General features: G+C 74.4%; 47 protein-coding genes, 1 tRNA gene and 2 pseudogenes (1 of these 50 only partly in view). 29 read left to right on the top strand and 21 right to left on the bottom strand.

Annotated elements, in window-relative coordinates; genetic code table 11:
* The 5 genes from ACYQBY_RS11575 to ACYQBY_RS11555 all read left to right on the top strand — a co-directional run.
* Window positions 1-2,117, top strand: the 3' portion of a protein-coding gene (locus ACYQBY_RS11575; protein ID WP_459644006.1) for a sodium-translocating pyrophosphatase. The gene continues 340 nt to the left of window position 1, outside the view; only the last 2,117 of its 2,457 coding nucleotides appear in the window; the start codon falls outside the window, past its left edge; the stop codon is at window positions 2,115-2,117.
* A 22-nt stretch (window positions 2,118-2,139) separates the two neighbouring features.
* The gene (locus ACYQBY_RS11570; RefSeq protein ID WP_459644005.1) at window positions 2,140-3,648 is read left to right on the top strand and encodes a DUF7059 domain-containing protein; all 1,509 of its coding nucleotides are present in this window, start codon (window positions 2,140-2,142) and stop codon (window positions 3,646-3,648) included.
* Window positions 3,649-3,758: 110 nt separating this feature from the next.
* Window positions 3,759-7,640, top strand: a complete 3,882-nt coding sequence (locus ACYQBY_RS11565; RefSeq protein WP_459644004.1) for a PAS domain S-box protein — start codon at window positions 3,759-3,761, stop codon at window positions 7,638-7,640.
* Window positions 7,641-7,839: 199 nt separating this feature from the next.
* Window positions 7,840-10,665 (top strand): type I DNA topoisomerase, encoded by a 2,826-nt coding sequence (topA, locus tag ACYQBY_RS11560; protein WP_459644003.1) that lies wholly within the window; start codon window positions 7,840-7,842, stop codon window positions 10,663-10,665.
* 118 nt (window positions 10,666-10,783) lie between these two features.
* Window positions 10,784-12,997, top strand: a complete 2,214-nt coding sequence (locus ACYQBY_RS11555) for an alpha-galactosidase (RefSeq protein ID WP_459644002.1) — start codon at window positions 10,784-10,786, stop codon at window positions 12,995-12,997.
* 37 nt (window positions 12,998-13,034) lie between these two features.
* Here ACYQBY_RS11555 and ACYQBY_RS11550 read toward each other — a convergent pair whose 3' ends face one another.
* Window positions 13,035-15,026: a M48 family metalloprotease gene (locus tag ACYQBY_RS11550; RefSeq protein ID WP_459644001.1), complete on the bottom strand. Its 1,992-nt coding sequence runs from the start codon at window positions 15,024-15,026 to the stop codon at window positions 13,035-13,037.
* Between the two features lie 253 nt (window positions 15,027-15,279).
* Between ACYQBY_RS11550 and ACYQBY_RS11545 the strand changes: the two genes are divergently transcribed.
* Window positions 15,280-15,999 (top strand): M15 family metallopeptidase, encoded by a 720-nt coding sequence (locus ACYQBY_RS11545; RefSeq protein ID WP_459644000.1) that lies wholly within the window; start codon window positions 15,280-15,282, stop codon window positions 15,997-15,999.
* A 68-nt stretch (window positions 16,000-16,067) separates the two neighbouring features.
* Here ACYQBY_RS11545 and argG read toward each other — a convergent pair whose 3' ends face one another.
* Window positions 16,068-17,516 (bottom strand): argininosuccinate synthase, encoded by a 1,449-nt coding sequence (gene argG, locus ACYQBY_RS11540; RefSeq protein WP_459643999.1) that lies wholly within the window; start codon window positions 17,514-17,516, stop codon window positions 16,068-16,070.
* A 105-nt stretch (window positions 17,517-17,621) separates the two neighbouring features.
* Window positions 17,622-19,952 carry a beta-propeller domain-containing protein gene (locus ACYQBY_RS11535; protein ID WP_459643998.1) on the bottom strand — a complete coding sequence of 777 codons (2,331 nt, stop codon included), beginning with the start codon at window positions 19,950-19,952 and terminating at the stop codon, window positions 17,622-17,624.
* Window positions 19,953-20,072: 120 nt separating this feature from the next.
* Between ACYQBY_RS11535 and tmk the strand changes: the two genes are divergently transcribed.
* The 6 genes from tmk (at window position 20,073) to ACYQBY_RS11505 (ending at window position 27,736) form a co-directional block, all read left to right on the top strand.
* Window positions 20,073-22,208, top strand: a complete 2,136-nt coding sequence (tmk, locus tag ACYQBY_RS11530) for a dTMP kinase (protein ID WP_459643997.1) — start codon at window positions 20,073-20,075, stop codon at window positions 22,206-22,208.
* A complete protein-coding gene (locus ACYQBY_RS11525) occupies window positions 22,205-23,473 on the top strand; it encodes a DNA polymerase III subunit delta' (protein WP_459643996.1) in 1,269 nt (422 codons plus the stop codon). Before tmk ends, ACYQBY_RS11525 begins: the two co-directional genes overlap by 4 nt.
* Window positions 23,470-25,047, top strand: coding sequence for an alpha/beta hydrolase (locus tag ACYQBY_RS11520; RefSeq protein WP_459643995.1), 1,578 nt, complete (start codon window positions 23,470-23,472; stop codon window positions 25,045-25,047). Before ACYQBY_RS11525 ends, ACYQBY_RS11520 begins: the two co-directional genes overlap by 4 nt.
* 159 nt (window positions 25,048-25,206) lie before the next feature.
* On the top strand, window positions 25,207-26,400 hold the full coding sequence (locus ACYQBY_RS11515) for a type III PLP-dependent enzyme (protein ID WP_459643994.1): 1,194 nt from the start codon (window positions 25,207-25,209) through the stop codon (window positions 26,398-26,400).
* A gap of 20 nt (window positions 26,401-26,420) precedes the next feature.
* Complete coding sequence (speD, locus tag ACYQBY_RS11510; protein ID WP_459644387.1) at window positions 26,421-26,828, top strand: adenosylmethionine decarboxylase; 408 nt, start codon at window positions 26,421-26,423, stop codon at window positions 26,826-26,828.
* A complete protein-coding gene (locus tag ACYQBY_RS11505) occupies window positions 26,825-27,736 on the top strand; it encodes a spermidine synthase (RefSeq protein ID WP_459643993.1) in 912 nt (303 codons plus the stop codon). The genes speD and ACYQBY_RS11505 overlap by 4 nt, the downstream gene beginning before the upstream one ends.
* A 254-nt stretch (window positions 27,737-27,990) precedes the next feature.
* Here ACYQBY_RS11505 and ACYQBY_RS11500 read toward each other — a convergent pair whose 3' ends face one another.
* The 3 genes from ACYQBY_RS11500 to ACYQBY_RS11490 all read right to left on the bottom strand — a co-directional run bounded on the left by ACYQBY_RS11500 (window position 27,991) and on the right by ACYQBY_RS11490 (window position 29,872).
* Window positions 27,991-28,383 carry a tautomerase family protein gene (locus ACYQBY_RS11500; protein WP_459643992.1) on the bottom strand — a complete coding sequence of 131 codons (393 nt, stop codon included), beginning with the start codon at window positions 28,381-28,383 and terminating at the stop codon, window positions 27,991-27,993.
* 67 nt (window positions 28,384-28,450) lie between these two features.
* Window positions 28,451-28,867: a MarR family winged helix-turn-helix transcriptional regulator gene (locus tag ACYQBY_RS11495; protein ID WP_459643991.1), complete on the bottom strand. Its 417-nt coding sequence runs from the start codon at window positions 28,865-28,867 to the stop codon at window positions 28,451-28,453.
* A gap of 357 nt (window positions 28,868-29,224) precedes the next feature.
* A complete protein-coding gene (locus ACYQBY_RS11490; RefSeq protein WP_459643990.1) occupies window positions 29,225-29,872 on the bottom strand; it encodes a TetR/AcrR family transcriptional regulator in 648 nt (215 codons plus the stop codon).
* A 40-nt stretch (window positions 29,873-29,912) separates the two neighbouring features.
* On the opposite strand from ACYQBY_RS11490, the gene ACYQBY_RS11485 reads away from it, so the two are divergent.
* The gene (locus ACYQBY_RS11485) at window positions 29,913-30,254 is read left to right on the top strand and encodes a rhodanese-like domain-containing protein (protein ID WP_459643989.1); all 342 of its coding nucleotides are present in this window, start codon (window positions 29,913-29,915) and stop codon (window positions 30,252-30,254) included.
* Complete coding sequence (locus ACYQBY_RS11480) at window positions 30,251-30,895, top strand: flavodoxin family protein (RefSeq protein WP_459643988.1); 645 nt, start codon at window positions 30,251-30,253, stop codon at window positions 30,893-30,895. The genes ACYQBY_RS11485 and ACYQBY_RS11480 overlap by 4 nt, the downstream gene beginning before the upstream one ends.
* Window positions 30,896-30,914: 19 nt before the next feature.
* Here ACYQBY_RS11480 and ACYQBY_RS11475 read toward each other — a convergent pair whose 3' ends face one another.
* The gene (locus ACYQBY_RS11475; protein ID WP_459643987.1) at window positions 30,915-31,661 is read right to left on the bottom strand and encodes a hypothetical protein; all 747 of its coding nucleotides are present in this window, start codon (window positions 31,659-31,661) and stop codon (window positions 30,915-30,917) included.
* A 303-nt stretch (window positions 31,662-31,964) separates the two neighbouring features.
* Here ACYQBY_RS11475 and ACYQBY_RS11470 point away from each other — a divergent pair, with 303 nt between their 5' ends.
* Both ACYQBY_RS11470 and ACYQBY_RS11465 read left to right on the top strand, forming a co-directional pair.
* Window positions 31,965-32,366 (top strand): VOC family protein, encoded by a 402-nt coding sequence (locus ACYQBY_RS11470; RefSeq protein WP_459643986.1) that lies wholly within the window; start codon window positions 31,965-31,967, stop codon window positions 32,364-32,366.
* 310 nt (window positions 32,367-32,676) lie between these two features.
* Complete coding sequence (locus tag ACYQBY_RS11465; RefSeq protein ID WP_459643985.1) at window positions 32,677-33,240, top strand: gamma carbonic anhydrase family protein; 564 nt, start codon at window positions 32,677-32,679, stop codon at window positions 33,238-33,240.
* Between the two features lie 81 nt (window positions 33,241-33,321).
* On the opposite strand, the pseudogene ACYQBY_RS11460 reads toward ACYQBY_RS11465, so the two are convergent.
* The 3 genes and pseudogenes from ACYQBY_RS11460 to ACYQBY_RS11450 form a co-directional block, all read right to left on the bottom strand.
* Window positions 33,322-33,582: pseudogene (locus tag ACYQBY_RS11460) on the bottom strand (ISL3 family transposase); the annotation flags it as partial.
* Between the two features lie 56 nt (window positions 33,583-33,638).
* Entirely contained in the window at window positions 33,639-34,067 is a 429-nt protein-coding gene (locus ACYQBY_RS11455) for a hypothetical protein (protein WP_459643984.1), read from the bottom strand.
* A complete protein-coding gene (locus ACYQBY_RS11450; RefSeq protein WP_459644386.1) occupies window positions 33,977-34,915 on the bottom strand; it encodes an aminotransferase-like domain-containing protein in 939 nt (312 codons plus the stop codon). Before ACYQBY_RS11450 ends, ACYQBY_RS11455 begins: the two co-directional genes overlap by 91 nt.
* 222 nt (window positions 34,916-35,137) lie before the next feature.
* On the opposite strand from ACYQBY_RS11450, the gene ACYQBY_RS11445 reads away from it, so the two are divergent.
* Both ACYQBY_RS11445 and ACYQBY_RS11440 read left to right on the top strand, forming a co-directional pair.
* Window positions 35,138-36,001, top strand: coding sequence for an NAD-dependent epimerase/dehydratase family protein (locus ACYQBY_RS11445; protein ID WP_459643983.1), 864 nt, complete (start codon window positions 35,138-35,140; stop codon window positions 35,999-36,001).
* A 317-nt stretch (window positions 36,002-36,318) separates the two neighbouring features.
* A pseudogene (locus ACYQBY_RS11440) lies at window positions 36,319-37,699 on the top strand (IS1380 family transposase).
* A 177-nt stretch (window positions 37,700-37,876) separates the two neighbouring features.
* Here the strand turns inward: ACYQBY_RS11440 and nagB are convergent.
* Together nagB and ACYQBY_RS11430 are read right to left on the bottom strand one after the other, a co-directional pair.
* Window positions 37,877-38,659 carry a glucosamine-6-phosphate deaminase gene (gene nagB / locus ACYQBY_RS11435; RefSeq protein ID WP_459643982.1) on the bottom strand — a complete coding sequence of 261 codons (783 nt, stop codon included), beginning with the start codon at window positions 38,657-38,659 and terminating at the stop codon, window positions 37,877-37,879.
* A complete protein-coding gene (locus ACYQBY_RS11430; protein WP_459643981.1) occupies window positions 38,647-40,140 on the bottom strand; it encodes a family 20 glycosylhydrolase in 1,494 nt (497 codons plus the stop codon). The genes nagB and ACYQBY_RS11430 overlap by 13 nt, the downstream gene beginning before the upstream one ends.
* A gap of 78 nt (window positions 40,141-40,218) precedes the next feature.
* Between ACYQBY_RS11430 and ACYQBY_RS11425 the strand changes: the two genes are divergently transcribed.
* From ACYQBY_RS11425 to ACYQBY_RS11400, 6 genes are all read left to right on the top strand, one after another.
* Window positions 40,219-41,397: an ROK family protein gene (locus ACYQBY_RS11425; RefSeq protein ID WP_459643980.1), complete on the top strand. Its 1,179-nt coding sequence runs from the start codon at window positions 40,219-40,221 to the stop codon at window positions 41,395-41,397.
* A 101-nt stretch (window positions 41,398-41,498) separates the two neighbouring features.
* Entirely contained in the window at window positions 41,499-42,833 is a 1,335-nt protein-coding gene (locus tag ACYQBY_RS11420; protein ID WP_459643979.1) for an extracellular solute-binding protein, read from the top strand.
* A 75-nt stretch (window positions 42,834-42,908) separates the two neighbouring features.
* A complete protein-coding gene (locus tag ACYQBY_RS11415; RefSeq protein ID WP_459643978.1) occupies window positions 42,909-43,889 on the top strand; it encodes a carbohydrate ABC transporter permease in 981 nt (326 codons plus the stop codon).
* Complete coding sequence (locus ACYQBY_RS11410; protein WP_459643977.1) at window positions 43,886-44,713, top strand: carbohydrate ABC transporter permease; 828 nt, start codon at window positions 43,886-43,888, stop codon at window positions 44,711-44,713. The genes ACYQBY_RS11415 and ACYQBY_RS11410 overlap by 4 nt, the downstream gene beginning before the upstream one ends.
* A complete protein-coding gene (locus ACYQBY_RS11405; protein WP_459643976.1) occupies window positions 44,713-45,681 on the top strand; it encodes an ROK family protein in 969 nt (322 codons plus the stop codon). Before ACYQBY_RS11410 ends, ACYQBY_RS11405 begins: the two co-directional genes overlap by 1 nt.
* On the top strand, window positions 45,678-46,883 hold the full coding sequence (locus tag ACYQBY_RS11400) for an N-acetylglucosamine-6-phosphate deacetylase (protein ID WP_459643975.1): 1,206 nt from the start codon (window positions 45,678-45,680) through the stop codon (window positions 46,881-46,883). Before ACYQBY_RS11405 ends, ACYQBY_RS11400 begins: the two co-directional genes overlap by 4 nt.
* Here the strand turns inward: ACYQBY_RS11400 and ACYQBY_RS11395 are convergent.
* Window positions 46,868-47,515, bottom strand: a complete 648-nt coding sequence (locus tag ACYQBY_RS11395; protein ID WP_459643974.1) for a YitT family protein — start codon at window positions 47,513-47,515, stop codon at window positions 46,868-46,870. The genes ACYQBY_RS11400 and ACYQBY_RS11395 overlap by 16 nt on opposite strands.
* 138 nt (window positions 47,516-47,653) lie before the next feature.
* Window positions 47,654-48,106 (bottom strand): MarR family winged helix-turn-helix transcriptional regulator, encoded by a 453-nt coding sequence (locus ACYQBY_RS11390; protein WP_459643973.1) that lies wholly within the window; start codon window positions 48,104-48,106, stop codon window positions 47,654-47,656.
* Window positions 48,107-48,199: 93 nt separating this feature from the next.
* On the opposite strand from ACYQBY_RS11390, the gene ACYQBY_RS11385 reads away from it, so the two are divergent.
* Together ACYQBY_RS11385 and ACYQBY_RS11380 are read left to right on the top strand one after the other, a co-directional pair.
* Window positions 48,200-49,171 carry an SMP-30/gluconolactonase/LRE family protein gene (locus ACYQBY_RS11385; RefSeq protein ID WP_459643972.1) on the top strand — a complete coding sequence of 324 codons (972 nt, stop codon included), beginning with the start codon at window positions 48,200-48,202 and terminating at the stop codon, window positions 49,169-49,171.
* 74 nt (window positions 49,172-49,245) lie between these two features.
* A tRNA-Thr gene (locus ACYQBY_RS11380) sits at window positions 49,246-49,319 on the top strand.
* A gap of 17 nt (window positions 49,320-49,336) precedes the next feature.
* Here the strand turns inward: ACYQBY_RS11380 and ACYQBY_RS11375 are convergent.
* From ACYQBY_RS11375 to ACYQBY_RS11350, 6 genes are all read right to left on the bottom strand, one after another.
* Entirely contained in the window at window positions 49,337-50,518 is a 1,182-nt protein-coding gene (locus ACYQBY_RS11375; RefSeq protein ID WP_459643971.1) for a tyrosine-type recombinase/integrase, read from the bottom strand.
* Entirely contained in the window at window positions 50,515-50,703 is a 189-nt protein-coding gene (locus ACYQBY_RS11370) for a helix-turn-helix transcriptional regulator (protein WP_459643970.1), read from the bottom strand. The genes ACYQBY_RS11375 and ACYQBY_RS11370 overlap by 4 nt, the downstream gene beginning before the upstream one ends.
* On the bottom strand, window positions 50,700-52,394 hold the full coding sequence (locus ACYQBY_RS11365) for a replication initiator (RefSeq protein WP_459643969.1): 1,695 nt from the start codon (window positions 52,392-52,394) through the stop codon (window positions 50,700-50,702). The genes ACYQBY_RS11370 and ACYQBY_RS11365 overlap by 4 nt, the downstream gene beginning before the upstream one ends.
* Window positions 52,391-53,923 (bottom strand): FtsK/SpoIIIE domain-containing protein, encoded by a 1,533-nt coding sequence (locus tag ACYQBY_RS11360; protein WP_459643968.1) that lies wholly within the window; start codon window positions 53,921-53,923, stop codon window positions 52,391-52,393. The genes ACYQBY_RS11365 and ACYQBY_RS11360 overlap by 4 nt, the downstream gene beginning before the upstream one ends.
* Window positions 53,920-54,327 carry a plasmid replication, integration and excision activator gene (locus ACYQBY_RS11355; protein ID WP_459643967.1) on the bottom strand — a complete coding sequence of 136 codons (408 nt, stop codon included), beginning with the start codon at window positions 54,325-54,327 and terminating at the stop codon, window positions 53,920-53,922. Before ACYQBY_RS11355 ends, ACYQBY_RS11360 begins: the two co-directional genes overlap by 4 nt.
* Before the next feature lie 84 nt (window positions 54,328-54,411).
* Window positions 54,412-55,185 carry a GntR family transcriptional regulator gene (locus ACYQBY_RS11350; protein ID WP_459643966.1) on the bottom strand — a complete coding sequence of 258 codons (774 nt, stop codon included), beginning with the start codon at window positions 55,183-55,185 and terminating at the stop codon, window positions 54,412-54,414.
* A gap of 71 nt (window positions 55,186-55,256) precedes the next feature.
* Here ACYQBY_RS11350 and ACYQBY_RS11345 point away from each other — a divergent pair, with 71 nt between their 5' ends.
* The 3 genes from ACYQBY_RS11345 to ACYQBY_RS11335 all read left to right on the top strand — a co-directional run bounded on the left by ACYQBY_RS11345 (window position 55,257) and on the right by ACYQBY_RS11335 (window position 57,358).
* On the top strand, window positions 55,257-55,700 hold the full coding sequence (locus tag ACYQBY_RS11345) for an NUDIX hydrolase (protein WP_459643965.1): 444 nt from the start codon (window positions 55,257-55,259) through the stop codon (window positions 55,698-55,700).
* Window positions 55,701-55,801: 101 nt separating this feature from the next.
* Window positions 55,802-56,581: a hypothetical protein gene (locus ACYQBY_RS11340; protein ID WP_459643964.1), complete on the top strand. Its 780-nt coding sequence runs from the start codon at window positions 55,802-55,804 to the stop codon at window positions 56,579-56,581.
* Window positions 56,582-56,674: 93 nt separating this feature from the next.
* Complete coding sequence (locus tag ACYQBY_RS11335; RefSeq protein WP_459644385.1) at window positions 56,675-57,358, top strand: YdcF family protein; 684 nt, start codon at window positions 56,675-56,677, stop codon at window positions 57,356-57,358.
* Between the two features lie 10 nt (window positions 57,359-57,368).
* Here ACYQBY_RS11335 and ACYQBY_RS11330 read toward each other — a convergent pair whose 3' ends face one another.
* The gene (locus ACYQBY_RS11330) at window positions 57,369-57,551 is read right to left on the bottom strand and encodes a hypothetical protein (RefSeq protein ID WP_459643963.1); all 183 of its coding nucleotides are present in this window, start codon (window positions 57,549-57,551) and stop codon (window positions 57,369-57,371) included.
* Window positions 57,552-57,671: the final 120 nt, after the last annotated feature.

The raw sequence follows: 57,671 nt of genomic DNA, 5'->3' as shown, positions 1-57,671 counted from the left end.
CGGGTTTCTCCGCGGCGATCGGCTACCTCGGGATGTCGCTGGCGGTGCGGGCCAACGTCCGCGTGGCCGCGGCGGCCCGCAACGGCGCCGCCGGCCGCGAGGAGGGCATGCGCATCGCGTTCCGCACCGGCGGCGTGGTCGGCATGGTGACCGTCGGCCTGGGCCTGCTCGGCGCGGCGGTCGTCGTCCTGGTCTTCCACCAGCAGGCCCCCACGGTGCTGGAGGGGTTCGGTTTCGGCGCGGCCCTGCTGGCGATGTTCATGCGCGTCGGCGGCGGCATCTTCACCAAGGCCGCGGACGTCGGCGCCGACCTCGTCGGCAAGATCGAGCAGGGCATCCCGGAGGACGACCCGCGCAACCCCGCCACCATCGCGGACAACGTGGGCGACAACGTCGGCGACTGCGCCGGCATGGCGGCCGACCTGTTCGAGTCGTACGCGGTGACCCTCGTGGCGGCGCTCATCCTGGGCAAGGCGGCCTTCGGCGAGCAGGGCCTCATCCTGCCGCTGGTCATCCCGGCGATCGGCGCGCTGACCGCGATGCTCGGCGTCGTCCTGGTGCGGGCGCGGCCCGGTGTGAACGGCCTGACGTCCATCAACGTCGGTTTCTACCTGAGCGCGCTCATCGCCTTCGTCGGCGTGGCGGCGGCCTGCTTCCTGTACCTGCCCGGCTCGTTCGCGGACTTCGCCGGCGCCCCCGCCGACGTGACGCAGCTGCAGGGCAACCCCAAGTTCGTGGTCCTGGCGGCGGTGACGCTGGGCATCGTGCTGGCCGTCCTCATCCTGTGGCTGACGGGTTACTACACGGGTACCGACGCCCCGCCCACGAACGAGGTGGCGAAGACGTCGCTGACGGGCCCGGCGACGGTCGTGCTGTCGGGCATCGGCCTGGGCCTGGAGTCGGCGGTGTACACGACGGCGGTGATCGCCGGTGCCGTCTTCATGGCGTTCATGCTGGCGGGCGGCACCCTGACGCTGGGCATGTTCTTCATCGCCCTGGCGGGCTGCGGTCTGCTGACGACGGTCGGCGTCATCGTCGCCATGGACACCTTCGGCCCGGTGAGCGACAACGCCCAGGGCATCGCGGAGATGAGCGGTGACGTGACCGGCGAGGGCGCGCAGGTCCTCACGGAGCTGGACGCGGTCGGCAACACCACCAAGGCCGTCACCAAGGGCATCGCGATCGCCACGGCGGTGCTGGCGGCGACGGCGCTGTTCGGCTCCTACCGCAACGCGGTGCAGGACGCGCTGAACACGGCCGTCTCCACCGTGCAGGGCAGCCCGCGCGAGTACGTCATCCACACGATGGCCCGCTTCGAGATCATCACGCCGACCACGCTGGTGGGTCTGCTGCTCGGTGCGGCGGTGGTGTTCCTCTTCTCCGGCCTGGCCATCAACGCGGTGGGCCGCTCGGCGGGCGCGGTGGTCGTGGAGGTGCGCCGCCAGTTCCGCGAGCACCCCGGCATCATGACGGGCGAGGAGAAGCCCGACCACGGCCGCGTCGTGGACATGTGCACCCGGGACGCGCTGCGGGAGTTGGCGACCCCGGGTCTGCTGGCGGCGTTCGCGCCGATCGCGGTCGGGTTCGGGCTGGGCGTCGGCCCGCTGGCCGGGTTCCTGGCGGGTGCGATCGCGGCGGGCGTGCTGATGGCGGTGTTCCTCGCGAACGCCGGTGGCGCCTGGGACAACGCCAAGAAGATCGTCGAGGACGGCCACTTCGGCGGGAAGGGCTCGGAGGCCCACTCCGCGGTCGTCATCGGCGACACGGTGGGGGACCCGTTCAAGGACACCGCCGGCCCGGCGATCAACCCGCTGCTGAAGGTGATGAACCTCGTGGCGCTGCTCATCGCGCCCGCGGTGGTCAGCATCAGCATCGGGGAGAACGAGAACTCCTGGCTGCGGTACGGCATCGCGGCGGCCGCGACCGTGATCATCGTCGTGGCGGTCGCGCTGTCCAAGCGCCGCTCGGTGGACATCACCGGTCCCGGTGAGGGCCCCGGTGACGCCGTGGAGGACGCCCTCGACGGCGGCCCGGGTGTGCCGCTGAGCAAGGGCGCGGGCAGCGTGGCGTACCCGTCGGAGGGCCACACCTCCGCGAACGACCCCATGCGCCCGTGAGCGTCCCGCCGCGGAGCGGGGCGTGAGCGCAGCCCGGCTCGTCGGGCTGCTGCGGTCGGACCTCGAGGCCGCCGGGTACACGGTGGACGGCGTGCACGCCGTCCTCGGCCCGGCGGCCTCGGCCGCGCTCGGGCGCGGGCAGGTGGTGCCGGCGCTGCGGGTGACGGAGGGTTCGGGCGAACCCGCGGCGGTGCTGCTGCGCTGCCTGGTGCTGGGCCGGCCGGTGCCGCGGCAGGCGCTGGAGGCGGCGCTGCCGTCGCTGGGCGCGGACGGGGCGCGGCAGCTGGGGCTGGTGCGCGCCGCCGGGGCCGGCCCGCAGGACGAGGTGCTCGCGGAGGTGGAGCTGCGGCCCTACGCCGCGCAGGACGCCGCCGGGCACGCCGACTGGTGGGTCGTCTCGGACCTGGGGGAGCTCACCACCCGCGGGCCGCTGCGCACCGACCACGTCCTGGGGGTCGGCGGGGCCTCCACGATGCTGGCGCAGTGCACGCTCCGCTCCCCGGTGGGGCGGGTGCTGGACGTCGGGACGGGCTGCGGGGTGCAGGCCCTGCACGCGTCCCGGCACGCGCGGCACGTGACGGCCACGGACGTCTCGGAGCGGGCGCTGAACATGGCGGCGATCACCGCGGCGCTGAACTCGGTGGTGCTGGACCTGCGGGAGGGTTCGCTGTTGGAGCCGGTGGCGGGGGAGGAGTTCGACCTCGTCGTCTCCAACCCCCCGTTCGTCATCACGCCGCGCGGCGCGGGGGTGCCGCGCTACGAGTACCGCGACGGCGGGATGGCCGGTGACGCGGTGGTGGAGGAGCTGGTGCGCGGGGTCGCGGACGTCCTGGCCCCGGGCGGGGTGGCGCAGCTCCTCGGCAACTGGGAGCACCGCGCGGGGGTGGCGTGGCAGGAGCGGGTGGGTGCGTGGCTGGACGGCACGGGCCTGGACGCGTGGGTGGTGCAGCGCGAGGTGCAGGACCCGGCGGAGTACGCGGAGCTGTGGATCCGCGACGGCGGGCAGGGCCGCGGCCCGGACTTCGACGCCCAGTACTCCGCATGGCTCGACGACTTCGCCGCACGCGGGGTGGAGGCCGTGGGGTTCGGGCTGCTGACCCTGCGCCGGCCCGCCTCGGGTGAACCGATGCTGCGGCGGCTGGAGGAGGTGCACGGCCCGGTGCGCCAGCCCCTGGGGGAGCACCTGGCGGTGGCGCTGGCCGCGCACGACTGGCTGGCGGGGCGGGACGACGCGGCGCTGGCCGCGGCGAGGCTGCGGGTGGCGGGTGACGTGACGGACGAGCGGCACCACGTCCCCGGGCAGGTGGACCCCTCGGTGGTGCTGCTGCGGCAGGGCGGCGGGTTCGGCCGGGTGGTGCGGGCCTCTGCGGACCTGGCGGGCCTGGTGGGGGCCTGCGACGGGGAGCTGACCGTGGGGCAGGTCGCGGCGGGGCTGGCGGTGCTGACGGAGCGGGACCCCGGGCAGGTGCGGGCGGAGCTGCTGCCCGCGGTGCGGGAGCTGGTGGCGGACGGGATGCTGCTGCCGGTGTGAGGTGCGGCCACGCCGACCCTCACTACGGTTCGCACTCGAACGGTTACGCTCGAGCAGGTGGGCCGGGCGGGTGCGCATCCGGTGACGGGCCCCGACGAGCGGAGGTGGGTGTGGCGCCGGAGCAGGCGGCGGACACCTCCGGGGGGGCCCGCACGAGCGACTCGCGCTGGCGGGCCCTGCTCGCCCACGCGGCCGACGTCACGTGGACCGCCGAGGCAGACGCGACGATCACCTGGGCCACCTGGTCGCTGGAGGGTCAGCTCGGCTGGGGCCTGGACGAGGTCACCGGCCGCTGCGCGTTCGACTTCGTGCACCCCGAGGACCGCCCGGCCTTCCGGGAGGCCTGGCAGCGGCTCACGAGCGGTACGGGACAGCAGGTGGTCCTCGAGTGCCGGATCGCCCGCGCGGACGGGACGTGGCGCTGGGTGCGCGAGACGCTCACCGACCTGCGCCCGGACCCGTCCGTGGGTGCCGTCGTCGGCAACGTCGTCGACATCACCGACCGGCGGCTGGAGCAGCGGGCCCGCGAGCGGCAGGAGAGCCGCACGCGGGCGGTGTTCGAGCAGTCGCACGTGCCGCAGGCCACCGTGGACGCCGCCGGCCGGCTCTCCGCGGTCAACGCCGCCCTCTGCGACCTGCTGGGACGCCGGCGCGAGGAGCTCCTCGGCCGGGCGGTCACCGACCTGCACCACCCCGACAGCCCCGTGGTGCCGGGGCGCTCCGTCGCCGACGTCCTGACCGGGCGGCAGGCGGTGCAGGTGGAGCGTCTCCTCCTCCGTCCCGACGGGCCCCCCGTGCCGGTGCTCGTCGACGTGACGCCTCTCCACGACGCGGACGGCACCCCGGACGGCGCCGTCTCGATCTTCCACGACCTGACGGCCCTGCGGGACAGCGAGCGCCGCCGCGCGGAGCAGGAGCACCTCCACGGCGTCCTGAGCGCCCGCACCAGCGACCTGGCGCTCGTGGCCGACCCCGAGGGCCGGATCCGCTACGCCTCCTCCGCCGCGCAGCACCTCTTCGGCTACGCCGTCGAGGACCTCCTGGGGCGGGTCGGCTGGGAGCTGGTGCACCCCGACGACGTCGACGCCGCGAAGGAGACCTACGCGCAGGTCGTCGCGGGGGGTGGCACGCGCACGATGCAGCTGCGCGTGCGGGCCGCCGACGGTCGGTGGCGCTGGGTGGAGGACACCGTGAGCGATCTGCTCGGCACCTCCGTCGGCGGTCTCGTGTGCAACCTGCGCGACGTCACCGAGCGCGTCGAGGCCGAGCAGGCGCTGCGCGCCTCCGAGGCCCGCTACCGCACCCTCGTCGACACGGCGGAGGAGGGCATCTGGGCGGTCGGCACCACCGGGCGCACCCTCTACGCCAACGCGCGGCTGGCCGACCTGCTCGGGCTGCCGCTGGAGGAGGTGTACCGCCGGTCGGTGCGCGAGCTGCTCGAGCCGGCCGCCGACGCCGACGCCGCCGGGCTGCTGCACCGGGCTGCGCACGCCACCGAGCGCTACGAGGTGCGCTACCGGCCTCCCGGCGGTGGCGAGCGGTTCTTCCGGGTGGCGGCGGCGCCGCTGCCGGGTGCCGACGGGACCGTCGAGGGGTCGATGGCCCTCGTCTCCGACGTCACCGAGACCCGCCGCGTCGAGGAGGTGCTGCGCCACGCGGCCCTGCACGACGCCCTGACGGGCCTGCCGAACCGCACGCTGCTCACCGAGCGGCTCCGGCACGCGCTCGCCGGTCCCGGCCGCACGGGTGTCGTCTTCCTCGACCTCGACGACTTCAAGCAGGTCAACGACTCCCGCGGCCACGGGACCGGGGACCGGCTGCTGCTCGCCGTCGCCGAGCGCTTCGCGGCCGTCACCGGCCCGCGCGACACCGTCGGCCGCTTCGGCGGGGACGAGTTCCTCGTGGTGTGCGAGGACACCGACGAGGAGCGGGCCGCGGCCGCGGCCCGCTCGCTGCTCGACGCCCTGGCCGAGCCGTTCGAGGTGGCCGGCGAGCACCTGCACGTGGCGGCCTCGGTCGGGGTGGCCGTCTCCCCGCCGGCCTCGGCGGAGGACCTGCTGCGCTACGCCGACATCGCGATGTACGCGGCCAAGGACGAGGGGCGCGCGCGGGTGCGGCTGTTCGACGCCGCGCTCGGTGAGGACGTGGAGCAGCGCTACGCCCTCGCCGCCGACCTGCGCGCGGCACTGGCGGCCGACGAGCTGGCCGTGCACCTGCAGCCCGTCCTCGACCTGCGCAGCGGCCAGGTCGTCGGCGTCGAGGCGCTGGCCCGCTGGGAGCACCCCGTCCTCGGGTGGGTGCCTCCCTCGCGGTTCGTGGCCGTCGCCGAGGCGCACGGCCTCGCGTCCGAGCTCGACCGGTGGGCCCTGCGCCGGGCGCTGCGCGAGGTGGCGCGGCTGCTCGCGCAGGGCGCGCTGCCCGCAGGTGCCTACGTCGCGGTGAACCTCTCCGCCCGCAACCTGGCCGATCCGGCCCTGGAGCAGGCGGTCGTCGCCGAGGCCGCGGCCGCCGGGCTGCCGGCGGGGCAGGTCGTGCTGGAGATCACCGAGAGCTGCCTCATGGAGGACGCCGAGGAGGCCGCGGACCTGCTGCGCCGGCTGCGCGCGCGCGGCTTCGGCGTGGCGGTGGACGACTTCGGCACCGGCTACAGCTCGCTGGCGTACCTGCGCGACCTGCCCGTCACCGCCCTGAAGATCGATCGCAGCTTCGTCGCGGACATCGCCACCAGCCGCGACGCGCTGTCGATCGTGGCGTCCATCCTCGACCTGGCCCGCGCGGTGGACGCCGCGGTGATCGCCGAGGGTGTGGAGACGCGGCGCCAGGCAGACCTGCTGCAGGAGCTGGGCTGCCCGTACGGGCAGGGCTGGTTGTGGAGCCCCGCCCTGCCGCCCGCCCGGGTGGGAGGGGCCTGGTCGTGGACGCGCGCCGCCGAGCTGCCGCGCGGGCCCGGCGCGGGCGCAGCCGCCGGGCACCGGCCGGGCGCCGCCCTCACCGGGACCGCCTTCCCCGACTTCGTCACCGCCGCGCAGGAGGTCCTGCCGCTCCTGCGCAGCCGGACGGGCCTGCGGCTGTGGACGCTGATGCGCACCGCAGGCGACGAGCAGGTCGTGCTGGCGGCGGACGACACCCCGGACAGCGGGTACGACGTGCCGCCGGGGACGGTGCTGTCCTGGGCGGGGTCGCTGTGCACCCGGATGGTGGAGGGGCTGGGGCCCGCGATCGCCCCCCGCGTGGCCGACGCCGAGGCCTACGCGCTGGCCCCCAACCGGCGGGAGCTGCACGTCGAGGCGTACGTCGGGCTGCCGCTGCGGGAGCGCGACGGGACCCTGTTCGGCACGCTGTGCGGCTTCGACCCGGCGCCGCAGCCGGAAGCCCTGCGCGAGAGCGAGGAGTTCCTCGTGCTGCAGGCCCGGCTGCTGGCGACGGTCCTGGACCTGGAGCTGGACCGGGACCGGCAGCGCCGCCGGGCCCAGCGGGCCGAGGAGGACGCGGCACGCGACCCCCTGACCGGGCTGGCCAACCGGCGCGCGTGGGACGCGGCCTTCGAGGCGGAGGAGGCGCGCTGCCGCCGCTACGGGCACCCCGCGGCGGTCGTGGTCGTCGACGTCAACGGGCTCAAGGAGGCCAACGACACCCGCGGTCACGAGGCGGGTGACCTGCTGCTGCGGCGCTGCGCGGAGGTGCTGCTGGCCGGCTCGCGGGAGACCGACCTCGTCGCGCGCCTGGGCGGTGACGAGTTCGGCGTGCTCGTCGTGGAGACCGACCGCGCCGGCGCCCTGGCCCGGGTCTGCCGCACCCGCGAGGCGCTGGTCTCGGCGGGTGTCGGTGCCGCCGTGGGGCTGGGCGTCCGGGGCGGCGCCGGGTCGCTGCAGGCCGCGTGGCGGGAGGCCGACGAGGCGATGTACGCGGACAAGCGTGCCGCCGCCGGGCGCACCGGCCGGCCCGCCCGGGGCGCCGGTGCTGCTCCCGGCCCGGTCGACCCGGCCCGCTAGGCCCGGGCGCCGCGACGACCCGCGGTGGGAGCACCGCGCCGCGCCGTGCGACGCTGGGGAGGCGGGCGACGCCCCGGCCGGTGCCCCGGGGAGCATGATCGACCGCGGGTGGCCTCCGAGGCGGCTACCGTGCGTGAGGCAGGAGGGCGGCCGCGTCGCAGGCGTGGCCGGGAGCAGTGCGGAGAGGACGGCAGGACCAGTGGCTGGCAGGACGACGGCGAAGGCCGGGACGGGGGACGGGGTGCGCCGGCTCGTCATCGTGGAGTCGCCCTCGAAGATCGCGAAGATCGCGAGCTACCTCGGGGACGGCTACGACGTGGAGGCCAGCGTCGGGCACATCCGCGACCTCCCGCAGCCCTCCCAGCTGCCCGAGGACATGAAGAAGGGCCCGTTCGGCAAGTTCGCCGTGAACGTGGAGGACCGCTTCGAGCCGTACTACGTGGTCGACGCGGACAAGAAGAAGAAGGTCGCGGAGCTGCGCCGGCTGCTCAAGGACGCCGACGAGCTGCTCCTGGCCACGGACGGCGACCGCGAGGGCGAGGCCATCGCCTGGCACCTGGTGCAGGCGCTGGAGCCGAAGGTCCCCTACAAGCGCATGGTGTTCTACGAGATCACCCGCGAGGCCATCCAGCGCGCGCTGGGCGAGACCCGCCCGATCGACGACCGCCTCGTCGACGCGCAGGAGACCCGCCGCATCCTGGACCGCCTGTACGGCTACGAGCTGTCCCCGGTGCTGTGGCGCAAGGTGCGGGCGGGGCTGTCCGCCGGTCGCGTGCAGTCCGTGGCGACCCGCCTGGTGGTGGAGCGCGAGCGCGAGCGCATGGCGTTCCGCACCGCCTCCTACTGGGACCTCGTGGGCACCTTCGCCCCGGCCGAGGGGCCCGGCTCGGCGTTCTCCGCGCGGCTGGTGTCCGTGGACGGCGCCCGCGTGGCGACCGGCCGCGACTTCGCCGACACCGGTGAGCTGCGCACGAAGGGCGCCGTGCACCTCGACGAGGCCGCCGCCACGGGCCTGGCCGCCGCCCTCGACGGTGCCGGTTTCGCCGTGCGCTCGGTGGAGGACAAGCCGTACACCCGCCGTCCGGCGGCCCCGTTCATCACCTCCACCCTCCAGCAGGAGGCCTCCCGCAAGCTGCGGATGTCGGCGCGGCAGGCGATGCGCACCGCGCAGTCCCTCTACGAGGGCGGCTACATCACCTACATGCGCACCGACTCCACGCTGCTGTCGGACCAGGCGACGAGGGCGGCCCGCGCGCAGGCGGCGGAGCTGTACGGCGCCGACTACGTCCCCGAGCGCCCCCGCGTCTACACCAGCAAGGCGAAGAACGCGCAGGAGGCGCACGAGGCGATCCGCCCGGCGGGGGAGGTGTTCCGCACCCCCGCGCAGCTCGCGGGTGAGCTGTCGGGTGACGCGTTCCGCCTGTACGAGCTGATCTGGAAGCGCACCGTCGCCTCGCAGATGAACGACGCGCGCGGCACCACCGCGACGGTGCGCCTCGGTGCGAGGGCGGCCGACGGGCGCGAGGCGGAGTTCTCCGCCAGCGGCACCGTCATCACCTTCCGCGGGTTCCTCGCCGCCTACGAGGAGGGCCGCGACGAGGCCCGGCACGGCGAGGAGGCGGAGGAGGGCGCGGACCGCCGGCTGCCGCAGCTGGCGCGCGGGCAGGCGCTGGACGTGGAGGGCCTGCGCACCGACGGGCACGAGACGTCGCCCCCGCCGCGCTACACCGAGGCGAGCCTGGTGAAGGCGCTGGAGGAGCGCAGCATCGGCCGGCCCTCCACCTACGCGGCGACGATCGCGACGATCCAGGACCGCGGCTACGTCCGCACCAAGGGCAACGCGCTGGTCCCGACGTGGCTGGCGTTCGCGGTGATCCGGCTGCTGGAGGAGCACTTCCCGCGGCTGGTGGACTACGACTTCACCGCGGCGATGGAGGAGGACCTCGACGCCATCTCCCGCGGCGAGCAGGACCGGGTGCGGTGGCTGACGCGGTTCTACTTCGGCGACGACGGCCCCGTCGGTCCCGGCGGGGACCCTGCCGACGGCGGGGTCCCGGCGGACCCGGACGGCATGTCGATGGAGGGCGTCAAGGGCCTGGCCGACGACCTCGGCAAGATCGACGCGCGGGAGATCTCCACCGTGGAGATCGGTGAGGGCATCGTCCTGCGCGTGGGCAGGTACGGGCCGTACCTGGAGGCGAGCGGGGAGGACGGCACGCCGCTCAAGGCGAGCGTCCCGGAGGACATCGCCCCCGACGAGCTGACCCCCGCGAGGGCGTGGGAGCTGCTGACCACCCAGTCCGACGGGGACCGGGTCCTCGGGCAGGACCCGGCCGGCGGGCGCACCGTCGTGGCGCGCACCGGCCGCTACGGCCCGTACGTCACCGAGCTCGTCGAGGACGAGCCGGAGCCGGCGCCCGCGGAGGAGGGGGCCAAGCCGAAGCGGGCGGCGAAGAAGGCCGCGAAGGCGAAGCCGCGCACCGCGTCGCTGTTCAAGGACATGCAGGTGGAGACGGTGACGCTGGAGCAGGCGCTGCAGCTGCTGTCCCTGCCGCGCGTGGTGGGGGTGGACCCGGAGTCCGGGGACGAGATCACCGCGCAGAACGGCCGGTTCGGCCCGTACCTGAAGAAGGGCACCGACTCCCGCTCCCTCGCCTCCGAGGACCAGCTGTTCACGGTGACGCTGGAGGAGGCGCTGGCGATCTACGCCCAGCCCAAGACCCGGCGCGGGCAGACGGTGAAGCCGCCGCTGGCGGAGCTGGGCCCGGACCCGGTGTCGGGGCAGCCGATCGTGGTGAAGGAGGGCCGGTTCGGGCCGTACGCGACGGACGGCACGACCAACGCGACGCTGCGCAAGGACGACGACCCGGAGACCCTCACGCTGGAGCGGGCGGCGGAACTGCTGGCCGACAAGCGCGCGAAGGGCCCCGCGCCGAAGAAGACGGCCGCGAAGAAGGCCCCGGCGAAGAAGGCCCCGGCGGCCAAGAAGCCGGCGGCGAAGAAGGCCGCGGCCGCCAAACCCTGAGCACACCCGCACACCGCCCCCGCCACCGCTCCCCGGTGCGGGGGCGGTGCCCGTCCTCCCGCGCGCACCTGGCACCGTGGCCGTGCACGGCGGCCGCAGCACAGGACGGGGAGGAACGATGGGCAGCGTCGAGGACCGGGGCGTCGGGGACCGGGAACCCGGCAGCGGGCTGCTGCACTGGCGGGCGGCGGGGGTGAGCGTCGTGCTCGACCTGCGCGAGGGGTTCCTGCCCGCGGTGCTGCACTGGGGCGCGGACCTCGGGGACGTGGACGGCGCCGAGCTGGCGGACCTGGCCGTGGCCGCACGCCGGCCGGTGGCCCCGAACCAGCTCGACGTGCCCGTCCGGCTCGGCGTGCTGCCGGAGCACGCGCGCGGCTGGGGAGGCACCCCGGGCCTGGCCGGTCACCGGGCGGGCGGGGCGGACTGGTCGCCGGACTTCACGGTCGTCTCCGCCGAGGAGTCCACCGGGGAATCCACCGGAGGAACCACCGGGGGCTCCGCAGCGGGGGGTGGGTCGCGGCGCCTGGTGGTCGAGGCCGCGGACGCCACCGCGCGGCTGGGCCTGCGGCTGGAGCTGGAGCTCACCCCGCAGGGCGTCCTGCGGGCACGTGCCGCGGTCCGCAACACCGGCACCACCCCGTACGTCGTGGACGGCCTCACCCTCGCGCTGCCCGTGCCGGAGGTCGCCACCGAGGTGCTGGACCTGGCGGGCCGCTGGTCCAAGGAGCGCATCCCGCAGCGCACGGAGTTCCGCGTCGGCACCCGGCTGCGGGAGAACCGGCGCGGCAGGACCGGCGCCGACGCCAGCCTGCTGCTCGTCGCCGGGACGGCGGGTTTCGGGTTCCGCTCGGGGGAGGTGTGGGGCCTCCACGTCGCGTGGAGCGGCAACCACCGCGAGCTCGCCGAGCGCCTCGCCTCGGGGGAGAAGGTCCTCGCCGGCGGGGAGGTGCTGCTGCCCGGGGAGGTGGAGCTGGCCGCGGGGGAGGAGCACGAGGGCCCGTGGCTGTACGCGGCGTACGGCCGCGACGGCCTGGACGAGCTGTCGGCCCGCCTGCACGCCCACGTCCGCGCCCGCCCGAACCACCCCGCCAGGCCCCGCCCGGTGCTGCTGAACGTGTGGGAGGCCGTCTACTTCGACCACCGCCTGGACCGGCTCACCGCGCTCGCGGACGCCGCCGCGGAGGTGGGCGTGGAGCGCTACGTCCTGGACGACGGCTGGTTCCGGCACCGCCGCGACGACACCGCGGGCCTGGGCGACTGGTACGTCGACGAGGACGTGTGGCCGCAGGGGCTGCACCCGCTGGTGGAGCACGTGCGCGGCCTCGGCCTGGAGTTCGGGCTGTGGGTGGAGCCGGAGATGGTGAACCCCGACTCCGACCTGTACCGGGCCCACCCGGACTGGGTCCTGACCACGGGTGTGCAGCGGAACCTGACGTCCCGCAGGCAGCTCGTGCTGGACCTGGGCAACCCCGACGTGTTCGCCCACGTCCTCGGCCGCCTCGACGCGCTGGTCACCGAGTACTCCCTGACGTACCTGAAGTGGGACCACAACCGGGACCTCGTCGACGCCGGCACCGGCCCGCTGCGCGCCGCGGGGGTGCACGTGCAGACCCGCGCGGTGTACCGGCTCCTGGACGAGCTGCGGCGCCGGCACCCGGACCTGGAGATCGAGTCGTGCTCCTCCGGCGGCGCGCGCGTGGACCTGGGGATCCTGGAGCGCACGGACCGGGTGTGGGCCTCGGACTGCATCGACGCGCTGGAGCGGCAGGACATCGACCCGTGGACGCAGGCGCTGCTGCCCCCGGAGCTGGTCGGCTCCCACATCGGCAGCCCGCACTCCCACACCACGGGCCGCACCCACGAGCTGGCCTTCCGCGCCGGCACGGCCCTGTTCGGTCACCTGGGCATCGAGTGGGACCTGACCCGCGCCGAACCTCGGGAGCGCGCCGAGCTGGCGCGGTGGATCGCGCTGCACAAGGAACTGCGGCCCCTGCTGCACGGCGGGCTGGTGGTGCGCGAGGACGACCCCGACCCCTCGCTGCGGGTGCGCGGTGTCGTCGCGCACGACGGCTCGGAGGCGGTGTTCGCCGTGGCGCGGGTGGCGGCGGGGGTGACGGCACCGCCGCCGCGGCTGCGCCTGCCGGGGCTGGACCCGCAGCGCCGCTACCGGGTGGCGGCGGTGCCCCTGGCCGACGGTGGCCCGGACGCCCCGGCGTGGTCGGCCGGGGTGACCCTGGGCGGGCGGGCGCTGGGGCGCGCGGGGCTGGCCGTGCCGAACCTGCGCCCGGAGCGGCTGGTCCTGCTGCGGGCGCAGGCGGTGGACGGGGGCTGAGCGGGCCGGGGGAGGCACGGCGCCACCCCCGGCCGGTTCAGCGGGGCGCCGCCTCCCAGCGCTCGCGGTCCAGGCGCGAGCCGAGCAGCATCCCGAGCTCCTCGGCGGGGGAGCTGCCGTGCTCGGTGACGTCCAGGGTGGTGCGCACCTCCAGCTCCTCCCCGCCGGCCAGCCGCAGCCGGAGCTGCCAGCCGTGGACCCGCGGGCGCAGCCGGGCCGCCACCACCTCGTCGGTGTCGACGAACCGCGCCCCGGGCAGCTGCGCGCACGCCCGGACGCCCTGCCCGGCGAGGGAGGCGATCCGCCCGGCGTCGGCCTTCTCCTCGTCCCCCAGCACCCCGGAGGTGAGGTTCGACAGCCCGGCGCGCAGGCGGCCCGGCTTCGGGCAGGGCACCAGCAGCAGCCCGCTCGTGCAGACGAGCAGGTCGTGCCGGCGCCGGGCCGTGGTGACCTGGGCGAAGGCGGCGACGACGTCCGGCTCGGGTTCCGCCACGGCCGCCACCGCACCCTGCGCGGCGCCGGCCCCCGCCAGCAGCTCCCGCAGGACGGGCACCCCCGTGGCGGGCTCGGCCACCGCCCGCTCCACGAGGTCGCGCACGCCGGGCCCGGGCACGGGTTCCCCGGCCGGATCGACGACCTCCACCGCCGGCGGCCCCGTCCAGTCCAGCACCACGCGCACGCGGCCGCACTCGGCGAGGCGGACGACGACGAGGGCGCCCAGCAGCTCGGCCAGCACCTCCGCGCGGGCCTGCTCCACCTCCTCCGCGGGCAGGGCGGGGTTCGTCAGGGGAGCGGCGAGGCGCTGCCCCTCGCCCCGCTCCACGGCGTCGAGGACCGCCGCGGCGGTCACCGGCCCGGGCAGGCCCGCGGAGGTCGCGGCCCGCGCCAGGTGCCCGGCCATCTCCCGCAGCCGGTTGAGGGTGCCGAGGGTGACGAGCTCGGGCCAGTCGGCGGGCGGGTCGTCGTCCTGGAACAGCTCGACGGTCGCCGCGCGCAGCGCCGCCATCGCCGTGACCTCGTCGGGTGCGGTGCCCAGCAGCGTCCACGCCGGTGCCGCCCCGCCGGCCCGGTCGGGGGTCGCGGCGGCGGGACCCGCGAGCGCCTCGAAGCGGGCGATGCGCTGCGGGGTGGAGGGGTGGGAGTCGAGGAAGGAGCCGCGGCCCTGCTCGGCCAGGACCTCGTCCGCGACGGCGGAGAGGCGCTCGGCGTCAGCCTGGAGCAGGTGGTGGAAACCCCCCACCACGTCGGGGCGCCGCTGCGCCGGGACGGAGAGCTGCAGGTAGTTCTCGCAGTAGTGGTCCCACGCCACGTCGAGCTCGGCGGTGCGGCGCAGCGCCGAGGCGGCGGCCGCCGGGCCCGCCAGGCGCGCGGAGTGGGCGTCGGCGTCCAGCTCCTGCTGCCGGTTGGCCGCGGAGGCGAGCAGGCCGAAACCCCGCGCGTAGGCGGAGAAGACCAGGCGTACCGGGCCGCGCAGGTGGTCCAGCAGCCCGCCGAGGCCGTCGGTGAGGCGGCGGGTGCGGGCCAGGGCCCGGGTGTGCCCCTCCCCGAAGTGGCCGAGCTCGTGCGCCAGGACGCTGCGCAGCTCCGCGCGGGTCGTGCCGGTCAGCAGCGGCAGGCCGAGGACGAGCTCGCGGCGCCCGGTGGCCTCGGTGACGGCCGCGTTGACGTCGGGGGTCAGGACCGCGCGGACGGGGGCGGCGGTCACGACGGAGGCGGCCAGCTCGTCGATCTCGGCCCACAGCCGGGGGTGCGCAGAGCGGGTCAGCTCCACCCCCGGGGTCGGCTCCGAGCGGGCGCGCCGCGCGGAGGCCACGGCCCGCCAGGCGCCCACGACGAGCGGCACCAGCAGCAGCCCGGCGACCTTGACGGCGACGACGGCGTGCGCAGAACCCACGGCCACGACGAGGAGCGTGACGGCGAGGAGGAGGCCGAGCACCAGGACGGGCAGCAACCCCAGGTACAGGAGCGAGGCGGTGGCCAGCACGCGGGTGAGGGGGCGCGTGGTCGTGGTGGGTGGGGCGGCGGGCACGGGAGGCTCCTCGGGCGGTGGGCCCCGGCGGCGCCGGCGCCGGCACGTCGTCGTCGGCGTCCGGCGCCCGGGGGTGGGACGTCAGCACCGTCCCATCGCGGCGGCCGCGCGGAACGTTCCACGGCCCCCCCGTCCGGCGCAACCACCCGGACCGCGTGCCCGCGGACAGGGCACCCGGCCGGTTCCCGGCCTAGCCTGGGGGATGGCGAGAAACCGGGACACCCCTCCCGCGCCCCGGAGCCGGGCGCTCCCGGTGCGCGCGGGAGCGGCGGCGGTGGCGTTCCTCGCCGTCGCCGGCCAGGCCGCGGCGGCACCCGCGGAACCGCCCGCCGCCCCGGCCGGCGCGGCCACCACCGCCGACACCGGCGCACCCACCGTGTTCCGGGGTTCCCGCCGCGCGGCGCCGCCGGGCCGGTTCGTCGGGGTGGTCTCGCCCGTCACGGCGGCGGACCTGCCCGCGTCGTGGCGCCCCGGCTGCCCGGTCCCCCCGGAGCGGCTGCGGCTGCTGACCGTCTCCCACGTGGACCTCGCCGGGCGCACCCGCCTGGGGCGCCTCGTCGTGCACGAGACCGTCGCCGAGCCGCTGCTGCGGGTCTTCGCCCGCCTGTACGAGCTGCGGTTCCCCGTGGAGCGCGTCGAACCGGTGGACGCCTTCGGCGGGTCCGACGACGCGTCGATGGCCGCGAACAACACCTCCGCGTTCAACTGCCGCCGCACCACCGGTGGCACGCGGTGGTCCGAGCACGCGTACGGCACGGCGATCGACGTGAACCCCGTGCAGAACCCGTACGTGCGGGGCACGACGGTGCTGCCGTCGGCGGGGCGGGGGTTCCTGGACCGCTCCAGGCCGGGCCCCGGGGTGCTGCTCGCCGGTGACCCGGTCGTGGCCGCGTTCGGGGCGGCGGGGTTCCGCTGGGGCGGGTACTGGTCGAGCTCGAAGGACTACCAGCACTTCTCCACGACGGGCCGCTGAGCCCGGCGGCCGGAACGCCTGCGGGAGCAGGGTTCCGGCCGCGGGGTTCTCCCGCCGGGACCGCTGGTTCAGTCCGTGCCGGACTCCATCGCGGCGCGGTCGAGCAGCACCTCGTCCGGGGAGACCGTCCCGCGCGAGGCGATGGCCTCGGCCCCGCCCTCGTCCATGGCGCCGATCAGCCCGGTGGAGGCCGCCTGCGCCGCACCGATGAGCGTCGGGTGGGAGTTGCCCACCATGCCGAGGCGGGCGTACTGCTCCAGCTTGGCGCGGGAGTCGGCGATGTCGAGGTTGCGCATGGTCAGCTGCCCGATGCGGTCCACCGGCCCGAACGCGGAGTCCTCGGTGCGCTCCATGGACAGCTTGTCCGGGTGGTAGCTGAACGCCGGCCCGGAGGTGTCGAGGACCGAGTAGTCCTCGCCTCGCCGCAGCCGCAGGGTGACCTCGCCGGTGACGGCGGTGCCGACCCAGCGCTGCAGCGACTCGCGCAGCATGAGGGCCTGCGGGTCCAGCCAGCGGCCCTCGTACATCAGGCGGCCGAGGCGGCGTCCCTCGCTGTGGTACGTGGCGAGGGTGTCCTCGTTGTGGATGGCGTTGACCAGCCGCTCGTAGGCCGCGTGCAGCAGCGCCATGCCCGGCGCCTCGTAGATGCCGCGGCTCTTGGCCTCGATGATGCGGTTCTCGATCTGGTCGGACATGCCCAGCCCGTGCCGCCCGCCGATCGCGTTGGCCTCCAGGACCAGGTCGACGGGGGAGTCGAACTCCCGGCCGTCGATCGTCACCGGCCGCCCCTGGGCGAAACCGATCGTGACGTCCTCGGGGACGATCTCCACCTCGGGGTCCCAGAACCGCACGCCCATGATGGGCTCGACGATCTCGACGCTGGCGTCGAGGTGCTCCAGGGACTTCGCCTCGTGGGTGGCGCCCCAGATGTTGGCGTCGGTGGAGTACGCCTTCTCGGTGCTGTCCCGGTAGGGCAGGCCGTGGGCGAGCAGCCACTGCGACATCTCCGTGCGCCCGCCGAGCTCGCTGACGAAGTCGGCGTCCAGCCACGGCTTGTAGATCCGCAGGGAGGGGTTGGCCAGGAGGCCGTAGCGGTAGAACCGCTCGATGTCGTTGCCCTTGAACGTGGAGCCGTCGCCCCAGATCTGCACCTCGTCGTCGAGCATCGCCCGCACCAGGAGGGTGCCGGTGACGGCGCGCCCGAGGGGGGTGGTGTTGAAGTAGCTGCGCCCGCCGGAGCGGATGTGGAAGGCGCCGCAGGCCAGCGCGGCGAGCCCCTCCTCCACCAGGGCGGCGCGGCAGTCGACGAGGCGGGCGAGCTCGGCGCCGTACATCGAGGCGCGCTGGGGCACCGAGGCGATGTCGGGCTCGTCGTACTGGCCGATGTCGGCGGTGTACGTGCAGGGCACCGCGCCCTTGTCCCGCATCCAGGCGACGGCCACCGAGGTGTCCAGGCCACCGGAGAAGGCGACTCCGACGCGCTCGCCGACGGGCAGGGAGGTCAGTACCTTGGACACGCGGTGAAGTATGCACACTTATGGATGTTCATGCAACGCTGCCCGGACGGCGCCGCACCCGGGCCGCCGTCCCGCGGCGGCGCGGTCGCGGCGGCGCGGCCGGCCTCAGCGCAGGTCCACCGCGGCGCGGCGCTCCAAGCCCGGCAGGCCGAGCAGCGTCAGCGACGTCCCGCCCGGTCCCTCGGCCACGACGACGACCCCGTCGCCCACGGGCACGGCCCGCCGCACCCACCGCTCCGTCCCCGCCCGGAACTCCCCGGCGAGCCCGACCTGCCCGGACTCCTCGACCCGGACGGCGACGACCGTGCTGCCGGCCTCGCCCTGCACCGGCACCAGCGCGAGGCGGTGCCGCGGCAGGTAGGAGAAGGCCCGGGAGTCGCCCTCCACGTCCGACCCCCACCCGGGCAGGGCCACCGCGTCCAGCCGCCGCGGCGCCGAGGGGTCCCGCAGGTCGAACGCCGACACCTGCGGCGTCGTGAGCTCCCCCTCGTCGGTGCCGTCCATGCCGACGCCGAGGACGACATCGCCGCCGACGGGGTGCAGGTAGCCGGAGTAGCCGTTGACCTTCAGCTCCCCCGCCACCCGCGGGCGCTCCGGGTCGGACAGGTCCACCGCGTACAGCGGGTCGGTCTGCCGGAACGTCACCACGAGCGCGGTGTCGTCGAACCAGCGCACGGAGCGGATGCTCTCGCCCGGCCCGAGGCCGCCGACGGAGCCGCGGGCCACCAGCCGGTCACCCTCCTCGGCGAGGACGGTGACGAACGACTCCGAGCGCGGCGGTGCGGGCGGCCCGCCGATTCCTGGGTCGACGGGGACGGGGTCGCCGGGCACCGGGCCGCCGATGCCGGGGTCGACGGGCAGGGGCTCACCGGTCCCCTCGTCGCCGGCCCCCTGCTCGCCGGCGCCGGGCTCGGCGGGCCGTGGCTCCACCTCCTCGCGCAGCGGCGTCGCGGGGGAGATGCCGGGCGCCTCCGTCACGGTGGTCGCCACCCGCAGCCGCCCGTCCTGCTCGTCCAGGGCCCAGCGCCCCAGGACGGTGCCCTGCACGGCACCGGAGGCGACGTAGCGGGTGCGTGCGGGGTCGGTGGTGTCGAAGGAGTGCAGCTCCGTGCGCGCCGCGCCCTCCGCGCCGCCGCGGGACCAGTCCTGCGTCGCGACGTACAGCCGGTCCCCGGAGGCGTACACGGTGCCGGAGTCGCTGGTGACCGCGGTGGTGTCGCGGGTGGGCAGCTCCGGTGCCCGCGCGTCGAGGGTGAGCACGGTGGTGGTGCCGAGCCCGGCGGGCGCGCCGGGGTGGGCGACGTCCGCGCACGCCACGGCCGGGGTGCGCCGCACGACCTTCCCGTCCGCGCCGCGCTCGATGCGGTGCGGCAGCCAGTCGGCGCCGTCCAGCTCCTCCACGACGGCCCGGTTGGCGGCCCGCGCGCGCTCCTCCTGCTGCCGCGTCGGCGGCGTCCACACCGGCTCCGGCGCCGGTCCGGGAGCGGGTGCGGCGGTGGGTTCGGCGGCGGGCTCGTCGGCTCGGGCGGCGGGCGTGGCGGGGTCCGGTCCCGGCTCAGGGCTCCAGGTGCCCTGGGGCTGCTGGAAGCGCAGCAGCGGCGTGGAGGTCAGGACCAGGCGCACCGCGCCGCCTGACAGCCGCGCCGAGACGTAGCCGCCCTCCAGCTCCTCGGTGCGCCGGACGCGGGGGGCGGCGGGGTCGGACAGGTCGACCACGGTGACGTGCGTGGTGCCGGGCCCGCCCCACGGCAGGGAGCTGAGCGCGGCCGCGCCCTCGCCCGCGCCGTCCTCGGCGGTCCCGGCGCTCCAGGCGCTGCTGACCACGACGGCGCGCCCGTCCACGAGGAGCAGCTCGGTGGCGACCTCGCCGGGCAGCCCGACCGAGCCCAGGGCGGTCAGCTCCCCGTCCCGGGCGCGCGCGACGTGGAGGCGGGTGCCGCTGACGGTGACCACCAGGTCCCCGGCGACCTTGACCAGGTCGGGCTCGTCGACGCCCTGCTCCTGCACGTTGGTGCCGGTGCCGCCGGGCCCGACCGCCCCGCCGAGGGCGGAACCCGCCTGGTCGGCCGTCGAGCCCGAGTACGCCGGGGCGGCGACCGCCGTGCCCGGGCCCGCCGCCCCGGCCGCGGACTCCGCCACGGCGGTTCGCAGCATCGCGCCGCCGGCGAAGAAGGCGTCGTGGCCGCCGCCGTCGAGCCCGTACGGGCCCACCCGCGGCAGTGCCGCGCGGGTGAACCACCCGTCGAGCGCGGCGCAGTCGGTGAACGGGGTGAGGCCCGTCGCCCGCGCCTCCTGCCCGTCGAGGGTCACGGGGAGGGCGACCGCCCCCACTGCCAGCGCCGTCAGCGCCGCCGCCCGGCCCACCCGGCGGCGGGAGCGCACGCGCCCCGCGTCCCGTCCCGGGTCCTGTCCCGGCGTCCCGCCCGTGCCGTCCATGTCCGCTCCCCGTGCCGCCCCGCCGCTGGTGCCTGCCGGAGCTGGGATGCGGGCCGGGGCCGTTCGGTTCCGCGCCGCGCGCGGGTCGGGCCCGTCCGGGCCGGCATCTACCCTGGCGGGGTGAGCGACGCCCCCGCCGGAGAGCCCCCCAGCACCCCCGGTGACGTCGTTCCGGACCACGACCTGCGCGCCGTGATGGCCAACACCGCCTTCCGCCGGCTCTGGTTCGCGATGGCCCTGTCCAGCTTCGGCGACTGGCTCGGCACCTTCGCCAAGATCGGCATGGCGGCGGCGCTGGCGGGTGGGGACTACACCACCACCAACCTCGCGGTCTCCGCCGTGATCATCCTGCAGATCGCCCCGGCGGCGTTCCTCGGGCCGCTCGCGGGGGCGCTGGCCGACCGGCTGGACCGGCGGACGGTCATGGTCGTCGGCGACGTGCTGCGGTTCGCCCTGTTCGCCTCCATCCCCTTCGTCGGCACGCTGACGTGGCTCTTCGTCGCCACCCTGCTGCTGGAGCTGGTCGCGCTGTTCTGGGGCCCGGCGAAGGACGCCACGGTGCCCAACCTCGTGCCGCGCACCCAGCTGGAGTCCGCCAACCAGCTCAACCTCGTCGCCACCTACGCCGCCGCGCCGGTGGCGGGCCTGGTGTTCATCGCCCTGACGACGCTGTCGCGCTTCGTGGGCTCCTCCGTGCCCGCCCTGGCCGGCAGCCAGGTGGACCTCGCCCTCTACGCCAACGCCCTGACCTTCCTCGTGGCGGCGGTCGTCGTGGCGCGCCTGGACATCCCGCCGCGCGCCACCCGCACCTCCGGCGGGCGGACGTCGGTGTGGCGGGACGTCGTCGACGGCTGGCGCTTCGTCGCGGGCAGCCCGGTGCTGCGGGGGCTGGTCGGCGGGATGCTCGGCGCCTTCGCCGCGGGCGGTGTCGTCATCGGGCTGGGCCGCACGCTGGCCCGCGACCTCGGGGCGGGCGACCCCGGCTTCGGGGTGCTGGCCGTGGCGGTCTTCACGGGCCTGGCGCTGGGGATGTGGACCGGGCCCCGGCTTCTGGCGGGGCTGTCGCGGCGGCGGCTGTTCGGGCTGTCGCTGACGGGGGCGGGGATCTTCCTGCTGCTCATCGCGGCGGTCCCGGAGATCGCGGTCGTCTCGGCGTTCGCGCTCGGCATGGGCGCCTGCGCGGGGGTGGCGTGGGTGACGGGTTTCACGATGCTGGGCCTCGAGGCCGACGACGAGGTGCGCGGGCGCACGTTCGCGTTCGTGGGCTCCGTGACCCGCATCGTGCTGGTGCTGGTCATGGCCGCCGCGCCCGCGGTGGCGGCGGTGCTGGCGCGGCCCGGCCCGGCCGGGGCGGTCACCTACAACGGGGCGGCGCTGACGTTCGGGCTGGCGGGGCTGCTGCTGACGGGGGCGGGGCTGCTCGCCCTGCGGATGATGGACGACCGGCGCGGCACCCCGCTGCACCGGGACCTGGCCCGCGCGTGGCGCGAGCGCGGCCGCACCGCCGGGGAGCGCAGCGCCCCGCACCCGCCGTGGCCGGGGGTGTTCGTGGCGCTGGAGGGCGGCGACGGCTCGGGCAAGTCCACCCAGGCGCGCCTGCTGGCGGAGTGGGTGCGCACCGAGGCGGGCCGGGAGGTCGTGCTGACCCGCGAGCCGGGCGGCACGGAGGTGGGGACGGCGCTGCGGCAGGTGCTGCTGCTGCGCGAGGAGCCGCTGGAGCCGCGCGCCGAGGCGCTGCTGTTCGCGGCCGACCGCGCCCAGCACGTCGCGGAGGTGGTGCGCCCGGCCCTGGAGCGCGGCGCCCTCGTCGTCACCGACCGGTACGTGGACTCCTCCCTGGCCTACCAGGGGGCGGGGCGGGCCCTGGAGCAGGCGGAGGTGGAGCGGCTCTCCCGCTGGGCCACGCAGGGCCTGCTGCCGGACCTGACCGTGGTGCTCGACGTGGACCCGGCCACGGCCGCCGCCCGGCGCGGGCGGGACGCCACCCGCGCGGGGGAGGACCGGATGGAGTCGGAGTCGGCGGCGTTCCACGAGCGGGTGCGCCGGCAGTTCCTGCGCCTGGCCGCGCGGGAGCCGGAGCGCTACCTCGTCGTGGACGCCTCGGGCGGGCCCGAGGAGGTGGCGCGGGTGGTCCGGGAGCGGCTGCACCCGCTGCTGACCGGGCGTCCCGCGGCCGCGCGCCGCGCCCCGGCGCCGGGTGCGACGGCGCCGGACGTGACGGCACCGGGTGCGACGGCGCCGGGTGCGAAGGCGTGAGGGACGTGGGCGGGAGCGGCGCGGTGCAGGAGCAGGGCGTCTGGCGCGACGTCGTCGGCCAGGCGCCGGCGGTGGCGGTGCTGGCCCGGGCGGCGGCCGCGGCGCGGGCGCGGCTCGCGGCGGACCGCCTGGACCCGCTGGGCCCCGTGCGCGGCGCGGACGCCTCCGGGATGACCCACGCGTGGCTGCTGACGGGCCCGCCCGGCTCGGGGCGCTCCGTGGCGGCTCGGGCCTTCGCCGCGGCCCTGCAGTGCGAGGACGACGCCGTGCCCCCGGGCTGCGGGCGCTGCCGCGGCTGCCGCACCGCCCTGGCGGGCAGCCACGCCGACGTGGAGGTCTTCGCCACCGAGCACATGCTCATCCGCCGGGAGGACGCCGAGCAGCTCATCGGCGTCGCCCAGCGCAGGCCCTCCGGGGGCGGCTGGCGCGTCGTCGTCGTGGAGGACGCCGACCGGCTGAACGAGCCGTCCGGCAACGTGCTGCTGAAGTCGATCGAGGAGCCGCCCCCGCACACGGTGTGGCTGCTGTGCGCGCCGAACCCGGACGACGTGCTGCGCACGATCCGCTCCCGCTGCCGCCACGTCGGGCTGCGGGTGCCACCCGCCGGGGCGGTCGCCGAGCTGCTGGTGCGCCGCGACGGCGTGGACCCGGTGATGGCCGAGTTCGCCGCCCGCGCCGCGCAGAGCCACATCGGCCTGGCCCGGCGCCTGGCGCGCGACGAGGGCGCCCGCATCCACCGGCGCGAGGTCCTGCGCCTGCCGGAGCGCTGCTCCAGCGTCCCCGGTGCCGTGGTGGCGGCCGGGGAGCTGGTGGAGGCGGCGCAGGAGGAGGCGAGGTCGGTGACCGTCGAGCGGGACGCGGCGGAGCGGGCGGCGCTGCTGCGGGCGCTGGGCGCGGACGGGACCGCGACCCCGCCGCCGGCGGTGCGCGCGCAGGTGCGGGAGCTGGAGGAGAACCAGAAGCGGCGGGCGCGCCGGGCCGTCACCGACGTCCTGGACCGGGCCCTGGTGGACCTGCTGGGCCTGTTCCGCGACGTGCTCGTCGTGCAGCTCGGGGCGCAGGTGGACCTCGTCAACGGCGACCAGCGGGCCGAGGCGGAGCGGCTGGCCCGGGCCGGTTCCCCCGAGGACACGGTGCGCCGCATCGACGCGGTCCGGGCGGCGCGCACGCGCCTGGCCTCCAACGCGGCACCGCTGCTGGCGCTGGAGGCGATGGCGCTGGAGCTGCACGAGCCGTCCCGGCGCGAGCAGCGGGTGCCCCGGTGAGCGCCGTCGCGGGGCCTGCCGTCGCGGGAGGAAACCGCCGCCGCGGCCCGGTGGCGCGGCTGGCCGCCCCGCTGGTCCTCGCGCTGCTGCTGCCGTCGTGCTCGGCCCTCGGCGGGCGCGGACCGGACCCCTCCCCGCTGGCCGGCGCCCCGTCCGCGGTCTCCGAGCCCGCGGCCGACCCCGCGATGGGGCCCTACTACTCCCAGGAGCTCGCGTGGGCCCCCTGCGGCGGGGGCGCGGAGTGCGCGCAGCTGCAGGTGCCCGTCGACCACGCGAACCCGGGCGGCACCCGCACGGGCGTCGCGCTGCTGCGGGTGCCCGCCACGGGGGAGGAGAAGCTGGGCTCCCTCGTCGTCAACCCCGGCGGGCCGGGGGTGTCCGGCATCGACTACGCCAAGCTGGCCGACCGGGTCGTCAGCGCCGCGGTGCGCGAGCACTTCGACGTCGTCGGGTTCGACCCGCGCGGGGTGGCCCGTTCCGCGCCGCTGCAGTGCCTGCCGCCGCCCCGCATCGACGCGCTGGTCGCGGCGGACCCCACCCCGGACGACGCCGCGGAGGTCGCGGAGCTGGTGGCCCTCGGCGCGGAGCTGGGCCGCGGCTGCGCGGCGGGCGGCGGGGCGCTGGCCGCCCACGTCGACACCCTCAGCGTCGCCCGGGACCTGGACGTGCTGCGCGCGGCGCTGGGCGACGCGAGGCTCACCTACCTCGGCAAGTCGTACGGGACGCTCCTCGGGGCGAGGTACGCGCAGGAGTTCCCGCAGCGCGTGGGCCGTCTCGTCCTGGACGGCGCCCTGGACCCGGCGCTGTCCAGCGACGAGGTCAACACCGGTCAGGCGGAGGGTTTCGAGACCGCCCTGCGCTCCTACGCGGCGGGGTGCCTGGCCGCGCAGGACTGCCCGCTGCGGGGCACGCCGGAGCAGGGCGTGCAGCAGGTGCGGGCGCTGCTGGAGGACCTGGACTCCGCGCCGCTGCCGACGGGCACGCCGCGGCCGCTGACGCAGGGCCTGGCGTACCTGGGGGTGGCGCAGCCGCTGTACGCGCGCTCGCTGTGGCCGACGCTCACGCAGGCCCTGACCGCGGCGCAGCGCGGGGACGGCGCGCCGCTGCTGGCGCTGTCGGACCAGTACACGCGCCGCCGGGCGGACGGCACGTACGAGGGCAACTCCTCCACCGTCATCTACGCCGTGAACTGCCTGGACCGCGGGGACGAGGACACCCCGGAGGACATCGCGCGCAGCGCGGAGGACCTGCGGGAGGTCTCCCCGACGTTCGGGGAGTTCCTCGCCTGGAGTTCCCTGCCGTGCTCGACGTGGCCGTTCCCGGCGAAGGGCCTGCGCGGCCCGACCCCCGCGGAGGGGGCGGACCCGATCCTGGTGGTGGGCACGACGCGCGACCCGGCGACGCCGTACCGCTGGGCGCAGAGCCTGGCGGGGAACCTGGCGTCCGGGCGCCTGCTGACGTACGAGGGCGACGGGCACACGGCGTACGGGTTCGGCAGCCGCTGCGTCGACGCGGCCGTCGACGCGTACCTGGTGGCGGGCGAGCTGCCCGAGGAGGGAACCCGCTGCCGCTGACGCGCAACGGCCGGAACCTTTCTCCGGGAGGGTGTCCGGCGTGGTTTCGGTGGCGCCCGGGACCTGTGCGCCAGGAATCCGCAGGACGTCTCCGGGCGGTGCGCCGGGGCCGCCCCCCGACCCCGGCGATCATGGGGAACGGCCTCTAGGGTTGACGCCATGCCAGCGGTTCCCGCGGCCGGGACGGCCCCGGCGCTGCGATCGTCCGACGACGTGCACGAGCGGATCCGCCGTTTCCTGGACTCCGCGCCGGTGCGGACCCCATGCCTCGCGGTGGACCTCGCGGCCGTGCGCGGCGCCTACCGCGAGGTGGCGGCCGCGTTCGCCGGCGCGGGGATCTTCTACGCGGTGAAGGCCAACCCCGCCCCGCAGGTCGTCGCGGCGCTGGCCGGGCTGGGCTGCGCGTTCGACGTCGCCAGCCCCGCCGAGATCGACCTGTGCCTGGCGCAGGGCGCCGCGCCCGCCTCCCTGTCCTACGGCAACCCGGTGAAGAAGGCCGCGGACGTGGCCCACGCCTTCGCCCGCGGCGTGCGGACGTTCACCACCGACAGCGCCCCGGACGTGGAGAACCTCGCCGCGCACGCACCCGGCTCGGCGGTGCTGTGCCGCATCCAGGTGCCCGGCGCGGGCTCGCTGTACCCGTTCGGGGACAAGTTCGGCTGCGACCCGGACACCGCGGTGGAACTGCTGCGCACCGCCGCGCGGCGCGGGCTCGTCGCCGCGGGCGTCGCCTTCCACCCGGGCTCGCAGCAGCTCGACGCGGCGGGCTGGGACGCGGGGATCGCGGCGGCGGCGGACGTGGCGCGCCGGTTGCGGGCGGAGGGCGTGGACCTGCCGGTGCTGAACATCGGCGGCGGCCTGCCGGTGGCCTACCGCGAGGACGTGCCCCCGCCGGCGGCGTGCGCGCGAGCCGTGGCGGACTCGCTGCACCGGCACTTCGGCTCCCGGCCCCCGCGCCTGGTGCTGGAGCCGGGCCGCGCCCTCGTGGCGCGCGCCGGGGTGCTGCGCTCGGAGGTCGTGCTGGTCACCCACCGCTCCACCGGTGGCGGCAGGCGCTGGGTGTACCTGGACGCCGGTCGCTACGGCGGTCTCGCCGAGACGGAGGGGGAGGCCGTGACGTACCCCCTGCTCACCTCGCGCGACGGCGGGCCCACCGGCGACGTCGTGCTCGCCGGCCCCACGTGCGACGCGGACGACGTCCTCTACCGCGACGCCGGGTACCGCCTGCCGCTGGACCTGCGGGCCGGTGACGTGGTCGACCTGGTGGCGGCGGGTGCGTACACCGCCAGCTACTCCTCCGTGGGTTTCAACGGTTTCGCCCCCCTGGAGACGGTGTGCATCGACAGCGACTGACCGGCGCCCTCGCGGAGCGCCTGCCCGAGACGTCCCCACCCTGTGCCCGGGAGGAACCCGAGCCGGTGGGCGTGTTCGCCGGCGTCCACGTCCTGGCGGAGTTCTCCGGGGTGGACCCGGAGCGCCTGGACGACGAGCAGCTCCTGCTGGCGCTGCTCGACTCGGCGCTGACCCGGGCGAACGCCACCGTCTGCCAGGTGGTGTCCAAGAAGTTCCAGCCGCAGGGCGTGACGGTGCTGGCCCTGCTGTCGGAGTCGCACGCTTCGGTGCACACCTACCCCGAGCGCGGCAGCGCCTTCGTCGACGTGTTCACGTGCGGCACGCAGGCGGACCCGGTGCTGGCGGCGCGGCTGCTGGCCGCCGGGCTGGGCGCGGAGTGCACGAGTTTCCAGGTTGTCCACCGTGGTGCCGAGGAGGCCGGATCGTGACCCTGACCGAAGAGCACGGCAGCGCGGGGCGCAGCGCCGGGACCGGGGTGGTGCGCGAGCCGATCGCCCCCGGCCTGGTCCGGGAGTGGGAGTTCGGCGAGGTGCTGTGCGACACGCGCACCGAGTTCCAGCACGTGCTCATCGCGCGCACCGCCCAGGGCCCGACGCTGTTCTGCGACGACGACCGGCAGAGCAGCGAGCTGAGCCAGCTCGTCTACCACGAGGCGCTGCTGGTGCCGGCGCTGCTGCTCGCCGAGCGGGTGGAGCGGGTGCTCGTCGTGGGTTCCAGCGAGGGCGTGGTGTCGCAGATCGCGGTGCAGGCCGGCGCGATGCTGGTGGACCACGTCGACATCGACGGCGAGGCGGTGCGGCTGTGCGCCGAGCACCTGCCGTACGGCTACTCGCCGGCGGAGCTGGACGCGGCCCTGCGGGGCGAGGGCCCGGTGCGGGTGCACCTCACCGACGGCTACGAGTTCGTGCGGGCGGCGGCCGGCGGGCCGGGGTACGACGTGGTGGTCGTGGACCTGCCCGACGAGCGCGCCGACGAGGACGCCCAGCACAACCGCCTGTACGGCGCGGAGTTCCTGCGGATGTGCGCCGCGGTGCTGGCCCCCGGCGGGGTCGTCGTGTCGCAGGCCGGGTGCCCGACGCTGTGGCGCAACGGGACGCTGCGGACGTCGTGGCGGCGTTTCCGCGAGGTGTTCGGCTCGGTCCTGTACTACGGCAGCGACGAGCACGAGTGGGCGTTCCTGTTCGGCCGCGCCGACGAGGTGGCCGACCCGGCCGCGCTCGCCGCCGGGCGCCTGGGGGCGTGCCGGTACCGGCCGGTGTCGATCGACGCCGCGGCCCTCACCGGGAACACCGTCCCGCCGCACAGCCTGCGCCACCCCGCGGGCGACGCCGGCTGAGCCTGGATCCACCGCCGATCTCGACGCTCTGGTATGACCAGCGGCTCAGATCGACTGCGAGACAACGCAGACCCACCGAGATGACCCTCTTCAGCGCTGCACCCCCGGGTGCAGCGGACAGGTGGTGCGTCGGACGAGCGAAGCTGCTGTCCGCATAGGCATTCCCAGCCGATCACCTGTATCGGGCATGATCCCATGTGGATCTACTCAGCGACTCGACTCGACCCGCGGCGCGAGAGCTAGGGCCGGAAGCACTAGGGAAGGTGGTATCTGGCTTCCTGGGTGCGGCCGCCGTAGCCGTACGCCGTCGCGCGGACATCTTGCACGTGGATGTAGCTTTCCTCGTGCAGGTTGTCCAGCAGCGCGGCGAAGCCGTCGAATGCCTCTCGGATGTAGCGCGCCTTCTCGTCCTTGGTGTTGGTCTCGTCGGTGATGCTGACGTCGAAGTAGAAGCTGCTCTTCCCCTGCTCGAGCAGGGTGCGGCCGCCGACGACCCAGCTCCCCGGGTCCACGTGCTCGACGAGGATGGAGGTCACCGCGGGGTCCTTGCGGAGGATGCGCGTGGTCAGCTCCTGCAGCATCGTCGTGATCTCGGTGGTTGCCGGGGTTCTGCCTGTCGAGCTGATCTTGACCTTGAGGATCGGCACGTTGGTTCTCCTTCAGCGGGTAGGTGGAAGGCTGCGGACGACGAGTACGGCGTGGACGGCCGACGCGTCAGGCGAGTGCGCGGCGCACGCCTCGGATGCTGTTCACGGTCTGGTTGAAGACATCGGCTCCGAGGGTCTGCTTGAGCTCGCTGGTCACCGAGCCTGAGGCTCGATCAACCGCGCGTTCGATCTCGACCGCGGCTGGGGTGGGATGCACGGTGCGGGCTCGGCCGTCGGCGTCCGACACATCTCGTACCAGCAACCCTTTCGCTTCCAGGCCGTCGATCAACCGGGTCGCTGTGGGGCGCGCGATCGTCAGGAGATCTGCGATCTCGAACGGTGCCATACCTGGTCGGCGAAGCACGGCGCGCAGGAGGAATGCCTGGGGCGCAGTCATTCCGAAGGGGGCGAATGCGGCGGCCCACTTGCGGTCCAGCTGCCTGGCAAGAGCCGAGGTGTTGAAGTACATGCACTCGTCGAACACCTCACGAGCCTACCAACGGCCGATTAGCTATGCAACTGTCCGCGGCGCCGGCGTTTCGGTGTCAGGCGCGGGCGGACGTCCGGGCTTCCGGTCGTGTCAGGCTGCTGCCAAGAGCGGCTCTTCGCCGATGACCGGGCCTTTGTCGGGAGCGGCGTGATCGGCGCTCGGGCGGACGGGGCGAGAGCCTCCAGTCGCGTGGCGGCCGCCAGGACTGACGGACCGGGGCCCTGGTCCAGGGACCAGCGGAGCCTGCTTCGCGGGCGGTACGGCACCTGCCGCCTCGTCGGCATGCAGGCGAGCCTCAGGGGCGCCTGCGGCGTGGACGCCAGAGCCGCTGTCCCAGGACGTGGGAGCAGGTCAGCAGCGGTACGGGGCGACAGCGGCCGCGACGGCCAGAACGGCCTGCCGGTGCTGGAGGAGCCCGGGGGGGCCGATGCCCGCGAGCACGTCGGCAGCGGTGCCGGCGAGCAGGACGTGCGCGACGGCGTCTGCGTCGACGTCCGGCCGTGCCTGCGACAGCAGGTGGGCGACGTGCACGGCCCAGAAGCGGTAGGAGCCGATGCGGTAACGGGCGCCGGGCGCGGCCGTCTCCGAGAGCCGCACGACGTCGAGGTTGGTCTCGACGTGACGCAGGTAGGCGTCGAGGAAGGCGTGCAGTCGTAGGGCGGGAGCTGCCCCGGGGCCCAGAGGGGGGGCGCCGCTGAGGATCGCGCCCTGCAGGTCCCGCTCTCGCTCGTCGAGCAGGGCGACGGCCAGGCCGGCCTTGTCGCCGAACCGTCGGAACAGCGTCCCCTTGCCGACTCCTGCCTCGGCGGCGATGTCGTCCATCGTGACGGCATCCACGCCCCGGTCGGAGAACAGCCGAGCCGCGGCCGCGAGGACGCGTTCGCGGTTGCGCGCGGCGTCAGCGCGCTCGGCGCGGACGGGTTGCTGACCCAGGACGGCCAGGTCGGCACGAGCGGGTCTTGCGGAAGCGGACTGCGGTCCGTTACGGTCGCCAGGCACAAGCGGACTCTAGTCCGGTTGACGACCGAAGGGAACCGCCATGACCGCCCTCATCTCCCGCGACGAACTGCACGACGCGCTCGCCACCAGCTCCGTCGTCCTGCTGGACGCGCTGCCGGCGTCCTACTACGAGCAGCAGCACCTGCCCGGCGCCCTCAACCTCGTCGTCGATGACGTCGCCGCGCTCGCCCCGCAGTTGCTGCCCGACAAGGACGCCGCGATCGTCACCTACTGCTCCAATGCCGCCTGCGGCAACAGCCAGCACGTCGCGACCGCCCTGGAGCGTCTGGGCTACACCAACGTCCGCAAGTACAAGGACGGCATCCAGGACTGGAGCGAGGCCGGCCTGCCGGTCGAGGGCGCCGTCGGCGCGGGCCGGTGACCGACACGCAGCTCGGGGCTGACGGGAACCGCACCCTCAGGGTCGTCGTCGCCTACCACTCCGGCTACGGGCACACCGCAAAGCAGGCCGAGGCCGTCGCCCGCGGCGCCCGCGAGGCCGGCGACGCGCGGGTGACCCTGGTCGACGTCTCCGCCGACAACGACGCGGCCATCTCCGCCATCGACGCAGCCGACGCGGTCGTGTTCGGGTCCCCGACCTACATGGGCGCGGCGTCGGCGGCCTTCAAGCAGTTCGCCGAAGCCACCTCCGAGCCCTGGGCCGACGGGCTGCGCTGGCAGGGCAAGGTTGCAGGCGGGTTCACGAACAGCCAGAACATCAACGGCAACAAGGAGAACACCCTCATCGAGCTGTTCGTCCTCGCCGCCCAGCACGGCATGCACTGGGTGACGCCCGGGCTGTACGGTGGGTGGAACACCACCACAGGCTCGACCGACGACCTCAACCGGCTCGGCGCCTTCACCGGCGCCATGGCCCAGTCCTACGGCGACGCCGGGCCCGACCAAGCGCCTCCCCAGTCAGACCTCGACACGGCGGCGGCACTGGGACGGCGGGTCACCGAGGTCGCCCGCGACCTCGCAGCAGGCCGGCGGACACTCCAGCCCGTCACGGCCGCCGTATGACAGCCGCACGGGGCGGCCGCTACGGCGGCGGCCCGGTGCAGCGAGCCTGTGTCAGTAGCGGTTCTCCAGGCCGCTCAGGACGAGGGCCGTAGCCGCGATCGCGGTGGGGGCACCTGCCGCTCGCGGGAGAATTCACCAGAGTTCCCCCACCCTTCGGGCGGGAGGTGCCCGCAAGTCCACGACTTGGTGCTGGGGTCGAGGACCCGGCTCCCGCTGCGGGGGCGGACGGGACGCGGATGTCGGCGCCTGTGCCGGTGCAGGCCTTGTCGGCGAGGGTCGGCACGCCCTGGCGGATCAGGTCCCGGGCAGTGGGGTCGCTCAGCGGCGCTACGCGGACGCGGGCGCCGGCGGCGTCATGGGCGGCCCGGGAGTCACCGTCCAGGCCGTGCAGCTCGATGAGCACCACGTCGGTGTCGCTGACGCGAACCTCCTCGCCGCAGCCGAGGTGCAGGCAGGAGTGGATCACCTGTCCGCTGTGCCGGTGGGGCTCGCCGCTGTCGAGGTGCGTGCCGCGGGCGGCGACGTGGTGGGTGAGCTCGGCCAGGACCTCGTGCCGTGCCCGAGCATGGCGGTGCTCGCGCTGTTCGTGCTGCTGCTCCCGCAGCGGCCGGGCCTCCTCCTCGGTGGCCGGCCGGTAGGTGGCAACCCACCCGGGACTGCCCTCGTGGCCGAGCAGCTGCAAGCCGTGGACGGCCGGGGCCTCGGAGTCGATGTGAACACGGCGCAAGCTGAGCAGCACCATCGCCTCCCCGTGGTGCTCCAGCACCTCACCGACAGGCAGCGGCTCAGGGCGGGCCAGCCGCGGGGCCGCCGCGCACGGCGTGGCTCCCGACGCTGCAGTGGGAGCCGCCACGGAGACGGTCGCCGGCGTGGCGGCCGGCGTGGTGGTGGGGGCCGTCCAGCAGGTGATGGGCTGCTCGGCGCGCGATCTGCACCCTGGCGTGGTCGCTGAGGATGGCGCCGACGCGGCGGCACACGCTCTGCCCGATGAGCTGCGCCAGGGCCTGCACCGCCGCACGGAGCCCCTGGCCACTTGTTCGTGGTCGATGCCGGAACCACACTGCTAGCCATGGCTACCCCCAGGCTCGAAGGCATCACCGTCCTCGCGGACGACGTCGGAGCGTTGGGCGCGTTCTACCGCGACGCGCTCGGACTCACGTTTGACGTCGAGGAACCGAGCTACATCGCCTTCACCGGTGGAGGGATCCGCTTCGCGATCTTCTCGCGCGCCGGGATGCTCGCCAACACTCACGACCACCCCGCGTACCGCGCTCCATCCACCGGCCAGGCGTTCGAGCTGAACTTCGAGTGCGCCGGCCGGGGCGAGGTCGATGAGCGGTTCAGGTGGCTCTCAGAGCACGGTGCACAGCCGATCGCACAGCCGACCGAAACTGCGTGGGGCCACTACACCGGGTTCTTCGCGGACCCGGAGGGCAACATCCACTCGCTGTTCGCCGTCTTGGAGAGCTAGGACGGGTCTCCCGACGGTGTGCGGAGCCAGCTGAGGATCGCGGCCAGGACGGCGCCTTCGCGGTAGGCGACGACGAGCTCGTCGCAACGGGTGGCGAGTCCGCGCCAGTGCGCGAGGGCGCTGGAGAACGTTCGACGACGTTGCGGCCCTTGTGTGCGTCAGGGTCGTCGGTGACCGGTCGCCCGCCGCGTGAGCCGCGGCGTCCGCAGCGTCCTTGCTGGTCACGGGGCTCAGGGATGACCGCGACGATGCCCTGGCGGCGCAGCTCGGCGCGTCGGTGCTCGGGTAGGGGTGGACTATCGTTGCCTGCATGGTCGACGTGCATGTAACCGCCTGGGTAGCGCCGACCGCCGTGTTGACCGGCGACGTCCGGATCGGCGCCGGATCCCGCGTGCTGCACGGCGCAGTGCTCAACGGGGACCTCGGCCGAGTCGAAGTGGGTTCGGACGTGCTGGTGATGGAGAACGCGGTCCTGCGGGGCCGGGCCGGTCACCTGCTCTCGATCGGCGACGCCGTGCTGGTGGGGCCGCACGCGCACCTCAACGGCTGCCTGGTCGGCGACGAGGTCTTCATCGCGACCGGTGCCTCGCTGTTTCCGGGGTCTCAGGTAGGGAGCCGGAGCGAGTTGCGCATCAACAGTGTGCTCCAAGTCAACTCGGTGCTAGCCGAGGGCTCCGTCGTCCCGATCGGCTGGATCGCAGCCGGCGACCCGGCCCGGCTCTTCTCGCCCGACCAGCACGACGAGCTGTGGGCCGTGCAGCAGGGCCTTGACTTCCCGGGCACTGTCTACGGTGTGCCGCGGAACACGTCGATGCGAGTGATCATGGCCCGGCAGTGCGCCGCCTACGGCCCGAAGCTCGGCGGCGATGAGTAGCCGCGTACGGCCAACCGACCGGACGGGCACCACCGCGCTGCTGGTGCGTCGTCCGCAGCTACCTGACAGTAAGGGCCTTCTTCACGAACGAGGGTTCAGTCGTGGTCTGGAGCCGCCGGTCCCGAGCAGGAACCCGGCGATGTCGTTGACGAGGTTGCGGAACCTCAGGGCGGAGCCGTGTAGGTGCTCGAGTCTGCCTCTCATCGCCTCGGCGGCACCGTTGCTGGTGCCAAGGAGCTCGAAGTAGGCCGGGACGTCCACGGCGCGCTTGTTCAGCGCCCCATCTAGGGTGATGAGCTCGGTGAGAGCGCCCGGGACCCCGCTACGCAGCGAGACGATCAGCGGCTCCCCGGGTGCAGGTGTGGATGGCGTTCTCGATCGTCCAACCCTGTCTGGGGTCACGAGTGGGGTGCCAAGGTCGTCAGCATGGCAGACAGGGCGGCGCCGTTGTCCTGCCGGCAGGGGGTGGCGAAGCCGACGACGAGAGCGCGGGGCCTGGGGTGCGTCCGGGTGCAGCGGGCGAGGTCGTGGACGAGGACCGGTGTGTGCGAGCTGGTCGCGGAGTCGCCTGGCTCGATGACGGCGTGCAGGCCGGCGGGGATGCCGGGCGCGGCCAGCCCACGGGCCGTCAGCGCGTTCTGCAGGAGGGTCCGCCGGCGGGCGTACTCCCGACGCTGGGCCCGCACGTGCCGCTCGTAGTCGCCGCTGGCGATGAGGTCGGCCAGAGCCAGCTGGTTCAGCAGCGGTACGCCACCTGTGAGGACGCTGACCGCGTGGGCGGTGGTGGCGACCAGCTCCTCGGGCAGGACGAGCCAGCCGATCCGCAAGTCCGGTGACAGCGTCTTGCTGGCACTACCGCCGTAGAAGACGCGTTCGGGGCAGATCGCTGCAGTGCGGTGACCGGGCGACGGCCGAAGCGGAACTCTCCGTCGTAGTCGTCTTCGATGACGTACCCACCTGTTCTGGTAGCCCAGTCGCAGACCAGGCGGCGGCGCCGGGGTCTCAGCGCGCCTCCAAGGGGGAGCTGGTGGGAGGAAGTCAGCACTACCACACCGGGCGCGCAGCCAGCCACCGTGGTGAGGTTCTCAAGGTCTTCGACGCGGCCTCCGTCGGCATCAACCGGCAGGTCCAGCACTGCGTGTCCCAGGCGCCGCCAGGGTTCCACCACTGCGGGCAGGCAGGGGTCTTCCATCGCGACCTGCCGCACGCCGAGATCGGTGGTGGTGACGGCTTGGGCCGTGCAGGCTGCTCGAAAGCCCGCGCTGATGACGATGCGGTCGGGGTCAGCGTGCACGCCCCGCACCCGGGCGAGGTAGGCGGCCAGCTGGGTGCACAGCACCTGGGCTCCGGCCCCATCCGCCGGGCCGGAGGTCGGGTTGCTCCGAGTGGCGGCACGGCGCAGGGCGCTGACCCAGCGACTGGTCGGGAACGAACCCTGTTCGGGCTGGCCGGGACGCAGATCGAACGGGCCCGCCACTCGTTCGACCCCGTCGGGTGGCTGGGCGGCTCCCGCGCGCAGGGGTCCATCCCCGACGGGGGCAGCATGGCGGGCGACGTGCAGGCCGCTACGGCCGCGAGCGGTAAGGACCCCTTCGGCGATGAGGTCGTCGAGGGCGGCGACCACCGTGGTTCGTGAGATGCCCGGTTCGGCTGTGAGGTCGCAACTGGAAGGCATGCGCTGGCCCGCCGGTAGGGCCCTGGAGCTGATGGCGGCGCGGACGGCTGCCTCCACCCCGCGGACCTCTGACGAAGACGCATCAAGGACCAACCAGTGCACTGGACCAGGACATCCATCGACGGGTGGACCTTCCTACTGGTCCACGGTGTCCCTAGGGTCAGCTGCGAGACCTGCCGCATCGGCGGGTACCCGCACTGACGAGAGGTCCGACGAGCTCACATGCGTGTCTTCCTCGCCGGAGGCTCCGGTGTCCTGGGCCAAGCCCTCATACCGCTCCTGGTGGCCGAAGGCCACCAGGTCGTCGCCACCACTCGCTCGGAGGCGAAGACCGGCGCACTGCACCGGCTGGGAGCCACCCCCGTACTTCTGGACGTGTTCGAGCGCGACGACGTGCGCGCGGCGGTGGCCCGCTTCGAACCCGACGTCGTCCTGCACCAGCTCACCGATCTGAGCGGCGGGGACTCGGCCAGCAACGCCCGACTGCGCCGGATCGGCACCCGTCACCTCGTCGAGGCCGCGCAGCAGATCGGGGTGCGACGCGTGGTAGCGCAGAGCATCAGCTGGATCTACCGACCGGGGACCACGCCCGCCGTCGAGGACGACCCGCAGGACAGCGGTGCCCCCGAGCCGCGTCGTACGACCGTCGCCGCCGTCGCGAACTTGGAGTCCATCGTTCTCGGCTGCGCCGAGGGCGTGGTCCTGCGCTACGGGCAGCTCTACGGACCCAGAACCTGGTACGCGCGCGAGGGCCGGTTCGGCCAGGCCGCCCGCGCAGGATTGCTGCCGGTTACCGACGCGGTCACGTCGTTCGTGCACGTCGAGGACGCTGCTCGCGCTGCCGTCCAGGCGCTGCACTGGCCGAGCGGGGTGGTGAACGTGGTCGACGACGAACCAGCCGCAGGTTGCCAGTGGGTCCCGGTATTCGCGGCCGCTGTCGGCGCCCCTCCTCCCAAGTTTCCCGCCAAGAGTCCCCATACGACCGCGTCCGACGACATCGGACGTCCGGTGTCGAACGCCACTCTCCGCGAGACAGGTTTCACCTTCGTGCACCCGTCCTGGCGCGAAGGGTTCACCACCCTGTGAGGCTCAAGCCAACCGGCGTCACCGGTTCGCTCACACACCGGATACCAGGCCCGATCTCTGGTGCGCGGGACGACGGTCAGTGCCAGAGCCGCGCAAGCGCCGAGTCGGACGGTGGCGTCAAGCCGTCTGCGGTTTCTGCTGCGTCCTGCCCGTCAGTCCGTTGCTGAACTACGCAGCGGTTCGCGTCACGGGTGGCTGGCCCGAACTGCTGACGGTCATCGTCCACACCACCGTCCGCGTCGCCGCCCTCACCTGGTTCTCGTCACCGCTGGCCCGCAAGATCACGCGAGGGTGGGTCATCGCCTCTCCCCGCAGGACTGAACACGTGGGAGTCGAGACCGAAGCAACGTGACTCGCTCCACGCCTGCGCCGGGTCGGTCCCAGTGCTCGCGCCGGCGCGGCGGTGTGGGCTGCACGAGCTGGCGCAGGGGCGTGTGCGCCCGCCGGGTTCGCCGGGGGCGTCTGCGGGGGCGAAGGTGACCGGTCTGGTCGCGGGAATGGTCGCCGGCGCGGACTGCACCGACGACCTGGATCCGCTGCGTCACGGCGGGATGGATCGGGTGTTCACCGATGTGCGGGCGCCGTCGACCTGCGGGACGTTCCTGCGGGCGTCCTCCTTCGGGGGTGTCCGCCGGCTCGACGCAGTAGCGGCGAGGTTCTTGCCGCGCCTGGCCGCAGCGGCGCCTCTGCTGCCGGGAGTGGGTGAGATCGCCGACGTCGACGTCGACGACTCCGTGCGTCGAACCTTCGGCTACGCCAAGCAGGGCGCCGGCTACGGCTACTCCGGGGTGAAGGGGCTCAACTTCCTCCTCGCGACGCCGTCGACACCACTAGCCGCACCGGTCATCGCCGTCACCCGGGCGCGCAAGGGGTCAGCGACCTCGGTGCGCGGGCGGGCAAGCTGCCGGCCGATGCGCTCGCCGTCGCGAGAGCCGCTGGCGCCGGTGGAGCGGACGGGCACGGTCTGGTGATCGTGCGGGCTGACTCCGCCTACTACAGCCGGGACGTCGTGGCCGCCCCCCGCCGCGCCAGGGCGAGGTTCTCCCTCACCGCCCGAGCCAACCCGGCCGTCGCCAAGGCCATCGCGGGCGTCGCCGAGTACGCCTGGACTGCGATCCGCTACCCCGACGCGATCTGGGACGAGGATGAGCAACGCTGGATCTCCGATGCGGAAGTCGCTGGGATCCCCTTCACCGCGCTCGGCTCCCGACGCCAGTCCCACCAGGTGCACGCCCGCCTCATCGTGCGCCGCATCAAGCGCCTGGGCTCCACCGGTGAGGGCGGGAGGAGTTGTTCGCTGCTTTCCGCTACCACGCGATCTTCACCGACTCGCCCCTGCCCATGCTGGAAGCGGAAGCCGACCACCGCCGCCACGCGATCATCGAGCAGGTCATCGCCGACCTCGAGGCAGGCGCGCTGGCGCACCTGCCCTCGGGAAGATTCGCCGCGAACTCCGCATGGCTGGTCCTGGCCGCCAGCGCCTACAACCTCACCCGCGCCACCGGCACCTCGGCCGGCGGCGGCCACACCCGCGCCCGGACCGCCACCATCCGCGCCCGCCTGATCTGCGTGCCAGCCCGAGCTGCCCGCTCCGCCCGGCGAACGACGCTGCACCTGCCGGGGAACTGGCCCTGGCAGCACGGCGGTCAACGGCTCTCCGACACCACCGCCGGCGTCCCGCCAGCCCTCGCAGCCTGACCCGTCCACCCCGCCCGACAGGGCCCGACCGACACCACGAGTGGAACAACTGGGCGAACCAGCGGCCACCTCCTGCCCACCACACGCCACCTCGCCACTCGCAGGATCGCCGGGTTGGATCAACGACCTCACCGATCTGGAACGGTGGACTCAGGCTGACCTGTGCGCAGGGCGCCCTCACAGCCCCTGCCAGGCGGGTTTGTCCGCGAACGCCTCCCGGTAGTAGTCCGCCAGCCGCAACCGGGAGGCGGCGGCCTCGTCGGCGACGACGGTGACGTGCGGGTGCAGCTGCAACGCTGACGCGGGGAAGAACGCCGTGACGGGGCCCTCCACGAGGGAGGCCACGGCCTCGGCCTTGTGCTCGCCCCACGCGAGGAGCACCAGGTGGCGGGCGGCGAGGATCGTGCCGACGCCCTGGGTGAGGACGTGCCGGGGGACGGCCCCGGGGTCGCCGCCGAAGAAGCGGGCGTTGTCCCGGCGGGTCTGCGACGTGAGGGTCTTGACGCGGGTGGTGGAGCCGAGGGAGGAACCGGGCTCGTTGAACCCGATGTGCCCGTCCGTGCCGACGCCGAGGAGCTGCAGGTCCACCCCGGCGGCGCGCACGGCGGCCTCGTAGCGCGCGCAGGCCGCGGTGAGGTCGCCGGCCTCGCCGTCGGGGGCGTGCACCGCGCCCGCCGGCAGGTCGAGCCGCTCGACGACCTCCCGCCGGATGACGGAGGAGTAGCGCTCGGGGTGCCCGGCGGGCAGGCCCACGTACTCGTCGAGGAGGAACGCGCGGCAGGACGCCAGCGACAGCTCCCCGCGGGCGTGCCGGGCGGCGAGGTCGTCGTAGACGGGCGAGGGGGACCCGCCGGTGGCCAGGCCGAGGACGGCGTCCGGCCTGCGGGCCACGAGGTCGGCGACGGCGCCGCCGACGAGGCGGCCGCCGTCGGCGGGGGAGGGCACGATCACGACTTCCACGGGTTACCTCCTGCTCGGGTGTCCTCGTCCCAGGAGACCTGCGGGGAGCGGTACCACGCCAGCCCCGCCTCGTCCCACGTCCGCGCGTACCGGGCGACGCGCCGGGCGAAACCCTCCCAGCCGCGTGCCGCGGGCGCGCTCCAGGCGACCTCGGCGACCGCCGCGAGGCGCGGCAGGAGCATGCCGAACAGCTCGTCGGCGGTGCGGATCGTCTCGGTCCACAGGCACGCCTCGACCCCGGCGATGCTCCCGGCGGGGACCCCGGGCACCACGTCGGCGGGTTCCCAGCAGTAGGCGTCGCGCACCTCCACGTGCCCGGCCCACTCCAGGCCGATCGGGGTGTGCGCGTCGTACTTCAGGTCCAGGTAGGTGTGCGGGGCGGGGGAGAGCAGCAGCCGGGCCCCGGCGGCGACGGCGGCGGCGACGGCCTCGGCGGTGGAGCCCTCGCGCCCGTCCCAGAACTGCACGAGCGTCCCCGGCGGCAGGGGTGCCTTCGCGATCTCCTGCCAGCCGACCACCCCTTTGCCGGCGGCGGTGACGATCCCGGCGGCGGCGGCGACCAGCTCCGCGTACTCCGCCGGCTCCATCGTCAGGGCCTCGTCGCCGCCGATGTGGACGTGGGGGCCGGGGGTGGCGCGGGCGACGTCGCCGAGCACGTCGCGCAGGAAGGGCAGAGTGGCGGGCAGGTCGGCGTGGAGCTGGGAGAAGCCCACCTCGATGCCGGTGTGCACGGGCGCGGGCTCGCCGGAGCGGGTGAGCTCGGGCAGGGCGTGCTGGGCGGCGTTGACGTGGCCGGGCACGTCGATCTCGGGGACGACGGTGATGCCGCGCGCGGCGGCGGCCGCGACGATCCCGGCGTAGTCGGCGGCGGTGTAGTGCCCGCCGGGGTCGCCGCCGACGGCGCTCCCGCCGGAGCGGGCCGCCAGCTCGGGCCGGGAGGGAACGTCGAGCCGCCAGCCCTGGTCGTCGGTGAGGTGCAGGTGCAGGACGTTGAGCTTGAGGGCGGCCAGGACGTCGAGGACGCGCTCGACGGTGGCGACGGGCACGAAGTGGCGGGCGACGTCGAGGGAGAGCCCGCGCCAGGCGAAGCGGGGCGCGTCGGCGACGGTGCAGGCGGGGACGGTGCCGTCGGCGGCGGTGAGCTGGAGCAGCGTCGTGGTGCCGTGGCGCAGGCCCGCGGGGGTCAGGGCGGTGACGGTGGCGCCCGCGGCGGAGACGTCGAGGCGGTAGGCCTCCGGCAGCAGGTCGGGGCCGGCGGGGGCGGGCAGGCCGAGGGCGGCGGCGTCGTCCACCAGCCGCAGCTCGACGCTCCCGCCGCGGGCCGCACGCCCGGCGAGGGCTGCGGCGAGGGCGGCGGCGAGGGCAGCGGCGACCGGGCCGGCGTCACCGGGCCCGGAGACGGGGCTCGTGGGGTGCAGCACGAGCGGCGCGCCGGGTGAGGTGGCGGCGAGCAGGGGTGCGGGGATCAGGTCCAGCGGCATGGTCCGCCTTCCGTCGCAGCGGGACTGCGGGTCGTCAGGGTCTTGACGAGAATCTGTAAGGACACTCTACTAACAAATGTGACGCTCGTTCGAGACTGGCGGCCCGCGGGACGGGCACTGCGCCCCACCTCCAAGGTCCTGCCCGAGCACGCCCGTGCCCACAACCGCTCCCTGGTGCTCCAGCACCTCTTCCACGCCGGCCCCGCCTCCCGCGCCGACCTGGCCCGCTCCACCGGCCTGACCCGCGTCACGGTCTCCGACCTCGTCGCCGGCCTGATGGAGGACGGCATCGTCACCGAGCTCGGCCTGCGCCCGGAGGGGAGGGTCGGCAAGCCCGGCACGCTCGTCGGCCTGCGCGAGGACGCCTTCCAGATCGTCGCCGTCGACCTCGCCGACGACGAGGCCGTGCACGGCGCCCTCATCGACGTCTCCGGGGCCGTGCGCGCCCGCCGCTCCACGCCCACCGCGGGGCGCACCGGCGAGGCGGCCGTCGAGGCCCTCGTGGAGTTCTGCCGCGAGCTGGTCGCCCTGGCCGAGTGCCCCGTGCTCGGCGTCGGTGTCGGCTCCCCCGGTGTCGTCGACCCCGGCGGGACCGTCGTGCAGGCCCCCAACCGCGACTGGTTCGGGGTGCCGCTGGCCGTCCTGCTCTCCGAGGCGCTCGGCGTCCCCGTGCACGTCGCCAACGACGCCAACACCGCCGTCCTGGGGGAGTTCACCTACGGCGGCGGGGCCGGTGACGGGCTGCTCGTCATCACGGTCGGGGAGGGCGTCGGTGCGGGCATCGTCCTGGACGGCGCGCTCGTGCAGGGCCACCAGCACGCCGCCGGGGAGATCGGGCACGTCACCGCCCTCGACGAGCGCGACGACGTGCCCGGCGCCCCCCTCGGCCCGGCCCGGGAGTGCGCGTGCGGGCGCACCGGCTGCCTGGAGACGGTCCTGTCCGTCCCCGCCCTGCGCCGCCGCGTGCAGGGCCTGCCCGCCGCGCAGGCCGGGGCGCAGCTCGCCGCCGTCGGGCGGCGCCTCGGTGTCGTCCTGGCCCCCGTGGTCAGCGCCCTGAACCTCTCCGAGGTCGTCGTCTCCGGGCCCGCCGACCTGCTCGGCGGGCCCCTGCGCGAGGCCGCGCTGGAGACCCTGCGCGCCCGCACCATGCCGGTCATCTCCAGCGGCCTGCAGCTGCGGATGACCGCGCTCGGCGAGGACGGCGCCCTGCGCGGTGCCGCCGTCCTCGTCCTCTCCGGCGAGCTCGGCGTCACCTGAGCCGCCCCGCACGAGGACCCCGCACAGAACCCCGCACCAGAACCCTGTCGAACACCCGACGGCGCGGCAGCGCACCGCCGGCACAGCGAGGAGGAAACCCCATGGCAAGTGCACGCAGCGGTCGTCTCGCAGCCCTCGTCGTCGGCGCCCTGGCCCTGGCCGCCTGCGGAGGGGACGCCGAGGGAGGTGGCGCGGGCAGCAGCACCTCCGAGGTGCGGCTGTGGCTCGCCGGCTCCGACACCCCGCAGGAGCTGCGGGACCACCTGGTGAAGACCTTCGAGGCGCAGAACCCCGGCGCGAAGCTGAAGATCGAGGAGCAGGACTGGACCGGGCTGGTGCCCCGGCTGCAGACCGCGCTCGCGTCGGAGGAGCAGACCCCCGACCTCGTGGAGATCGGCAACACCCAGAGCGCCACGTTCACCCACGCCGGCGCCTTCTCCGACCTCGGCGACCTCACCGCCGAGCTCGGCGGGGACGACCTGCTCGAGGGGTTCGTCGAGGCCGGCACCGTCGACGGCACGGTGTACGCGGTGCCGTACTACTCCGGCTCCCGGGCGGTGTTCTACCGCAAGGACGCCTTCGCCGCCGCCGGCGTCGAGGTCCCGAAGACGCTGGAGGAGTTCACCGCCGCCGCGGTGCGGCTCCAGGAGACCGCCGGCGCCGGCAAGCCCGGCTACTCGGGGTTCTGGTTCCCCGGGCAGGACTGGTACAACGGCATCGCCTGGGTCTACACCCACGGCGGCGACCTCGCGGTGCAGGAGGGCGGCACCTGGAAGGGTGCCCTGTCCGCCCCCGAGGCGCAGAAGGGCCTGGCGCAGGTGCAGCAGCTCTTCACCACCGCCACGAGGGCCCCCCGCGACGCCGACTCCGAGGAGCCGTGGATCGCGTTCAACAACGGCGAGTCCGCCATGTTCTCCGCCCCCACCTGGGCGCGCTGGAGCATCGCCCTGCCCGAGTGCGACAAGGGCGCCGACCCCGAGGGCGAGAGCCCGGAGAACAAGGCGCTGCTCGCCGAGCAGCAGAAGTGCAACGAGGAGAAGACCGGGATCTTCCCCCTGCCGGGCCTGCAGCCCGGGCAGGTCGCGAACGTCTTCGCCGGCGGCTCGAACATCGCGATCCCCGCCAAGTCGCAGAACCAGGACCTCGCGAAGAACCTGCTGAAGATCATCTTCAGCGAGGAGTACCAGACGATGCTCGCGGAGAACGGGCTCATCCCCGGCAACGAGAAGTACAGCGGCGCCCTCGGGGACGACGCCTACTCCCAGGCCGCCCTCGCCGCCGCCGTCGACGCCGAGCTCACCCCGGCGGCGGAGAAGTGGGCCGACGTGGAGGGTGCGCGCATCCTGGAGGACTTCTTCCAGAAGATCGCCTCCGGTGCCGACGTGGCGCAGGCCGCCGCCGAGGCCGACAAGCTGATCACGGACACCCTCAGCTGACCGGACCCGCCGGAGCCGCCCGCCGACGATCCGGCGGGCGGCCCCAGCAGGACCCTCCACCACCCGGAGCCCTCGATGTCCGCACCCCGCACCGGGGCCGCCCCACCGGTCCCCGCCCCCGGGCCCGTCCCGGCCGTCACCACCGCACCCCCCGGCGCCTCCCGCCCGCCGCGCCGCCGCCGGGCCGCGGCCCCGCAGCTCCTGCTCGTGCCCGCCCTCGCCCTCATCGCGCTCGGCCTCGGCTACCCCCTCGTGCGGCAGTTCGTGCTGTCGTTCCAGGAGTACGGCCTCGCCCAGCAGTTCGGCCGCCCCGCGGAGTGGGTGGGCCTGCGCAACTACCGCACCCTGCTCGCCGACCCCTACGTGTGGGGGGTCATCGGCCGCTCCGTCGCGTTCTGCCTGGCCAACGCCGCCGTCACCATGACCGTCGGGGTGGCCCTGGCGGTGCTGCTCACCCAGGTGGGCCGCGTCGCGCGCACCACCCTGCAGGTGTCCCTGCTGTTCGCGTGGGGCGCCCCCGTGCTGGCCACGATGACGGTGTGGCAGTGGCTCTTCGACTCCCAGTACGGCGTGGTGAACTGGCTGCTGGCCGGGCCGCTGGGCCTGGAGGGCATGCGCCGGCACTCCTGGCTCATCGAGCCGTGGTCCTTCTTCCTCGTCGCGAGCCTCATCGTGGTGTGGACGTCCGTGCCGTTCGTCGTGTTCTCCGTGTACGCGGCGCTGCTGCAGGTGCCGGGGGAGGTGCTGGAGGCCGCGCAGCTCGACGGGGCGGGCGGCTGGCAGCGCTTCCGCCTCCTGACGCTGCCGCTGATCCGGCCGGTCGTCTCCATCGTGCTGCTGCTGCAGGTCATCTGGGACCTGCGGGTGTTCACGCAGATCCACGTCCTGCAGCGCGCCGGTGCCCCCACGCGGGAGACGCACCTGCTGGGCACCTACATCTACTCCCTGTCCAAGGAGTTCTCCCTCGCCGGGGCGATGGCGACGGTCATGCTCGTGCTGACCCTCGCCCTGACCGCCGGCTACATCCGCCGCGTGCTGCGCCAGGAGGAGCTGTGAGCGCCGTCCGCCGCCGCCTGCTGGGGGCCCTCGCCCTCGCCGTGGCGCTGCTGTGGCTGTTCCCCGTGTACTGGATGGTGAACAGCGCCCTGCTGCCCTCGCGGCGGCTGCAGTCCGCCGACCCCTCCTTCCTCCCCGTCGGCGGCACCCTGCGCAACCTGCGCGCCGTCCTGGCCGACCCGGCGTTCACCGCCGCGCTGCGCACGTCCCTGTCGGTGACCGTCCTGACGGTGGTGGTGGCGGTGCTGGCCGGGGCGGTCGCGGCGCTGGCCCTGAGCCGGTTCCGCTTCCGCGGCCGCCGCGCCTTCGTCGTCACCGTCCTGGTGGTGCAGATGATCCCCGCCGAGGCGCTGTTCATCTCGCAGTACCGCATGCTGGACGGGTGGTCCCTGGTGAACTCCGTGCTGGGGCTGGGCATCGTGTACGTGGCGGCGGTCCTGCCGTTCACGGTGTGGATGCTGCGCGGGTTCGTCGACGGGGTGCCGGTGGAGCTGGAGGAGGCGGCGATGGTGGACGGCCTGTCCCGCACGGGGGCGTTCTTCCGCATCACCCTGCCGCTGCTGGCGCCCGGTCTGGTGGCCGCCGGCGTCTACGGCTTCCTGCAGGCGTGGAACGAGTACACCCTCGCGCTCGTCGTCATGACCGACGAGGGCCACCGCACCCTGCCGCTGTGGTTGCAGGGGCTGGTGGAGGCGAACCGCGCGACGGACTGGGGGCTCGTCATGGCCGGCTCCACCCTCATCGCGGTGCCGGTCATCGCGTTCTTCCTCCTGGTGCAGCACCGGATGGGCGCGGGGCTGGTGTCCGGGGCGGTGAAGGGCTGATGGACGGGGCCGGGTCCGGGTGGACGGCGGGGCTGGACCTCGGCGGCACGAAGGTGCTGGGGGTCCTGCTCGACGCGGAGGCCTCCGTGCGCGGCACGGTCCGCGCCGCCACCCGGCCGGGGCCGGAGGGCGTCGTCTCGACCGTCGTGCAGGCCGTGGAGCGGCTGTGCGCCGACGCCGGGAGGGAACCGGCCTCCCTCACCGCCGTCGGGGTGGGGCTGCCCGGGCTCGTCGACCCCCTCGCCGGTTCCGTCTCCCACGCGGTGAACCTCGGCCTGCACGAGGAGGGTTTCCCGCTCGCCGGGCTGCTCGCCCGGCGCCTCGGCGGGGTTCCCGTGCTCCTGGAGAACGACCTCAACGCCGCCGCCCTGGGCGCCACCCGCGTGCTGCGGCTGCCCGGCGACCTGGCGTTCCTCGCCCTCGGCACGGGTGTGGCGGCCGGCCTCGTGCTGGACGGGCGGGTGCGCCGCGGCGCCCGGGGCGCGGCGGGGGAGGTGGGGCACCTGCCCTACCGGCCCGGCGGCGCGCGGTGCGCGTGCGGGCAGCGCGGCTGCCTGGAGCTGTACGCCTCCGGCACCGCCCTGGACGCCGCCTGGCCGAGCAGGCAGGGCCGCCCCGCCCCGGCGGAGGTGTTCGACGCCGCCGCGGCCGGGGACCCGGTGGCGGTGGGGCTGCGCGACGGGTACGCCGACGCCGTCGCGGCGGCCGTGCGCATCCTCGTCCTCACCTGCGACGTGGAGCACGTGGTCCTCGGCGGCGGGGTCGCGCAGGTCGGCGCGCCGCTGCTGGAGGCGGTGCGGGCCGCGGTGCGGGCGCAGTCCGGGTCCTCGCCGTTCCTGCGCAGCCTCGGCATCGCCGAGCGGGTGCGCCTGGCGCCGCCGGCCGTGCCGCTGGCCCCGGTGGGCGCGGCGCTCGCCGCGGGCGCCGGGGCGGGACGCCCCGAGCCGGAGGTGACGGCGACGTGGTGAGCGGGGGGCGCCTCGTCCTCACCGGCGGGGCGCTGCGCACGGGGCGGCGGGTGCTCCCGGCGGGGTGGCTGGCGCTGGAGGGCGGGCGGGTCGCGGCCGTGGGCGCGGGGGCCGCGCCGGAGGAGGAGCTGCGCCGCGCGGGCGCCGTCCTGGACACCACCGGCGGCACCGCCGTGCCGGGTTTCGTCGACCTGCACTGCCACGGCGGCGGCGGGGCCTCCTTCGGCGGCGCCCCCGGTGGCTCAGGTCCTGGCACCGGGACGGTCGAGGCCGCCGCGCGGGCCGCCGCCACCCACCGCGCGGCCGGCACCACGACCCTCGTCGCGAGCCTCGTCACCGCCCCGCTGGCGCGGCTGCGCGAGGACGTGGTGGCCCTGGCCGACCTCGTCGCCGACGGGCTGCTCGCCGGGGTGCACCTGGAGGGCCCGTGGCTCAGCCCCCGCCACCCCGGCGCGCACGACGTCGCCCTGCTGCGCGCCCCGGACCCCGCCGACGTCGCGGCGCTGCTGGGGGCGCGGCCCGGCGCGGTGCGCGTCGTCACCCTGGCCCCCGAGCTCGACGGGGGCCTGGACGCCGTGCGCCGGGTCGTGGACGCGGGCGCCGTCGCCGCCTTCGGGCACAGCGACGCCGACGCGGCCACCACCACCGGCGCCGTGGACGCCGGGGTGCGCCTGGCCACGCACCTGTTCAACGCGATGCGCCCGCTGCACCACCGCGACCCCGGGCCGGTGCCCGCCCTGCTCGCCGACGAGCGGGTCACCGTGGAGCTCATCGCCGACGGCGCGCACCTGCACCCCCTCGTCCTGGCCACCGCGGCCCGCGCCGCCGGGACCGGGCGCACCGCGTTCGTCACCGACGCCATGGCCGCCGCCGGGTGCGGGGACGGCCGCTACCGGCTCGGGGCGCTGGAGGTGGACGTGCGCGGCGGGCTCGCCACCCTCGCCGCCGGCGGGGCCATCGCCGGCGGCACCGCCACCACGCAGGACCTGCTGCGCCACGCCGTGCTGGAGGCCGGGCTCGGCCTCGACGCGGCGCTGGCCGCGCTGACCGCCGTGCCCGCCGCCGTGCTCGGTCTCGCCGACACCGGCCACCTGGAGCCGGGTGCGCGCGCCGACGTGGTCGTCCTCGGGCCGGACCTGCGGGTGCGGGAGGTCGTGGCGCGCGGGGAGCGCGTGACCGCCGGGGTTCAGGCCCCCATGTAGCGGCCGGGGCGGTGGTTCATGGCCAGGACGAGGTTCAGCACCACCGCACCGAGGGCGGACAGCGCCACCAGCACCGGCGAGGTGACGGTGAACGCCAGCAGCACCACCGCGACGTCGAGGACCATCTGCACGTACCCGGCGCGCCAGCCGAGGCGCTGCTGCAGGACGAGCCCGAGGATCCCGAAACCCCCGAGGCTGGCGCCGTGCCGGAACAGCACGAGGATCCCCATCCCCGCCGCGAGGTTGCCGAACACCACCGCGTACACCGGCTCCACGGACAGCAGGGGCAGCGCGGCGGCGTGCACCGGGGCGAACAGCGAGACGGCCACGACCGCCACGAGCGAGCGCAGCGTGAAGCCCCACCCCTTGGTGCGCAGCCCCAGCGCGAAGAACGGCAGGTTCACCAGCAGGAAGAGCACCCCGAACGGGACGGGCAGGCCGTAGCTGAGCAGCAGGCTGAGGCCCGCGGTGCCGCCCGTCACGACGGTCGCCGAGCTCAGCAGGTGCAGGGCGAAGGAGGCGAGGAAGGTGCCGACGAGGAGGCCGGTGACGTCCTCGGCCACGGTGTGCGGCGGTGCGCCGGTGACCTGACCAGGGCGCTGCGGGGAGGCGGGGGCGGTGGGCGTGCTCACCAGGGCAGGGTGGCGGCGCGACGATGCAGTGTGCAAGCCATGCCGCGTCCGGTGGACATCGTGTGGGTGTGAGCCGGATCGGGTGAGCACATTGCCCAATTTTCACGGCTCCGGGGTGACGGCCGTGGTCCGCGCCCCTCAGTCCTGCTCGCCGGCTCCCGGGCCCGCGGTCTGGGCGACCTCCATGCACCGGACGAGCAGTCGCCGCAGCTGTTCCTGCTCCTGCGGGTCGAGCGCCGCCCGCAGGACGCCCTCGACCTCCTCGACGTGCTCGTTGGCGCGCTCCCACACCGCCTGGCCCTCGGGGGTGACCGCCAGTTCCAGCACTCCGCGGTGGCGAGGGTGTGGCGTGCGCACGACGAGCCCGCGATCCAGGAGGCGGTTGAGGACGCTGCTCATGGTCTGGGCGGTCACGCCGCAGTAGCGCGCCAGTTCCGACGAGGTGATCCCGGGGTTGTGCACCAGGTTCACCAGCGCGTTGTACTGCGCCACGGTCAGGCCCTCCGTGCGCACGGCGCGGTCCTTGGCGGCCTGCGTGAGGATCTCGGCGCCCTTGATGAAGCCCAGCAACCGGTCCCGGTAGTCACCCACGGGACCAGAGTAGGCGCCGGACGACATTGAGCCTTCTCAAGAGGATCAGATGCCTGATACGTTTTCGCCCTCTCAGTCTCAAGGAGGAGTTCCGTGTCCCTGCGCTCTGCGCTCGCCGTCCCCGCGACCGTCGCCGCCCTGCTGCTCGCCCTGCCCACCGCCGCGACCGCGGCCCCCGCCGACCGCGGTTACACGATCACCACCCCCGGGGTCTTCCCCGAGGGCATCGCCGCCGACCGCACCCACGTCTACGTCACCAGCAAGGCCGACGGCACCGTCTACCGCGGCGAGCTCGGTGCCGAGCAGCTCCAGCCGTTCCTGCCCGGTGGTCGCGACGGGCGCACCACCGCCACCGGCGTCGAGAGCACCGGCGACCGCCTCCTCGTCGCCGGCGCCGAGACCGGCCGCCTCTTCCTGCACGACACCCGCACCGGCGCGCTCGTCGCCACCTACACCGTCCCCGACACCGGGCAGGCCGCCTTCCTCAACGACATCGCCGTCACCCGCGACGGCGACGCCTACATCACCGACTCCCAGCGCCCCGTCGTCTACCGCATCCCCGCGGCCGAGCTCACCGGTGCGCCCACCGGCGCCCCTCGCACGCTGCAGGCCGCCATCGCCCTGCCCGCCGACAGCCAGAGTCCCGGCTTCAGCATGAACGGCATCGTCGCCACCCCCGACGGCAAGGCGCTCCTGCTGATCAACATGACCAGCGGCGCGCTCTACCGCGTCGACCTCGGCACCGGCACCACCGAGCAGGTCGCCCTCGACGTCGCCCTCGTCAACGGTGACGGCCTCGAGCTGCGGGGCAACACCCTCTACGTGGCCCGCAACGCCGACAACCTCATCAGCACCGTCCGGCTCTCCGGCGACTTCCGCTCCGGCACCGTCACCGACGAGGCCACGTACGAGGGGGCAGACTTCCCCACCACCCTCGCCCTCAGCCGCGGCCGCCTGCTCGTCGTCAACTCCCAGTTCGACACCTTCTTCGGCGGCGCCCCGCAGACCAGTCCCGTCTTCACCATCAGCTCCGTGCGGCCCGAGGAGCTCCGCTCCACCCGGTGATCACCCCGCCCCGAGCGGGTGCGTGCCCGGACGCCACGTCTTGTATGCTCGACGGCGTGCCGTCCGCGGCACGTGCCGCCTTAGCTCAGTCGGCCAGAGCGACGCACTCGTAATGCGTAGGTCCGGGGTTCGATTCCCCGAGGCGGCTCAGAGAAGCCCCGCAGGTCACAGACCTGCGGGGCTCTTCGCTTCCCTGATCGCGGTGACCGCCGAGGAGGCCGGTGCCCCCGTGGTGCCCCCGGTGCTGCCTCCGACCCGGCGGGCGGCCTCCCAAAGGTTGGCCGCGATGAGGTGGCCGTAGACGTCCATCGTCATGGCCGCGGTGGCGTGCCCCAGCACCGCCTGGACGACCTTGGGGTCCGCCCCGGAGCCCAGCCACAGCGAGGCGGCGGTGTGCCGCAGGTCGTGGACCCGCAGCGTCGGGTAGCCCAGCTCCTTCACCGCAGCCGACCAGCCGACGAGGCGCTTCCAGTTGGACTCCCGCATCGGCCCACCCGCAGGGGCGGGGAAGAGCCAGTCGGTGGCGGTGCGGCCGGCGGCGCGGGCGTCGACGAGCTCGTGCAGCTCCTCCACCAGCGGCACCGTGCGGGACCGGCGGTTCTTCAGGCTGTCGACGTACAGCTCCCCACCGCCGCCGCTGGCCAAGACCGTGCGCTGCAGCCGCAGACCCCGACCCGGCACCGTCACCAGGTCGCCCACCCGTAGGCCGGCCAGCTCACCCCAGCGCATCCCCGTCAGGCCGAGGACCAGGACCAGCTCGGCGGCCACCTCCCGGTTCGACGCCACCGGCCCCTGCGGTCCCGCGCACAGCGCCCGCAGCCGGTGCAGCTCGTCGTAGGTGAGGGCGTAGCCCTCCCGCCGGTCCGCACCCGCCCGCGGTGCCCTGACCGCCGCGGCCACGTTGACGTGCAGCCGCCCGTCCGCCATCCCGAAGGCCAGGATCGACCGCAGTGTGGCCAGCGCACGGGTCGCGGTGGCCGGGGCCTTGCCGTCGGTCACGAGCTGCCCCACCCACGCCAGCACCTCACCCGAGGTGAGGGAGGACGCCGGCCAGTTGCCGAAGCGCGGGGCGATGTAGTTCCGCCACGCCGCCTCGTCGCTCTCCCGGGTCCGGCGCTTCACGGTGCTGCGCGAGGCCAGCCAGTCGTCGGCGATCTGCGACAGCGGCACCCGGCCCCGCCGCGGGTCGATCCACTCACCCGTGCGCAGCCGCCGGGTCTGCTCCTCCTCCCACGCCACCGCGTCCCGCTTCCGGTCGAACACCTGGGTGGCGACCTCCCGGCCGTGGAACTTCACCCGCGCCCGGTAGCGAACCCTGCCGCCGCGCTCGAGGCGCTGGACGCTCACGCCGCTTCCCGCTGCGCCACGACCCACGCCTCCACGTCGACCACCCGCCACGTCAGGCGCCGGCCCACCTTGACGGCCGGGGCGAAGCGGCCCTCCTGCCGCAACCACCGGATCGTGAGGACCGGCACCCGCAGGTACTCCGCCACCTCGCCGATCGTCATCAACTGGTCCAGGTCCGTGCTCATGCTGCTTCTCCTTCCGAGGGGGTGTTGCCGAACTGCCGAAGGGCGGCGCCCGTCGGGGACTGTGGTTGGCCGGCGGCCCGGCGTTTCGCCTCGTCGAGGGCGGCGCGCCAGCGGGAGCGCTCGGCGACGGCATGCAGGAGCCGGTGCGCGAGCGGCGGCACCGCGTCGTCGGATGCGGCCGGCCGCCAGACGTAGCGGTCGGCGGTGGCGTCGTCGGCGGTGCCGTCAGGGACGCCGAGGAGGTTCAGGACCCACGCGCGGCGCTCCGCCTTGTGGTCGGCGAGGGTCTTGCCGGACCACTTGCGTGAGACGAGGACGCGGCGGCCGCCGTAGCCCAGAGTGTTCCGGCGGTGGGCCTTGCCCTTGCAGTAGCCGGGCCGGGCGTGCGGCCGGGGGTTGCGCGGCTGGACGCCGTACCGCAGCCAGTTCGCGCACGTCGGGGAGCAGGGCTCGTGGCGCAGGGCCGCGCTGAGCCGGTCGAGGTGGGCGCGCTGCCGGTCGGTGGCCGCCTCGTGGCAGGCGTCGAGGTCCTTGGTGAGGTACTTCGTGACGTAGCCGATCCGCCGGTCCACGTCGGGGGAGCCGGACAGCAGCCCCTGCACGTCGAGCTGGGTGCCGCAGCGGATGACGTGCATCGGCTCGGCGTCGTCGTCGAGCTCGTCCAGGGCCTCGTCGAAGGTGGGCAGCGCCTCGCCGGTGTCCGGGTCGACGAACCCCTCCGTCGCAGCGTCCCACGCAGGGAACCGGCCGCCGTCGTAGCGCACCACGTCGGCGGGCGGCCACCACACCTGGTGGTAGGTGGCGGCGGCGATCTGGCGCATCTCGGCGCGGGGCAAGGTGCCGCGGATGGCGAGGTGGGCGTGCATCGCCAGGCGACGCTGGCTCTCCACGGCGGCGAAGTACTGCACGTCGTAGCCGGCCACCCGGCGCAGGTTCTGCACGAAGCGGTCAAGCAGCCGGGAGAAGTGGATCGCGTCACGGGCGGCGCGGCGGTAGTCGTAATGGGCCGGGTCGACGGGGGTGCCATCCGGCAGCACCCGTCCGTACGACGGCAGGGTGACGGTGACGAACATCGACGGGCGCAGCACCCGGCCGTCAGGGGTGGTGAAGGTGCGCCCGAGCGTGCGCTTCTCCGCCGGCCGGCGGGGCAGGTCCGCCACGTCCTGACGTCGCTTCGTCGAGCGGACCCGGCGGGCACGGTCCGCGGAACCGGGAGCCACGGAGCCGCGCATCCCGGCGTCGGCGATCCGCTCGTCGAGGTCGGCGAGCTCCTGGTCGAGTTCCGCGACGACGTGCGGTGGTGCGCCGGCCGCGAGGGCTGCGGTCCGTTCGGCGGTGCGGTCGGCCCGCTCGGTGACCAGCTCCTCCTGCGAAGGGGTGGCCGGGTCGGCGTCGAGCGGCGGTTCCTCCTCGAGGTGCCAGCCCTCGCGGCACTGCGCCATCCGGAGCCGCTTGGCCTTCTCCGCGCAGGGCGGGCAGACAGCGGCCTGGGTGTTGCCGCACGGCACGTCGATCATCCGGGTCTCACCCGTGGCGCGGTCCTCGGCGAGCATGGCGAGCGGCTTGACGCAGACACCGTGCTCGACGGCAATCTCCCGCACGACGTCCTTGGCCAGCGGCATGCGCGCCCGCTCCACCCGCGTCGTGCGGCCCTTCGGCTTCCCGGGCGCCTCGGTGGTGTCGGTGCTCATGCCGCCTCGCCAGGAGCGTCGTCGTCCTTGACCAGCCGCAGCGGTGCGGTGCCGGGTGCGGGGTAGCGGGCGGCGAGGTCATGCAGCTCGTCGTCGCCGATCCACGCGGCACGGACGCGGACGGGTTCCGGTTCGCCGTCGAGGACGACGTAGGCGGTGCCGGGCATGGTGGTGGCGATGGCATCGGCGTGGGCTCCGCGCAGCCGGGCGCCGTTGCCGAGCACCAGGTCGACGGCCTCCGGCTCGACGAGGCGCATGGCGACGCGGAAGGTGAACAGGTCCCGGAACGGCAGCGTCTCCTTGCGCGGGTCCTGGATGCCGGCCACGACGAGGACGCCGGGTGCGCGGCCCTGCGAGAGCAGCAGGCGCAAGGAGCGGTCGATCCGCTTGCCGAGGTCGCGGTCGACGGCGTAGGCGGTGAGGAATGCCAGCTCGTCGACGACCAGGACGACCAGTGGCTCGGTCGTGGTGGGGACGTGCAGGCGGGAGGTGCCGCGCATCCGGCGCAGGCGGTCCTGCATGAGGGCCACGGCGTCGTCGAGGAGCTGCGCGAGCTCGCCCAGGGCCGGGTCGCTGAGCTTGTCGTCGCGCCGGGTGCGCCGCCGGGTGGTGTCGTCCTCGTCCGGTGTGGGTGCAGCCGTCGTGGTGGCGTCGCCGTCCCAGTAGCGGGTGAACAGCGACCGGCCGAAGGAGAGTTCGACGCCCATCTTCGGGTCGACGCCCCACAGCTGCACCCGTCCCTCGGCGACCGCGGGAGCCAGCGCCCGGATGGTGCCCCACAGGAACGAGCCCTTGCCCGCGCCGGCTGACCCAGCGAGCAGGACGTGCCGACCGAGCAGCCCGAGCGTCCACGGCTGCCCGTCCTCCTGCAGTCCCAGCGGCAGCGCGGCGAGGTCCACGTCCGCGCCGTCTGCCGGCAGGGGAGCGGGCTCGACGACGGCGGCCAGTGGGTCGACGCGCCGGAAGTCGAGGACGACGCGGCCGGTGCCGAGGCTGCGGACGCTGCACCGCTGGGCGACGAAGGAGTGCGCGAAGGCGTCGCCGCGGTCCAGAAACTGCTGCGGCGTCTGCCCGTGCAGCAGGTGCACCTCGACCCGCTCGCCGTGCTTGGTGAGGGTGACCCGCCCGAGCCGGGGCACCTGGGTCTGCCCGCCGAACCCGTCGTGCAGGTCCGCGCCCACCATTGCGGGCTGCCAGTGCCGGGCGTACTGCACTCGCCGGAGCCACCGCCGCCACGGCAGGAACGCGCGCGCGAACGACGCCGACCGCAGACGGTGCCACAGCATCAGGATGGCCGCCACGACGGCGAGCACCAGGACGAGCGCCAGGGCCCCGAAGCGCCAGCCGACCCAGGCAGCGGCCAGCAGCGGCAGGGACACGTACGGGTACCGCAGGGCCCACCACAGCAGCCGCCCGACGCCGTGGGCCAGCCGTGCGACGTGGCTCGGCTCCTGCGGTTTCCGGGCTGGCACGAGGATCGGGTCGCCCCGTCGTGGCTCCCACGCCGCCATCCGCGGTGCCATCGTCATGCCGCCTTGGGCGGAGCCTGGCGCGCACCGGGAGCCCGCATGCCGGACGCCTTGAGGGAGTACGCCTGCCGGGGCCGCTGGCCGTTGGTGTCCACGTACGGGGTGACGGTCAGCTTGTCGAAGACGACCGGCCGGAACGGCATCCCCTCCGGCGCCGGGGGCGGGACCGGCTGCACCGGGGCGGCGATCTTCACTTTGAGGGTGCGCTGGCGGGCGTCGGGGTCCAGGTCGAGGACCTCCACCTGCCACATGAGCAGGCCGTTGTCGTCGGCGGCCTGCACGGGCCGCTCCTTCGTCGAGCGGTCGAAGTCGAGCACCTGGCGGACCTCACCGATCATCGCGACCCCGTACGGGAACGTCGTCTCGCTGTCCACCTCGAACGAGCGCTGCATGGCTGCCTCCACTGATGTCTGCTCGCCTACTCGTCTAGACGAGTAGTTAGAGGTGTAGTGGGGCAAGCACTGGCTGTCAAGGTGTGCGGCTGCGCGTCAGGACGCGGGGAGGGTGTACGACAGCACGAAGGAGTCCGCCGCCATGACGGTGTCGCAGACCTCCACGGGCCTGCCGTCGGTGTCGTAGGCGATGCGGATGAGGTGGAACACCGGCACCCCGGAGGCCAGGGCGAGCACGCGGCCCTCCTCGGCGGTGGGCATGCGCGCTTCGATCTGCTCGTCGAAATGGTCGAGCCGGTGGCCGAGTTCCTCCAGGCGGGCGTAGATGCCGCCGGGGCCGGGGTCCGGCTCACCGATCTTCGTGCCGGTGGCGATGTCGGCCGGCAGGTAGGAGGTGGCGACCTCGACCGGGTGCCCATCGTGCAGGTACCGCCGTCGCCGCACGACCGTGGCTGTCCCCTCGTCGAGCTTCAGTCGCTCGGCGATGTCGGATGGGGGAGCGGCCTCGGTGACGGTGAGCATGTCTACGCTAGGTCGCCGGCCGCTGGCCTCGCTCTCGGCGAGGAACGCGGCCTGCCCGCGCTCACGATGGCGGCGGGCGAAGCGGTCCGACGCCAGGCGACGCACGGGAGGCCGGGGGCGGACGAAGACGCCACGGCCGTGTTCAGCGGCTGCCACGCCCTCGGACTGGAGGAGTTGGAGGGCCTGGCGCACGGTGCCGCGGGCGACGCCGTAGTGCTTCATCAGCGCCGCCTCAGAGGGCAGCTTCTCGCCTTCGCGCAGGTCACCGCGCTTGATCGCCTCGCGCAGGTGGTCGGCGATCTGGCGGAAGACCGCCCGGTCGCTCCCCGGATCCAGGCTCGGCAACACGACGACTCCTTCACTCGTACAGACGTGCCAGGCTACCGTGGCGGCGTTCTCGAGCGAATGGAGCGCGCACCGTGACCGGAGAAGATGGCCTGCATTCCGTCAGCGTCGCCGCCGCCATCGTCGACGACCAGGGGCGCGTGCTCGTCATCCAGCGCGCGGACAACGGGCACTGGGAGCCGCCAGGTGGGGTGCTCATGCCGCATGAAGGTGTTGAACAAGGCCTTCGGCGTGAAGTGCTTGAGGAGACGGGCATCGAAATCGAGCCTCTGCAGTTGACGGGCGTCTACAAGAATCAAGCCCGCGGCATCCTGGCCCTCGTCTTCCGAGCCCGCCCCGTAACCGGCGTCTTTCGCTCGAACGAGGAGGCCAAGAGCGCCCACTGGTTGACTCGGGAGGAGATCGCCGGCCTGGTGCAGGAGGTGTACGCCATCCGACTCCTCGATGCGATCGACACCACGGGGATACCGCGCATTCGAGACCATGACGGTGTGCGAGTGGTCCGAGCGGCCAGTTGACGGCCGTCTCGATCAAATCGTCGGTTCCGTCAACCGCTCAGGGCGTGATGCGCCGTGTCGTAATCTTGACAAGCACCCATCGGTAGCGGCCATGCTGCGGTGTGAGCATCGACGTGACCGTAGTTGTCGCCTTGATCACCGGTATCGCCGGACTGGTAGTCGCACTCGTGTCTGCGTACTTATCGAGCCGAGAGCAGCGCCGCACCCGCCAGTGGCAACACGAGCAACGGGAAAAGCAGGAGCAGGCGGCGAGGGAACTAGCCGTACACTCTTACCAGTTGCAGCGAGCCAGCGTCCAAGAGGATCGGCTCCTCGCTGCCCACGAGGAACTCGACCGGTTTCGTGAACCACTGCTGGCTGCTGTGCGCGATCTCCAGCACAGAATTAACAACATCCGGACTCAGAACTTTTTTATGTACCTCGCGGAGCGCAATGGTCATCGCTCACGCATTGCGCTCCTGAGTACGGCCTACCGGTTCGGCGTCTACTGGGGAGTCGTCAACGCCTTGTATGCAGCTGTCAACCCGGTACGGTTCCAATCCGAACAGGAAACCCGCAAGGTTGCGCAGATGCTCACCGACATCGGAAAGACGTTCGCTGATGACAACCTAGATGAGGCACGCCTGATGATGTGGCGGGAGGAGCAGCGTGCCATAGCGGAGTTGATGGTCGCCCCAACCGGTGGGTCGTCAACGCACATGATCGGATTCGCGACATTCGCCCAGCGTTTCGATGCTGACTTCTCCATGTGGTTCGAAATCTTCCTCGCCGACATGAAAAAGGCCGACATTACCGTCAGTGCGCGACTGGAAAAGCTTGAAAGCTTGCTTGCTGAGCTGGTCCAGCTTTTGGAGTCGGGCAGGCCTGCCTCCGTCAGGTAAGGGCACATCGCGGCTAGGGCAGCCAGTGCTGTAGTGCTCACCGACATGTGTTCTGCCCGCTGCTATGTGGTAGTCGACATCGTGAACTTCTTGATGCTGAGCCGAGGAGCTGCAGTGACCACCACCACGGCCTCCTTGCCCGTCGGCATCCGCGCCGACGTCGAGACGCTGTGGAACTACCACGACATGCACCACCCGGCCGCGGCCACCGACGTTGGCATCGGCCTGGGCAGCCACGACCTCGGCGTGGCGACCTGCGCGGCCCAGCTCCACGCCGCCGGCCGCTTCCCGCGCATCGTCTTCACCGGCGCCAACGCGCCCACGACCATCGAGCGCTTCCCCCGCGGGGAGGCCGTGCACTACCGCGAGCACGCCCTGTCCTTCGACGTGCCCGATACGGCGATCCTGGTCGAGCCCCGCGCCCGCAACACCGGGGAGAACATCACCTTCACCCGCGAGCTGCTCGCCGAGCGGGGCATCGAGGTCGCGTCGGTGACGCTGATGTCGCGGCCGTACCAGCAGCGCCGCGCCTACGCCACGTGCCGCAAGCTCTGGCCCGAGGTGGACGTCTGGTGCGCCTCCCTGCCCCTGGCGCTGGACGAGTACGTCGCCGGCATCGGCAATCCCGACCGGGTGGTGAACATGCTGGTCGGCGACACCCAGCGCATCGACGTCTACGCTGAGAAGGGCTTCGCCATCCCCCAGGAGATGCCACAGGAGGTCCGCGCCGCGTATGCCCGGCTAGTGGATGCCGGCTACACCACCCGGCTCGTCTGACAGGTCCGGCTCAGGACTCCCGGCCCAGCGCCCGCAGCCCCGCCTGCACCACGTCCAGCGGCGCGATCGCACCGACCGGATGCCCGTCCTCCCTCAACCAGACGACCTCCCCGTTCTTCGCCGACCTCACGAACTGCTCCATGACCACGTCGAGCATCGACGCGTCCGCGGCTTGTCCCATCGCTTCACTCACGTCAACACCGTAGTCGTCGAGCTGCCAGCTGCATGGCCTGGCTGCATGGCGAAGCATCGACCTAGGTCAGAGCCCAGCAAGCACACCTATGGCGTCGATCACACTGCAGTGCGGACGGTC

Source organism: Kineococcus anabasis (assembly GCF_054590795.1).
The sequence above is the reverse complement of the archived record's forward strand: the minus strand, read 5'-3'. Positions and strand labels throughout refer to the sequence as shown.

Coding starts and splice junctions, on each gene's coding strand:
- ACYQBY_RS11555 (WP_459644002.1), top strand. CDS start 10,784: ATGGGCAGCGTCGAGGACCGGGGCGTCGGGGACCGGGAACCCGGCAGC.
- ACYQBY_RS11405 (WP_459643976.1), top strand. CDS start 44,713: ATGGACGGGGCCGGGTCCGGGTGGACGGCGGGGCTGGACCTCGGCGGC.
- ACYQBY_RS11415 (WP_459643978.1), top strand. CDS start 42,909: ATGTCCGCACCCCGCACCGGGGCCGCCCCACCGGTCCCCGCCCCCGGG.
- ACYQBY_RS11370 (WP_459643970.1), bottom strand. CDS start 50,703: ATGAGCACGGACCTGGACCAGTTGATGACGATCGGCGAGGTGGCGGAG.
- ACYQBY_RS11360 (WP_459643968.1), bottom strand. CDS start 53,923: ATGACGATGGCACCGCGGATGGCGGCGTGGGAGCCACGACGGGGCGAC.
- ACYQBY_RS11535 (WP_459643998.1), bottom strand. CDS start 19,952: ATGGACGGCACGGGCGGGACGCCGGGACAGGACCCGGGACGGGACGCG.
- ACYQBY_RS11430 (WP_459643981.1), bottom strand. CDS start 40,140: ATGCCGCTGGACCTGATCCCCGCACCCCTGCTCGCCGCCACCTCACCC.
- ACYQBY_RS11445 (WP_459643983.1), top strand. CDS start 35,138: ATGCGTGTCTTCCTCGCCGGAGGCTCCGGTGTCCTGGGCCAAGCCCTC.
- ACYQBY_RS11515 (WP_459643994.1), top strand. CDS start 25,207: ATGCCAGCGGTTCCCGCGGCCGGGACGGCCCCGGCGCTGCGATCGTCC.
- ACYQBY_RS11365 (WP_459643969.1), bottom strand. CDS start 52,394: ATGAGCACCGACACCACCGAGGCGCCCGGGAAGCCGAAGGGCCGCACG.
- ACYQBY_RS11470 (WP_459643986.1), top strand. CDS start 31,965: ATGGCTACCCCCAGGCTCGAAGGCATCACCGTCCTCGCGGACGACGTC.
- ACYQBY_RS11465 (WP_459643985.1), top strand. CDS start 32,677: ATGGTCGACGTGCATGTAACCGCCTGGGTAGCGCCGACCGCCGTGTTG.
- ACYQBY_RS11420 (WP_459643979.1), top strand. CDS start 41,499: ATGGCAAGTGCACGCAGCGGTCGTCTCGCAGCCCTCGTCGTCGGCGCC.
- ACYQBY_RS11335 (WP_459644385.1), top strand. CDS start 56,675: ATGCTGAGCCGAGGAGCTGCAGTGACCACCACCACGGCCTCCTTGCCC.
- ACYQBY_RS11485 (WP_459643989.1), top strand. CDS start 29,913: ATGACCGCCCTCATCTCCCGCGACGAACTGCACGACGCGCTCGCCACC.
- ACYQBY_RS11450 (WP_459644386.1), bottom strand. CDS start 34,915: ATGCCTTCCAGTTGCGACCTCACAGCCGAACCGGGCATCTCACGAACC.